The sequence below is a fragment of the Nocardia vaccinii NBRC 15922 genome (assembly GCF_001613305.1).
GTDB classification, from domain to species: Bacteria; Actinomycetota; Actinomycetes; order Mycobacteriales; family Mycobacteriaceae; genus Nocardia; species Nocardia vaccinii.
The window spans coordinates 517,743-575,413 of sequence record NZ_BDCC01000009.1 but is presented as its reverse complement, the minus strand read 5'-3'; the positions used below and the strand labels follow the sequence as shown (position 1 = coordinate 575,413).

The following is a 57,671-nucleotide window of genomic DNA, read 5'->3' as shown; positions in this document are numbered from 1 at the left end:
CCGCACCAGTCGGGCCAACTCGTCCAGCCCGGCAAGGGCGATGCTATCGTCCACAATCAGCACTATACAGCGCCGTATGAGTCAATTTCAGTTGCAAGCATTACGGTGGTGGTTCCCATGACCGCTCGGGACCTTCGCGATCGTCGCGAGTCGGTGGATCTCGCGCTGGCGGTGCCGCTGAGCGGACCCGCGGGAATGTTCGGGCCGTCCTGCGAGGCGTCCGCCGAGCTCGCGATCGAGGACATCAATGCCCGTGGCGGCATTCTGGATCGGCCGGTGCGCCTGCATCCGATCGACGCCGCCGGGTCGTTGCCCGCACTGGCCGCCCGCGTCGACGGGATGATCGGCGAGGGGCTGATCGACGGGATCGTCGGCTGGCATCTGTCGAATGCGCGCAAGGTGATCACTCCGCAGACGTCCGGTCGAATTCCCTACGTCTACACCACATTCTACGAGGGTGGTGAGGATTCCGACGGTGTGTACATGGTGGGCGAGACCCCCGATCAGCAGTTGTTCCCCGCACTGCGGTGGATGCGCGCCGAGTTCGGTATCAGGCGCTGGTGCATCGTCGGCAACGACTATATCTGGCCTCGCGAAACAACCAGGGCGACAGTAGATTTCAGTGCCGAGACGGATATCGAGGTGGTCGGTGCGGCGTTCGTGCCGCTCGGCGGGCGCGATTTCGGCGCCGCGCTCGAACTCATCGGATCGTCCACGGCGCAGGGCGTGCTGCTGTTCCTGGTCGGTGCCGATTGCGCCGCGTTCAACCGGGCGTTCGCCGCGGCCGGCCTCGATGAGCGCCTGGTCCGGCTCGGCATGATGATCGGAGAGGATGTCCTCTACGCCGGTGGCGCCGAAAGCACCCGTGGATTGTTCACCGCCAGCGGGTATTTCGAGAGCATGGTCACCCAGGAGGGGATGGACTTCGGGGCCCGGTACACCGACCGCTTCGGGGCGCTCGCCCCCGCGTTGAACAACATCGGTGAATCCTGTTACGAGGGATTGCTGTTGTTCGCGTCGCTGGCCGAACAGGCCGGCAGCCTGAATCTCCGGGCGATCGAGCGCACCGCCTCGGCCGCCGTGTATCACGGACCACGCGGCGAGGTCCGGGTGCGGGGTGTCCACACCAGTCAGCCGGTCTATCTCGCTGGAGCCGATCGGCTGGACTTCACCGTTCACGCCGAACTGAATTCGTGACCACCGCCCCGGCTGGTGCCGAACCATGTTCGGCCCCAGCCGGTTTCGTGGAGAGGGTCAATCGCGTACGGGCAGGGCCTGCAAGCCGAGGTCGTCGGCCGCCACGGTGTCGGTATAGGACGGCGACTGACACTGCTCCCCGCAATTCTTGGTGAGTGTGCACGTCAGCGAGGAGACCGCTCCCGCGTGGAAGGGGCAGTCGTGCACCATATCCGGCAGTTCGTAGCGCTTGCCGTCCACGACATCGAGCAGGGTCTGGCCGGCCCACAACGGTTCCTTCTCGATCTCCTCGCGCAGCGGATTCGGCCGTGCCAGATAGTATTTGCCGCGCGTGAGTACGGCGATGACCGGCGTCAGCACGACCGCGACGGCCAGTGCCAGATACGGTGACCAGGCCTGCAGCATCGCGCCGAACGCGCCGAAGTACGCGAGGATGGACAGCACGGACCCGGCGAGCATCGATCCGAATCCGACCGGATTGATCGGATAAAGGTAGGCCCGCTTGAACTCGATGTACGGCGGGCTGATCTTCAATATCCCCTTGTTTATCACCAGGTCGGCCACGATCGCGCCCACCCAGGCGATCGCGACGTTGGAGTAGAACCCCAGAATGGTGTTGAGCACGGTGAACATGTTGCCCAGCATCAGAGCCAGCGCGATCGCGATGTGCAGGGCCAGCCACACCACCCGGCCGGGATGGATGTGCAGCACCCGGCTGAAGAAGTTCGACCAGGACAGCGATCCGGAATACGCGTTGGTCACGTTGATCTTGATCTGCGACAGCAGCACCATGATGGTCGCGATGGCCAGAGCCAGCGCGTGGCTGTGCAGCAGCGCGCCGTAGCCGCCGAGGAACTGCTCGATCGGCTCGGTGGCCCGGGTGAAGCCCACCTGTTCCGCGACGTAGAAGGCGAGGAAGGCGCCGCACAGCTGCTTGGCGGCGCCCAGGATCACCCATCCCGGACCGGCCGCCAGTACCGCGGACCACCAACGCAGCGCGGGCGTCTCCGACTTTTCCGGCATGAACCGCAAGTAGTCGACCTGCTCTCCGATCTGGGCAATCAGCGACAGCGCGACTCCGGCGCCCGCACCCACGCCGATCGCCGTGACCCGCGCACTGCCGCCGTTACCGGCCCACGACAGGAAGCCGTTGAATCCGGACGGATCGGCGACCGCGATCATCACCAACGGCGCGGCGAACAGGATCAGCCACAACGGCTGCGTCCACACCTGGAACTTGGCCAACGCCGACATCCCGTACAGCACCAGCGGAATGATCAGCAGAGAGCCGATGACATAGCCGAGCGGAAGCGGAATGTGAAACGCCAGCTTCATCGCCTGCGCCATGATGGATCCCTCGAGGGCGAAGAAGATGAAGCAGAAGCTCGCATAGATGAGGCTGGTCAGCGTGGACCCGAAGTAACCGAATCCCGCGCCGCGGGTGAGCAGGTCCATGTCCAGGTTGTACTTGGCGGCGTAATAGGCGATCGGGATGCCGGTCAGGAAGATCGTCACGGCGGCCACCAGGATCGCGATCACGGCACTGGACGAACCGTGCGTCACCGCGATCGATGCTCCGATGGAATAGTCGGCCAGGTAGGCGATGCCGCCGAGCGCGGTGACCGCGCATGCCAGCGGGCTCCAGCGGCGGAAGGACTTCGGTGCGTACCGCAGCGAATAGTCCTCGATGTCATCGCGAGCGGCCCAGTCTTGGAATCGGCGCCACCGGGACGGTGTCGCGGCCGAGGGGGGTTGTGTCGTCATGATGTCGTTCTCCTCGCAGTCGAGGCCGTCGGGCTGCACGGGCTCGGTGAGAACTGACGCTAGAGAAAATGCTTTCATATGACTATAACTCATATGAAAGTTAATGATCCGGAAACCGTCGGGCGGTCTCGTAACGGCGGCTTAACGTATTGGTTTCACATAAGCGAAAGAGCGGGCCTTCGATTGGAGCCGGACGAAACAAGCTCAAATAAAAGTAATGCCCCAGGCATCGCCTCGGGCGGTCGGAGGTCCTGCCCGATGCCCAACTACGAGTTCACCTGTGCCGCGTGCGGCGGGTTCGTATGCCGCTACGCCATGGCAGATGTGCCCGATGCCACGCCGTGCCCGGTGTGCCGGCGACCGGCTCGGCGGCGCATCTCCGGCGGCTCCCTGCTGCGCTCCGGTTCAACGGCCACGCGATTGCACGACGTCACCGCGCGCACCGCGCACGAGCCGCCGATCGTGGCTGCGCCACCCGCGCGGCGCGGCCCGCGGGTCACGCGAAACCCCTTGCACCGCACACTTCCCCGCCCCTGACGTCGAAGAGAGATCGCCATGCCCGAGTTACTGTTCCCTTTGGACTCGTCCAAGAAGTTCACCGATCAGATGTTCGTCGGCCACAACCGGTGGCATCCCGACATCCCGGCCGTGGCCACCGTTCGTCCCGGCGACGAGTTCCGGGTGCACGTACGCGAATGGTTCGACGGCGCCATCCACAACGATGATTCGGCGGATGACGTGCGCAACGCCCCGCTCAGCACGGTGCACTGCCTGTCCGGGCCGTTCGCCGTCGAGGGCGCCGAGCCCGGCGATCTGCTGATCGTGGACATCCTCGACATCGGCCCCATTCCGCAGGAGGAAGTCGGCCCGTTGGCGGGGCAGGGCTGGGGATACACCGGGATCTTCGCCACCGACAACGGCGGCGGATTTCTCACCGAGCACTTTCCCGACGCCTATAAAGCGATCTGGGACTTCAGCGGGCACACCACGACCTCCCGGCACGTCCCGAGAGTGAAGTTCACCGGAATCATGCACCCGGGTCTGATGGGTACCGCGCCGTCGGCCGATCTATTGCGCACCTGGAACACTCGCGAGGCGGCGCTGATCGCCACCGACCCCGAGCGAGTACCGCCGCTGGCGTTGCCGCCGGAACCCCGCGATGCGATTCTCGGCACGCTGACCGGTCCCGACTTCGACCGTATCGCCGCCGAGGCGGCGCGCACCGCCCCGCCCCGCGAGAACGGCGGCAATCAGGACATCAAGAACCTCACGCGCGGCAGCCGGGTGTTCTATCCCGTCTTCGTGGACGGCGCGAAACTGTCCGTGGGCGATCTGCACTTCTCCCAGGGCGACGGGGAGATCACCTTCTGCGGCGCCATCGAGATGGGCGGGTTCATCGACCTGCGGGTCGATGTGATCAAGAACGGCATGCAGCTGTACGGCGTGACCGAGAACGCGGTATTCCTCCCTGGCAACGAGGGTCCGGTCTACTCCGAGTGGCTGGCCTTCTCGGGCACCTCGGTCACCCTCGACGGTGAACAGCGGTACCTGGACTCGCAACTGGCATTCGAACGCGCGTGCCTGCATGCCATCGATTACCTCACCAAGTTCGGCTACAGCCGCGAACAGGCTTATCTGCTGCTCGGCGCGGCACCCATCGAGGGACGCTTCTCCGGCGTTGTCGATATCCCGAATTCCTGTGCCACCGTGTACATTCCGACCGCCATTTTCGACTTTCCGCTGGCCCCGTCCGCGTCCGGGCCGGTGCGGATCGACCCCGGCATCGGAGCGCCCCGAACCACCCGGTAGCCGGGTCGGCATGTCCCGATGCCGGTCGGGATCATGCCGGTCGTGGGTGTCGTCAGGGGCGCACCGCGCCGACCTGCCGGGGGCGATGCCGCCGAGTCGACCACTGATGAGGGGCGGCTCGGCGGCGCGGTCTCTCCCGTCGGTTCAGCTCGCGGAGGCGGTGGCCAGCTCGCGTTCGCGCTTGGCGGCCTCGCGGGCGAGCATGCGGTCGCGCTGCTCCTCGAACTTGGTCACATCCTTGGACAACTTGTCCAGGAAGATCGCCAGGCGGTCGCGGGTCTGCTCGCCGCGCGCGGTGAAGTCGTCGCGCTCGAAGATCCGCCACTTCTTCAGCACCGGCTGGACGACCTCCTCGAGGTGCTGACGCAGGTCGTAGATGCCGTGCTTGGCCATCAACACGCCATTGCGGCGGAAGTTGGGCATGCCCGCGCCGGGCATCTGGAAGTTCTCCAGGATCAGCGCGACGGCGTCCAGGGCCTGGTCGGGCGCCAGATCCAGCGCCGCACCGCACATGTTGCGGTAGAAGATCATGTGCAGGTTCTCGTCGGCGGCGATGCGCTGCAGCATGCGGTCGGCGATCGGGTCCTCGCAGACCTTGCCGGTGTTGCGGTGTGACACACGGGTCGCCAGCTCCTGGAAGGTCACGTAGGCGACCGAGTGCAGGAATCCGGCGTCGACCTCTGCGGGAGAAGCGAATCCGTTGGTCATGTGGATCATTCGCGCCTGCTCCAGGGCGACGGGGTCGACGCCGCGGGTGACCACGAGGTAGTCGCGGATGGCGATGCCGTGCCGGTTCTCCTCGGCGGTCCAGCGGCCGACCCAGGTGCCCCAGGCGCCGTCCTGGGAGAAGTTCTCGGCGATCTCGCGGTGGTAGGAGGGGAGGTTGTCCTCGGTGAGCAGATTGGTGATCATCGCGGCCTTGGCGACCTCGTTGAGCTTCGACTGCTCCGGTTCCCAGTCGACGCCGCCCATCGCCGCGAAGTTGCGGCCTTCGTCCCACGGCACGTAGTCGTGCGGGTGCCACTCCTTGGCCATGGAGAGGTGGCGGTTGACGTTTTCTTCGGCAACCGGCTCCAACTCCGTGAGCAGCTCGAGTTGAGTCAGATCCCTTGCCATACTTGAACCCTTCGGTCTTGTCCTGCCATCGTGCTCGTCGCCCCCACTAGTCCCAAGGCCTCACGGCTCGGCACTGCGGCCCATACCTTACGGCACCGTAGGTGTGATGCGAAACGCATCGGACGTGGATTGCCATCAGGTGATGGAACCCTCTGGTCCCCGATTGTGAGCTGGCACAATGCGGGAGCCGACCGGTCCGAGTGTAAGCGGAGTGCAGCCGTCGTGGGGTTCATCGTCCCGGGGGGCGGTCCCGTTAGCGCGCGATTGCCGGCACGTGCCTGCGGGCCGCCGGACGAGACGCCCGGCGATGCTCGCCCAGGTCCGCATACGAAGCGCGGATCAACCGCATAATCGCTCCGACGGTGGATCCGGCGCGGCCGCAGTGCATCTCGTCACAGGTGCGGCAAGTCCGCCGGAACATGTGCTCCGGCGGACCCGAGTGCCCCCACCAGGGCTCGAACCTGGGACCTGCGGATTAAAAGTCCGTAGCTCTACCAACTGAGCTATAGGGGCGCGGGTGGCAAGTCTAATGCGCGGCTCGCGGAAGTGGTAACCGGTATCCGTTCGGGGTGTCGGAGCGGGTGATCCGCCCTGGTCGGAGCGGTTGCCGACGGACTCCGGACCGGTGCGCTCGAATCTCCGGCAGCGCCGCGGCGCCCGGCGGGGTCGCCGAGCGGCTCCGCCGGGTTGCTCGCGCGGTCCGGACCCGCGCTCGGGCGCGTTCGGGATGCGGGGTAATCCCATTGGCTTCCAATTTGTTTCAGCGGAGAAGTGTGTAAATATCAACCAATCGCGGTGCGTGGCAAGGAAATTGGTACTGGAGGTGTGAGTGTCGAGGAATCGGCCCGACAGGCGGCCCGCCGGCGGGGTGGCGCGTCCGGCCGGAGGTGGTTCGCGACGGCCGGGGCGTGGCGGTGGCGAACTATGCTGTGGGATGGTGGAATTCGCGAAAGGAACTTCGCGAGGTATTGGTAACCGAAGATTTGCCGCAAACTTCGGAAAGTGGATTTCGCGAACTGACTTTCCGGTAGCCGCTCCGGTCGACATCGATACGGAGTACGGTGACCTGTCGGTGAATTCCGAAAGAACCGAGTGTGCCCGGTGGGAGGGGATTCCGCCCATGGTTGATGTGCCCGCTTGCGTCGCGACCGGTCCGGCCGTTCGCGGGGCCCTGGAGATTCCGTCGCAGGAGGCAGATCCGAGAGCAGCAGTACGCCCGGGTGCGCACCCCCTGCGGCGCACCCGGGCTCGGAGAACAATACCAGCCGGTGTGTTTCAGGTTTTCCCGCGACTTTTCGTACTCAGAGTTTGAAAAACCGGGCCGTGGCCCGAATCTCGGTATTAAAAAAATCTCATAACTCGCATCGAGGACTGTTCCCAATGGGGGTCCTGCGGCGGTAAGTAGCTTCGGAGGCGTTTCGAGCATGGCACGGCAGCAAGAGCGGGCCCGCCGGACTCGCGCGGCGATCATCAGGTCGGCCGCGGTGGAATTCGGGAAAAGCGGCTATGCCGCTGCATCGTTGAACCGCATTCTGGAAGGGTCTCGCGCGACCAAGGGCGCGATGTACTTCCACTTCGACTCCAAGGAGGATCTGGCGCGCGCGGTACTGGACGCCGCGGTCGAGCGGTATCGGGCCAGCATCGAACGATGGCTCGGCAGAACCGATCTCGGTCCCCTCGACATCTTGCGGGGGATGCTCGACGAGGTCGCGTTGCGGCTGGACAGCGACATCATCATCCAGGCGGAGTTCCGGCTGATCATCGAACCGGAGTTCCATCGCGACGTTCAAGCCGGCGGTGGGCGCATCCTCGGCCGCGCCATCCGGATGCTGGCGGCACGCGCGATCGATCAGAAGCAGCTGCGTCCGGACGCCGATCCGGACAAGTTCGCCCGCACCCTCACCGCGGCGCTGGCGGGGCAGCGCTACGTCACCGACATGGTCGGCGGGCCGGTCGATATGCGCATGCGGTTCACCGAGGCGCTGGAGATCATCGTCGAGGGGATGGGCACGCGCGAGTGGCTCGAGGAGTTCCGGGTGGTCGGCTGGCGGGCCAGTGCGCGCCCGGACGATCTCAATGTCGGGTCGGTGAGTCTCTGACCAGCCGATTTGGGTTTCTCGCCGGAGCTGTCATAAGCTATCCCAGCTCCCAACGGAAGCCGTTGAGGTACGGACCGGAGAGATCCGGCGGGCCCCCTTCGTCTAGCGGCCTAGGACGCCGCCCTTTCAAGGCGGTAGCGCGGGTTCGAATCCCGTAGGGGGTACGACGGTGGCAACACCGTTGAGAGCAGAGCAAGGCCCTGTGGCGCAGTTGGTTAGCGCGCCGCCCTGTCACGGCGGAGGTCGCGGGTTCGAGTCCCGTCAGGGTCGCAAGACTGTATAGGCATTCACGTCGGGTGCCCCGGCCAGGTAGCTCAGTTGGTACGAGCGTCCGCCTGAAAAGCGGAAGGTCGCCGGTTCGATCCCGGCCCTGGCCACACAGACCGCCTCTCCGATACGTCAGCGTGTCGCGGGAGTGCGGTCATTTTTCATGTGGGGCCGGGCGGTTCCCATCGGATCACCTTTGGGCATACCCGACGAGTTACCCGTGTTCTTGCGAGATCGGTTGTCGCGGTCGGTTGGGCTTCGCCCCTTGCCCCGAGTATCCGGCGGTATCGGCGGACCGAGTAACGGTCGGGTCGGCGGTAATTCATTGTCGGGTGTGGCAACGAATTGTGTTCTTGCTGGTTGTCCGGGATTCAAGGAATTGTTGTTGTGTCATTTATTTCTCGGCGAGTGCCGGTGAGGTTTTCATTCCGGATGATTCGTCGTGTGGGATTCCGCATAACGGATGATGTTCGGAGAGTGGGAAGTGCGGGCCCGGTTGTCGCGGGGTGCGGGCGTCGGTGAGGTTGATGGATGGGATCATCGGTGCATGGCTGACTCCGAATCGGATTGGTACTACTGCCTGAAACATCGTCGGGCCGAGCAGAGCAAACGGTGCTGGTTCGCCGATCGGATGGGGCCCTATCCGGATCGGGCGACGGCGGAGCGGGCGCTGGAGATCGTGCGGGCTCGCAATGCCCGCGAGGATTCCCGCGACGAGGGGTGAGGGGCCGGACTACACGGTGCGGGGGTGGGAAGCCGATGAGCTACGGTCAGGGGTGTACACACGCGCGCGTGAACGAGCGGGAGGCTGACCCTTGAAGGTGACCGTTGTGGTGCCGACCTATAACGAGCGGGACAACCTGCCCGTGGCGGTGGAGCGGCTGACCTCGCTGCCTGTTTCTGACCTGCATATTCTCGTTGTCGACGATAACTCGCCGGACGGTACCGGTGAGCTCGCGGACAAACTCGCCGTCGAGCAGCCCGAGACGGTGGGCGTGCTGCATCGGACCGAGAAGGACGGGCTGGGGCGCGCGTACATCGCGGGTATCACACGGGCGCTGGACGAGGGGGCCGAGGTCGTCATCCAGATGGACGCGGATTTGTCGCATCCGGCCGAGGTCATTCCGGCCATGCTCGACAAGCTCGAGACCTCCGGCGCGGGTGTGGTGCTCGGATCACGGTACGTTCCGGGCGGTTCGACCGCCGAGGAGTGGAAGTGGTACCGCAAGGCGCTCTCGGCGTGGGCCAACTTCTACGTGAACCTGATCCTGCGGCTGGGCGTGAAGGACGCCACGGCCGGCTTCAAGGCGTGGCACGCCGATACCCTGCGTGCGATCGACGTCGCCTCGATCCGCAGCAATGGATACTCCTTCCAGGTCGAGATGAACTACCGGACCATCAAGAAGGGCATCGCCATCGCCGAGGTGCCGATCCGGTTCGAGGAGCGCACCAAGGGCGCGTCCAAGATGAGCCTGAAGGTGCAGCTGGAGTCGGCGGCGATGCCGTGGAAGCTGCTGTTCGGGCGGCAGGTCTAAGGTCCGGCCAGGCCCCGGACCGGGTGCACGTGCCGCTCGTCCGGTACGGGCCAGTCCAGCAGGGTCGTGACGAACAGTTGCCGCACCCGCTCGACCTCGGCGCTCATATCGGCGGGATTCCAGTCGCTCACCTCGATCGGCGGCAGGACCGCCACATCCACCGCGCCACCGCGCACGATCGCCGAATTACGCCAGGCGATTTCACCGGCATTGCGGATCACCACCGGAATGACCGGCACTCCCGCCTGTGCGGCGATATGGAATGCGCCCTTCTTGAACGGACCCACTCGCGGCGTCAGTGAACGGGTGCCTTCCGGGGCGATGACAATCGACAACCCGGTCCGCAGCGTTTCGACCACGGGTGCCAATGCCGCGCGTGTGCCGGAGGCATCGGAACGATCGATGAAAGTAGCCCCCGCGAATCGCAACAGTGGACCGAACACCGGATTGCTGGTCACTTCTTTCTTCACGATTCCAGTAAAGCCCGCACCGAGCACCGCGGCCAGAACGACCATGTCGAATTGACTCTGATGATTGAATACGAATACCGCGGGCCGGGGGGCGTGCGCGTATTCGGCGCCGGTGATCCGCATGCGTACGCCCGTCGCGCCCAGGGTGCCGCTCGCGGCGTGGGTGATCATCGAATCGACCATCCGCCGTCGATCCCGGGTGGCCGCGGCGGTCGCCACACCGGCCATCGCGCCGCCCAGCAGTGCCGCGAAACCTGCTGCGGTGCGGGCGATATCGCGTGCGCCGGCCGCATCACGGGGCCGGAAGCACAGCACCGGCCAGTCCTGTTCGACCGCCCGCATCTCCATGCGCGGGCCCGGATTCACCGCCGTCGGATGGGCGACGAGGTCGAGCAGGGGGATGTCGGGAGCGGCGTCGGCGTAGGCGTAGCCGCGGGCGAGATCCAGATCGTGCTCGGCCGCGAAACGTCGTACGGCATCGGCCTTACCGTTGCGCCACAGTGGTTTTCCCTCCACATGTCCGGTGAGTACGCCCTCGCTCACGGTCATTCGGGTGGCCAGGACGTTCGGGACGCCCAATTCCGTTGCGGCGGGTAGTACCTGGAAGGTGGACAGACAGGAGGCCAGCACCAGCGTGTGCCCGGCGGCCTCGTGCGCGCGGATCAGTTGCCACGCCTCGGGATACAGATGGGCGTGGATGGTGTCGCGGAACAGTCGCGCGCCCAGATCGGCGAGTTCGGACTCGGGGTGTCCGGCCCACAGATGCATCGCTCGTTGCAGGAACCGCTCGTATTCGCCCTCCGCGCGGGACCCGCGGATGGTGTTCACCAGCGAGGCGGTCAGATCGGCGCGGCTGCCCCGGCGCAGGAGCCGCTGAACCGTCGAGTCGGGGGTGAAGCCGTGCACGACGGTGCCGCCGAAATCGAAGACGGCCGGGATTCGCGGCCCCTGCGGTCCGGAGCGTACGGCCGCGATCGCCTGGTCGAGCGTGCGCGTCGCGACGGAATCCGTTGTGTCCGAGACGCTCATGGTCCCTCCGTGTGACTCGAGGGGTCCAGGGCCGCCGCGCGGGAGATGCGTGCCCCGATGACGCGCAGTTCGTCAGCGAAAGCCCTTCTGCGGGCACGGAGATCGGCGGCGTCCGGATCGAGTAGTCCGTGATTGTCGGCGAGTTTCACCGCGGTGGCGAACAATTCCGAGGATACCGACTCCGGACTGTGCAGGCGCTGCTGCAACAGCATCTGGCGGCCGACCGCGAGACATTCGTCGATGAACTGTTTGCGGTCCAGGGGCTCGGGGTCCCGGGCCGCCAGACGTTCGGCGACGACCAATTGGGCGTCGAAGAACGACCGCAGCACGCGGTGCGCCATGATGAATCCGGACTCGGTGAAGACGGCCAGGACATCGGCCCCGACCGTGCCGTCGGCCGTGCGATCGCGCCAACTCGGATCGGCCAGAAGCATTTCCGAGGTCATCTCGGCGGCGAATTCGGTGCGTTCGGGGAAGAAGAATTCGAATTTCAACAGGTCGCGCAGCCGGTAGGCCGATTCCCATCCGGCATCGAGCTGTTCGCCCTCCGGGGCTTCGACCGCGGCCAGGACGGACAACTCCAGGATGGCGCGGTTCACGAACCAGTGCACGGCGCTGTTGCGATAGAACGCCGCCTCGAGGTAGGCGCCGGTCTGGATCGAGTACACCGGCTCCACACCGCCGCGATAGACGGTCACCACGCGGGCGAGGGAGAGTTGTTCGAGCACTGCGGCCAGGCCCGAATCGTCGTCCACCGTGTCGATTTCGCCGCTGGGCAGTCCGCGTCGACGGATGTAGTCGCGCACCGGCTCGAGCGCCATGCGGACCTCGCCGAGGGTCAGCGCGCGCTCGTGCACGCCGAGCAGGACGAGGGTGACCAGGGCGTTGACGGTGATCGGGGTCACCGCGTTGATGCCGACGGCCACCTCGAAGGCCAACAGCTGCACGGCCTTTCGCTCCTGCGTGCCGACCTCCGCGGGATTCGGGCCGGCGGCGGTGGCGGGCAGCAGCGGATCGCCGTACGCGGCCAGGCGTTCCCGGGCGGACAGCGGTGCGCCGAAGCGGATGTACACGTTCCCGGCCGAATGCTGTTGATTGCGGATGTAGCGCGCCAGCCAGGGCAGGCCCTCGGGCTTCTTGACGCCCCCCGCCTGTTCGCTGGCGATCGCGCCGAGTTCGTTGAGCCGCTCGTAGGTGATCGATACCGGGACCAGCATCACATCGTCGATCCGGCGCGAACGGATGGCCGCGGCAAGATAATTCAGCAGTCCGTAGCGCGGCGGGCGGAGCTTTCCGGTCCTGGTGCGCCCGCCCTCGAAGTACCACTCCAGATTGAACCGCTTGGCCAGCAGGTAGGCGAAGTACTCCTCGACCACCGCCTTGTACACCTCGTCGTCGCCGAAACTGCGGCGGATGAACACCGCCCCGGTGCGCCGGGCGATCGGGCCCATCGGCCAGAACCGCAGATTCGCGCCGCCGATCACATGATTGGGCGGAAAGTCGTTGCGGGCCAGCGCATCACCGAGGACGAACGCGTCGACGTAGGACCGGTGCGAGGGCAGGAACACCAGCGGATAGCCCTGATTGATCCGGCGCAGCTCGGCCAGACCGGACCGGTCGTAGTCGACCTTCCAGGCCGAGGCGTGTACCGGTCGCATGGCCTGGGTGAACAGGTCCGAGACCAGACGACTCTGTGCCGCAACGAGTTCCCGCAATGCCTTCTCCGCGCGACGGTACACCTCGCGCGGGCTCGCCCCGATGTCGTCGGCGATGACGTCCAGGCGGCGCAGGAATGCGGGGGAGTCCAGAATCTCCTCCGCGACCAGGCGCGGCACCTTGTAGCGATCGCCGATGACGGCGCGTTCGGCGCGTTCGAGCGCGACGATCCCGGCCCGGACGATGGCGCGGGCGAACGGATCCGCGGATCCGGCCGTGGCCGGATTGTTCGCCCGCAGTTCGCTCAGGCGGGCGGGCTGCCCGGTGAGCACGAGGTGCCGATCGGGCGCCTTGTGCACCAGGCGCCGTTGTAGCAGCCGGTGTGGCCTGCGGGGATTGCTGAGCGTGGCCAGATCGGCGAAGCTCGTGCGGCGCACGCCGTCTCGCTCCGGCGGCAGCCACAGCACCCGGATCGGCACCACCAGGGGGTCGTCCCGGCGGCCGACCAGTCGCAGGGCCACCGTCTCGGCATCCAGGTCGAGCTGGGTGATCGGGGCGTCTACGCCGAACTCCGCGTCGATACCGCCCTCGGCCAGCCAGCCGCCGATCAGTTCGCGTTCCACCGGAGAACCGGCGTCCACGAGGGCGACCACCGACTGCGGCGCTCCGCCCGGTGCGGGCGGCGCCGGAACGTCGGGGCGGTGATCGATCATGGCGGGGACCTCCTGTATGTGGTGCAATCCCCATTGAAGCCCCGTCGATGCCTTTCCCGCAGGAGGTTCGCGAGGAGTCTTCGCCCGTTCGATCGCCCGGGACGACACCGGCGCCGAACAGTCGCAGCGAACCGGAAGCAATCCGACGCGGTCCGTGCTTGTCTTGCCGCGGAGACGCGTGACGGGTGCGGGGAGCGAGTATCCGGCGCGGAGGTCGTGCGTGAGACTCCGGGCGGTGTGAGGCGGAGACGATCGGACGCGGTTCGTGGCTCGCCTCGCCGGTCCGGCACGTGGCGAGTGCGAGTTGTCCGGCGCGGGGTCCGGGTGCCGAGACTCTGACGGGCGTGGCCGGCCGCAGTGCGGCGGAGTCGATCCCGCTCGGTTCGTGGTCCGTCTCCCTTATCGGACGCGCGGAGGCGGCTGTGGAACCGCACCGGTGTTCGCAGTGGGGCCCACCCCAATTGGTCAGGTAATGCTAACCTCACTTTTAGATTAGGTAAGCGTAACCTTGGAGGTTCGGTGTCGACCACGGACGACCGCGTGCGGATCGGATATGAAGAGGGTGCGGGGGCGATGATCACCGCGGATCGCGGCGGTGCCGGGAAATTCGATGCGGCCGCGGCGGTGGCCGCGCTGGCGGCCTGTGATCGATTCGGCGAGTACGTGATGTACGAACGTCCGGGCGCGTGGGTGTTCGCTGCCGATCCGATCGGCAGCGTCGAACTCGACGCGTCCGAGCTGCGGATCGGTTGGGACGGAAGCGATTCGGCACAGCCGTGGCGAGGCCGCCCGGCGAATGTGATCGACCGGGCGCTGGCGGGTCTGCCACTGGCCGGGCGTAACGCCTACGGCTGGATCGGATTCGAGTTCTGCGCATGGGCGTTGGAGGCGACCGACCACCTGTCCGAGCGCACCCCGCTGGCGCATCTGATGATTCCGCGCATCGAGGTTCGCATCGATGCCGACGGTGTGCGAGTTTGCGGCGCGACGGATTCCGAGAACGCCGAGATCCGAGAGTTGATCGAGGCGGCGCAGGAGACCGCGTTGCCCCGGGCGCATCCGGTCGATATCTCCGCCGATCCGACCGGTTATCGAGACCGGGTGGGCCGGGCGGTCGACGAGATCCGTGGCGGTCGCTACCAGAAGGTGATCCTGTCCCGCCGGGTCGAACTGCCGTTCCCGGTGGACGTGCCCGCCAGCTATCGGCTGGGCCGGGTGCACAACACCCCGGCGCGGTCGTTCCTGTTGCGACTGGGCGGGCTCGAGGCGGCGGGATACAGCCCGGAGCTGGTGGTCTCCGTGGACAGGGATCGCGTGGTGACCACCGAACCGCTGGCTGGGACAAGGGCATTCGGCCGCGGCGCGGAGGCCGACGCGGCCGCGCGCGCCGAGTTGGTGGCCGATCCGAAGGAGATCGTCGAACACGCGATCTCGGTGCAGACCTCCTTCACCGAGATCGCCGCGGTCGCCGCGCCGGACACCACCGTCGTCTCGGATTTCATGGCGGTGCGTGAGCGCGGCAGCGTGCAGCATCTCGCCTCGACGGTGCGCGGTCGCCTGGATATCGGCCGAAGCCCCTGGGAGGCGCTGGAAATGCTCTTCCCCTCGGTGACCGCCTCGGGAATTCCCAAGCGCGACGGCGTCGACGCGGTGTTCCGGCTCGACCACGACGCGCGCGGACTGTATTCCGGTGCGGTGGTCGCGGTTTCGAGCACCGGCGCACTCGAGGCGACGCTCGTGCTGCGCGCGGTCTACCAGACCCCCGACGGCGCCTGGCTGCGCGCCGGAGCCGGGATCGTCTCCCAGTCCACTCCCGCAAGAGAATTCGAGGAGACCTGCGAGAAACTCGGTAGCATCGCCCCGTACTTGGTCAGGGCGTGATCGCCGCCGCGGCCGCACCGCGAATGCGGCCTCGGCGGCTGCTCACAACGAGGTGCGCAGGGCCTTCTTGTCGATCTTGCCGACCGCGGTCAGCGGCAGACTCGTCGAGAAGTGCAGCAGGTCCGGATGTTTGAACACCGCCAGGCCGCGGTCGGTGAGGAACTCCTTGACCTCGGCAAGGGTCGGGGCGTCGCCCGAGGTGACCAGGACGACGCAGACCTTCTCGCCCAGTGCCGGATCGGGCAGGCCGACCGCGGCAGCGTGCCGGATGGCGGGGTGGGCGAGCAGATGTTCCTCGAGTTCGTCGCAGGAGACGTTCTCCCCGCCCCGATTGATCACATCCTTGATCCGGCCGGACACGACGAGATGTCCGCTCGGCAGCCGGCGCACCAGATCCCCGCTGCGGTAGTAGCCGTCCGGGGTGAAGGAACGGGAATCGTGTTCCGGCGCGCGGTAGTAGCCGCGCAACGTGTAGGGCCCGCGGGTCAGCAGTTCACCTTCCCCGCCGGGCGGGACGTCGTTTCCGGCGGCATCGACGACACGGATCTCGTCACCGGGGGACAGCGGGCGGCCCTGGGTGGTGCAGGCGATGTCCTCGGAATCGTCCAGGCGAGTGAAGTTGATCAGGCCCTCCGCCATGCCGAACACCTGCTGTACGGCCGCGCCCAGCGCGGGCCGCACCGTGCGGGCGTTCGCCTCGGCGAGTTTGGCCCCGCCGACCTGCAGCAGCCGCAGCGAGGACAGATCGGCGCCCTCCCATTCGGTTGCGGCACACCATAATTGCGCCAGCGGCGGGACGACCGAGGTCACCGTCACTCGATGACGTTCGATGGCGGCGAAGGCGCATTCCGGGCTCGGGTCGGTCAGCAGGGCGATCGCCCCGCCGGTCGCGACCGTGCCCAGGATGCCGGGGCACGACAACGGAAAGTTGTGCGCGGCGGGCAGAGTCGCGAGATAGACGTCCTGCGGGCCGAATTCGCAGATCTCGGCGCTGGCTCGTGCGTTGTACCCGTAGTCGTCGTGAGTGCGGGCGATGAGTTTGGGCAGACCGGTCGTTCCACCGGAGACCAGCAGCACCGCAATGGCCGAGGAAGCCACCTCGGGAAGGGAAACCCCCTCGCGGGGAAGCGAATTCAGTGCTGTGAACGGACCCGGATCGCCGACGACGAACACCTGTCGCAGTGCGGGCACCCGGGCCCGCACCTGTGCCGCGAGTTCGCGATGGTCGAAATCGCCCACTCGATCGGCGGTGAGATACGCCACCGCACCGGACAATTCGGCCAGATGCCCGATCTCCGCACATCGATGCGCGGGCAGGGTCAGCACCGGTATCGCTCCGGCGTGCAGCAGGCCGAACAGCGTCACCACGAATTCCGGGACGTTCGGCAACTGCACGAGCACCCGGTCGCCGGGCTCGATGCCGGTGGCGAGGAAGCCGTGCGCCATCCGGTCGGCCTCGGCGTCGAGTTCGCGATAGCTGCGCGTTTGGGCTTCGTGCAACAGCGCCGGGCGATCCGGCCACCGCTGGGCCGATTCGCGGAGCAATTCACCCAGCGTTCGCCCGTTCCAGTACCCGGCCGCGCGATACGCCTCGGCGAATTCGGCGGGGATGGGGGTGAATCCGTCGTGTGCCGTCGATGTCGATGTCACGGGTCCTGCCTCACGGTCACGATGCAACCCGGGTGCCGGTTACCCAGGTTAGGAAACCCTATCTCATCGGCGGCCTGGATGTGCCGTCCGACTGTTGTGGGTCGGGACGCGCCCGGCCTGGGCTCTAGACTCTGGGGCGTGAGTGATTGGGATATTGCCGACATCCCCGATCAGAGCGACCGGACGTTCATCGTCACCGGCGCCAACAGCGGGCTGGGCGCGGTCACCGCGCGAGCGCTGGTCGGCGCGGGCGGCCGAGTGGTCATGGCCTGTCGCGACGAGGTGAAGGCGCGGGCGGTCGCGGACACCATCGGCGAGCGGGCGCAGGTGCGCCGCCTCGACCTGGCCGATCTGGATTCGGTGCGTGAATTCGCCGATTCCGTCGATACCGCCGACGTGCTGATCAACAACGCGGGCGTGATGGCGCTGCCATTGCGGCGCACCGCGCAGGGTTTCGAAATGCAGTTCGGCACAAACCATCTCGGTCATTTCGCGCTCACCGGGCTGCTGTTGGACAAGATCTCCGAGCGGATCGTCACCGTGTCGAGCGGTGCGCATCTGATCGGGCGGATCGATCTGCCCGATCTGAACTGGGAGCACCGCAGGTATCAGCGCTGGAAGGCGTACGGGCAGGCCAAACTGGCCAATCTGATGTTCGCCCGCGAGTTGCAGCGCCGCCTGAGCGTGCACGGCTCGTCGAAGATCTCCGTCGCCGCTCATCCCGGATATGCCGCGACCGATCTGCAGTTCCACACCGAGTCCCTGGTCAGCGTGCTCATGCCGCTGGGCAACCGGATCCTGGCGCAGAGTGCGGAGATGGGCGCCCTGCCCAGCCTCTACGCGGCCACCGCCGAGGTCGAACCCGGTGGTTACTACGGTCCGACGCGCCTGGGCGGCATGCGTGGACACCCGGGCCCCAGCACCTCCTCGGCCGCGTCGAAGGACGAGGTCACCTCCCGCCGCCTGTGGGACCTGTCCGAACAGCTGACGAAGGTCACCTACCACTTCGGCTGACGGGTGAGGCAGGTCACTTTCGGGGCTGTCACACTGCGGCGGGCTGTCGCGTCTTCTCTGTGTAGCGCCGCCGATGCGGCGGGAACAGCGAGAGTGAGGACACGACCATGGAAGCTCGCCTGAACGCATTCGAAATCGAGGTCGTCTCGAAGGCCATCAAGCGGCTGGGCGCCGTCGGGCAGGTGCTCGACCAGTCGACGTTGCCCAAGCGCACCCAGGAATTGGTGAAGTTGCGTGCCAGCCAGATCAACGGCTGCGGTTTCTGCACCGATATGCACGCCAAGGACGCGGTGGCGGACGGGGAGAGCTGGGTGCGGCTCAACCTGGTCGCGGCCTGGCGGGAGGCCACCGTGTTCACCGAGGCCGAGCGGGCCGCGTTGGCGCTCGCCGAGGAGGGCACCCGGATCGCCGACGCGCAGACCGGCGTCAGCGACGAGGTCTGGGAGCAGGTGCGCAAGCACTACGACGACGAGCAGACCGGCGCATTGATCGCGGTCATCGCGGTGATCAACGCGTACAACCGGTTCAATGTGATCGCGCAGACGCCCGCGGGCGGGTACGAGCCCGGCATGTTCGGCTGAGATCCGGCGAAAAGGAGCCCGGCGCAGGATCTTCCGATCCCGGCCGGGTTCGCCCGCGTCGGTGCGGTTACCGCGGCAAGATCGTCACCCGCCGCCTTCCGGAGGGCGGCGAAGCGCCGCTGCCATCTCCTCGGTCACTCCGCTCGCTCTACTGGCGCCCCGCGAGCCGGCCCGGATCGGATGGGTGCAAGCTCGGCTCGGACATCATGGCAAGTTCGCAGTTCGGAGGGGTCTGCCCGTACTCACCCGCGGAGGCCGAGCCGGCTCGGCGGCGCACCGGGAGAGGTACTGGCCGACGCTGGTCGCGACCGTGCTGTGCTAGTGTCTGCGACGTGCAGCGCGTGTATTTCTGGTTTATCTCCCCGGCCCCGGGTGGGCCGGTCGGTGAACCGCGCTGACCCAACCACCCCGAGCCGGACTACCGGCTCGACGGGTATTTCCTCTCGGTGGGCCGGATCTACAGATCAGGAACCCACACGATGACAACCGCAGCCGATGCCGCCGCGAACCCCCTCGCCGATCTGGACGATCGCCGCACCCTGAGCGTGAGCCCGTTGCTCTCGCCGGCCGACGTGCGGCGCGCGCATCCGATCGATGACGCCCTCGCCGACGTCGTCCGGGCGGGCCGCAAGGCCACCGTCGATGTGCTCAACGGCGCCGACGACCGACTGATGGTCGTGGTCGGGCCGTGTTCGGTGCACGATCCGGAGGCCGCGATGGACTACGCGCGGCGACTGGCCGCCAAGGCCGCGGAACTGTCCGATCGGTTGCACGTGGTGATGCGGGTCTACTTCGAGAAGCCGCGCACCACCCTCGGCTGGAAGGGGCTGATCAACGATCCGCATCTGGACGGGTCGTTCGACGTCAATACCGGTCTGGGACTGGGACGTCGGCTGCTGGTCGACATCACCGCGCTCGGGCTGCCGGTCGCCTGCGAATTCCTCGATCCGATCACCCCGCAGTACATCGCCGATCTGGTCTCCTACGGCGCGATCGGCGCGCGCACCGCGGCCAGCCAGGTGCATCGCCAGCTGTCCAGTGCGCTGTCCATGCCGGTCGGCATCAAAAACGGCACCGACGGTGATGTGCAGGTGGCCGTGGACGGTGTGCGTGCGGCCGGGGCCAGCCACGTCTTCCCGGGGACCGATCTGGACGGCCGTTCCGCGCTGATCCGCACGTCCGGAAATCCGGACTGCCACGTCATCCTGCGCGGGGGCAGCAACGGCACCAACTACGACGCCGCCTCCGTCGCCGAAGCGTGCCTGCGGCTGGAGAAGGCGCAGTTGCCCCAGCGCGTCGTGGTCGATGCCAGCCACGGCAACAGCAACAAGGATCACAACCGCCAGGTCGACGTCGTCACCGATATCGCCGAACGTCTCGCCGCGGGCGACCGCCGCGTCGTCGGCCTGATGATGGAGAGCTTCCTCGTCGCGGGCCGCCAGGACCTGACCCTCGGCCACGCCCCGGACCTCACCTACGGCCGATCGATCACCGACGCCTGCCTCGATTGGGATACCACCGCAACACAATTGGACCGCCTGGGTACCGCTGTCGCCGCCGCGCGACCTTAGCGTGTCGGGTGCCCCGGGGCTTGCGCTTCGGGTCGGCGGCCGGGTGCGCCGCGGCTTTCGGGCGTACCCGGTGAGTTACCCATCTGATCGCGAAATCAGTTGTCGCACAGAACTTTCCAGCGTTCCAGAGTATGATTCGTGGCGTCGGAGTTCGGCTCCGGCGGCATGCGGCGCAGCTTCGGCGGGAAGTTCGTGTGCGTAATTCCTGCTGCTGCGGCGGAGCGTTCGGGGTGGGCTCGTGATCGATGGGGTTGTCGTCGGCCCGGGTAGCGGGGGACGTGCCGTACCTGTGGTTGCCGGTTGTCCGGCTGGAGGCCAGTGGGTTCGGATTGGACCGCGACAGTAGCAGGTCGAGCGGGCCAATATAAGGGCATGATCGGGATGACTGCGGTGGTCGGGGTTGTGGTGGCTGCGCTCGGATTGGTGCTGACGCCGGGGCCGAACATGATGTATCTGGTGTCGCGGACGGTGTCGCAGGGGCGACGGGCCGGACTGGTGTCGCTGGGCGGGGTCGCGGTGGGATTTCTGTGCTATCTGACGGCCGCGGCCGCGGGGATCACGACGATCTTCGCGGTGGTGCCGGAGTTGTATGTGGCGGTGAAACTGGCGGGAGCGCTGTATCTCGGGTGGTTGGCGTGGAAGACGTTGCGGCCCGGGGGAATATCGGCGTTCGCGCCCAGTGCGCTACCGGCGGATTCGGCGCGGCGGCTGTTCGGCATGGGACTGCTGACCAACCTGCTGAATCCGAAGATCGCGATCATGTACATGGCGCTGATCCCACAGTTCGTGGAGCCCGCGCACGGCCGGATCTGGCTGCAGAGCCTGTGCCTGGGCGGTCTCCAGATCGTCGTCGCGCTGAGCGTGAACGGCCTGATCGTCCTGGGCGCGGGAGCCATCGCGGGATTCCTCGGCGAACGCCCCGCCTGGCTGCGGATTCAGCGCTGGGTCACCGGAACCCTGCTCGGCACCATCGCGGTCCTGCTCGCCTCCGACCGAACCCGTCCCCTCGCGGCCGTTTCCTGACCGGCTAGCGCGGCGCGCCGAGGCGACGGACGGCTTCGGCGATGGTGTCCTCCTTCTTGCAGAAGGTGAAGCGCACCATTCGATTCCAGGAGCCGGCGTCATCGGCGAAGGCGGACAGCGGGACCGCGACCACGCCGAGGCGTTCGGGTAGCTCGCGGCAGAAGGTCATGGCGTCGGCCGGGCTGAGCGGGGTGATGTCGGCGCAGACGAAATAGGTTCCGTCACTGCGCTTGACGCCGAATCCGGCTTCGGCGAGCGCCCGGGACAGGCGAAGGCGCTTGTCCGCCAGATTGTCTCGCAACTTCGCCACCCAGGGCCGTTCATGTTCCAGGGCATGTGCGACCGCCGGCTGGAACGGGCCGCCGCCGACGAAGGTGAGGAATTGTTTTGCCGCCAGCACGCCGTCCAGCAGTGGCGCAGGAGCGCACGCCCAGCCGATCTTCCAGCCTGTGACGCTGAAAGTTTTTGCGGCACTGGAGATCACGACGGTGCGCTGATACATTCCGGGCAGCGTGGAGATGCTGATGTGCTCGTGTCCGTCGAAGGTGAGATGTTCGTACACCTCGTCGGTCACCACGATGAGGTCGTGTTCGTGGGCCAGCTCGGCGATGGCCAGCAGATCCGCGCGGCCCAGCACCGTCCCGGTCGGATTGTGAGGCGAATTCAGCAGCAGTACACGGGTTTTCGCGGTGATCGCGGCCCGCAGGCTGTCCAGGTCGAGAGCGAAGCCGTCGCCGTCGGGCACCAGCCGGGCGGTGCGGCGGGTGGCCCCGGCCAACGCGACCGCCGCGGCGTAGGAGTCGTAATACGGCTCGATCAGCACAACTTCCTCGCCGGGCTCGACCAGCCCGAGCACCGCGGCGCTGATGGCCTCGGTGGCCCCGACCGTGACCAGGATCTCACTGTCGGGGTCGTAGCCGGTGCCGTACCGCTCGGCGCGATCCCGCGCGATCGCCTGCCGCAGGGCCGGCACCCCGCGACCGGGCGGGTACTGATTGAACCCCTCGGCGATGGCCCGCTCGGCCACCTCGAGCATGGCCGCCGGACCGTCCGAATCCGGAAACCCCTGCCCCAGATTGATCGCGCCGTGCCGCACCGCCAGTTCGGTCATCTCGGCGAAGATCGTCGAGGCGAACGGACGCAGGCGGGCGACGGTCGGCGGGTTCTGCATGGTCACAAGGTAGCGCGTGTGAGGTGGAGCCCCAGCGGTCACCGGCGGCCCGGTACCGCCCGACGGCTGGTCCGGGCAGGTGATCCGCGGCCGCCGGCCCGGCTCTGTGAGCGACGCCACTGCGGCTGCGGCGACCGAGCGCGCAGGATCAGGGAAGACAGCCCGGGCGGGCGGTGTTCAAAGGAAGAGATGGGTACGCGGCCCAGGTGTGGTCGGATATGTCCGCCGAACGCGGTTCGTCAACCGCTCGAGCAGGTGCATCGCGTGCTCAGCCCCGGTGGCGGCGGCCGTGTCGGTCCCATCGGCAACAATGGACCCCGGCCCGCGAACCGCAGGAGGCGCCGTGACAGACGGACCACTCATCGTTCAGAGCGACAAGACCCTCTTGCTCGAGGTAGAGCACGAGCAGGCCGATGCCGCCCGTCAGGCGATCGCGCCGTTCGCCGAACTCGAGCGCGCGCCCGAACATGTGCACACCTACCGGGTCACCCCGCTGGCGCTCTGGAACGCGCGCGCGGCCGGGCACGATGCCGAGCAGGTCGTCGACGCGCTGGTGAAGTACTCCCGGTACGCGGTGCCGCAGCCGCTGCTGGTGGATGTCGTGGACACCATGGCGCGGTACGGGCGGCTGCAGCTGATGAAACATCCCGCGCACGGGCTGGTGCTGGTCAGCCTCGATCGCGCCGTGCTGGAAGAGGTGTTGCGGCACAAGAAGATCCAGCCCATGCTGGGTGCCCGCATCGATGACGACACGGTGCAGGTGCACCCGTCCGAGCGCGGGCGGATCAAACAGATGCTGCTCAAGGTCGGCTGGCCCGCCGAGGATCTGGCCGGATACGTCGACGGTGAGGCGCACCAGATCGATCTGGACTTCGATACCCACGCCTGGCACCTGCGCGATTACCAGGAACTGGCCGCGGATTCGTTCTGGGCCGGCGGTTCGGGTGTGGTGGTGCTGCCGTGTGGTGCGGGTAAGACCATGGTCGGCGCGGCGGCGATGGCCAGGGCCAAGGCCACCACGCTGATCCTGGTGACCAATACGGTCGCGGGGCGGCAGTGGCGGCGCGAGCTGCTGGCACGCACCTCGCTCACCGCGGACGAGATCGGCGAATACTCCGGTGAACGCAAGGAGATCCGTCCCGTCACCATTGCGACGTACCAGGTCATCACGCGCAAGACCAAGGGCGAGTACCGGCATCTGGAACTGTTCGACAGCCGGGACTGGGGCCTGGTCATCTACGACGAGGTGCATCTGCTGCCCGCCCCGGTGTTCCGGATGACGGCCGATCTGCAATCGCGTCGCCGCCTCGGCCTCACCGCGACGCTGGTCCGCGAGGACGGCCGCGAGGGTGATGTGTTCTCGCTGATCGGCCCGAAACGGTACGACGCGCCGTGGAAGGATATCGAGGCGCAGGGCTGGATCGCCCCGGCCGAGTGTGTCGAGGTGCGGGTGACGCTCACCGACGCCGAACGCATGGCGTACGCCACCGCCGAACCGGAGGAGCGCTACAAGCTGTGTTCCACCGCGCGCACCAAACTCCCCGTGGTCGAGTCGATTCTCGCGCGGCACAAGGATGCTCCGAGCCTGGTCATCGGCGCGTATCTGGAGCAGCTGGACGAACTGGGTGAACATCTGAACGCGCCGGTCATCCAGGGCTCGACCCGCACCAAGGAACGCGAGGCGCTGTTCGACGCGTTCCGCAACGGCGAAATTCCGGTGCTGGTGGTGAGCAAGGTCGCCAACTTCTCCATCGACCTGCCCGAAGCATCTGTGGCAGTACAGGTCTCGGGTACCTTCGGCTCCCGTCAGGAGGAGGCTCAGCGGTTGGGCCGGCTGCTGCGCCCGAAACACGACGGTGGGCAGGCGCACTTCTATTCGGTGGTGTCCCGCGACACGCTGGATGCAGAATATGCTGCGCACCGACAGCGTTTCTTGGCCGAACAGGGGTATGCCTACCGAATCACCGACGCCGACGACCTGCTGGGCCCCGCGATCGGTTAGACGACTCGAAAACCGGACGGAGGACCTGGCTATGGCTGAACGCCCGCCCGGCGCAGCAAGTACCGGCCCGTTCGATCCGGGCCAACCGGATGTCAGCCGGCGCCCACCCAGTGCGCTCACCCCGGGTAGCGCCGGTTCCGAGGCCGCGGCCCGGCTCGATTCCGGGCTGACGCAGCGACCGAGCCATGGAGGAGTCCAAGGTCACCCGAGTTCGCCCGCCCCGGGTAGCCCCGGCTCCGAGGCCGGGGTCCGTGCTGATTCCGGGCTGACGGGGCGGGGGAGCCGTGGAGGAGGAGTCGAGGATCACCCGGGTTCGCCCGCCCCGGGTAACGCCCGCTCCGGCGAGATCGGGGCCCGGGTCGATGCTGGATTGGCGCAGCGACCGAGCCACAACGTCGAGGATCACCCAGGTTCGCCCACCCCGGATAACGCCGGCTCCGAGGTCGCGGCCCGGCTCGATTCTGGACTGACGGAGCGGGGGAGCGAAGCGGAGGAGCGGAGGAGGGAAGAATCGAGCCCTGGGGGGCCGCGACCCCGCCGGAGCGGAGCGGAGGCCGAAGATCCAGCCTTCGAATTCGTGGTGGATCGCGAACATGCCCGGGCGGTCAACGAGGTGGTCGCGGACACCCGGAAACTTCGAATCCTGGCATTCACCGCGACCGTCGTGCTCGGGCTCGGGACCGCCTGGCTGATCTGGCTGAACCACCCGTATTCGTTCCTGCTGGCCGTAGCCTTCGCGCTCGGCACGGTGACCTCGCTGTTCGTGGCGCTGTGGACGCCGCATCGCGCTCGGATCGAAAAACTCTATGCCGAGGGCGAACTCGTCCCGGCGATCGTCTCGGATCGGCATCCGCGCGGTGCGCTGCTGCTGGCCCTGGTCAACCTGGCCAAATCCGGTGCGGCGCCGCGTTACGCGCTGATCACCCGAACCGTGCGGTCGCTGCCCGGCCATCGGTCCTGGCCCGGTGAGCAGATCCCCTCGGTGACCGTGCGGGCCGATCGTGCACCGCTGTCGGTGGGTGGCTTGCGGCAGTCGGTCGGCGCGATGCCGATCGCCTGGGGCACCCGCGATCCGGAGGTCATCTCCCGGGCCCGCGACGCCATCCCCGAGGCCAAGTGGAAACTGCTGGCCGACAATCGTTCCCTGGCCGAGAAGGTGCGCACCGCCGATTTCGGACGCCTCCTGCTCGATCCGCACCAGCTGCCCGAGGAGCTGCGCGGATAGCCAAAAACGCTTGCGCGCCTTCGTATGATCGAAAGATGCCGTCCGCCGCAAATCTGCTCGCATTCATCGTGGCCGGAACGATCATCATCGTGATTCCTGGTCCGGGCGTCCTGTTCACGATCGGCCGCGCGTTGACCGATGGCAAACGCGCGGCACTGGTTTCGGTGCTGGGGCATGCCCTCGGCGTGCAGATCATGCTGGCGCTGGTGGCGGCCGGACTCGGCACGCTGGTCGCGGCCTCCGCGATCGCGTTGACGATCGTCAAGGTCGGCGGCGGGCTGTACCTGATCTACATCGGCGCCCAGGCGATCCGGCAGCGGCGATCGCTCCGGACGGCATTGGCCGCGTCGACCTCGACGCGCCCGCCGGCGTATCGGCGAGTGTTCCGGCAGGGGTTCATCGTCGGGGTGACCAATCCGAAGGCGATCATCTTCTTCTCCGCGATGCTGCCGCAGTTCGTGGATCGCGAGCACGGTTCGGTGCCGTTGCAGATGCTGGCTCTGGGTTGCATATTCGTGTGCATCGCATTGATCTCCGACAGCGCCTGGGCGCTGCTGGCCGGTACGGCACGCGATTGGTTCGCGCGGTCGCCGCGGCGTCTGGAGGCCGTCGGCGGCGCCGGGGGCGTGATGATCATGGGTCTCGGGGCGAGTGTGGCGGTCTCGGGTTCGGGCGGTTAGCCGCCGATTCGCGTGGTGTGCCGCTCCGGCCTGGGCTTTCGGGTGGGTTAGCATCGACCGTCGCCGGAACCGCGTGCCGAGAAGGGGTGGACAAGTCCGCATGACATCGCACAAATGGGTGTGCGCAGTCCTGGCCGGTGTGTTGCTGGCGGCCGGTTTGTCGGTGCCCGCGCAGGCGCGAACGCCTGCCGATCCGCTGGTCGGCGCGCCGGGGCTCGGCGATCCCTACTATCCGGACGACGGCAACGGCGGCTATCACGTCGACCACTATGCGGTCGCCATCGATTACGATCCGCCGACGCATCACCTGACCGGCGCCGCACGGCTGGACGCGGTCGCCGGCCAGCCGCTGCGCGCATTCACTCTGGACTTCAACGGCCCTGATGTGCAACAGGTTTCGGTGAACAATCTGCCGGCCGGATTCGCCCGCACCGGTGATCACAAGCTGAATGTCACACCGGCCCTGCCGATCCTGCCCGGGCTGCCGTTCACCGTGACCGTCCGATACTCCGGCATCGAGTCGGATCATTCCGACCACGGTTGGACCATCTCACCCAGTGGCGGAGCGTTCGCCGCGGGTGAACCGCATTCGGCCGCGACCTGGTACCCGCTCAACGACACTCCGCTGGACAAGGCCACCTTCGACCTCACCGTGACGGTTCCGCAGGAGTGGCAGGTCATCTCGAACGGACTGCGCGTGCGTGATGAGGTGCACGGCTCGCAGCGGATCGCGGAATGGGCGACGCAGCATCCGGTGCTGGGTTATCTGACCACCGTCGCGATCGATCATCTCGATTTCCTGAATCAGCGTCGAGCCGACGGAACCCCGCTGATCAGCGCCTTCGCCCCGCGGTCGGAGACGCGCAAGGATCTCGAACGGCGGTTGCCGGAGGTGTTGGACTTCCTCGAATCCCTATACGGCCCATACCCGTTCGAGAGCGGCGGCGGTATCTATGTCGACACCGACCTGCCTTTCTCGCTGGAGACCCAGACCCGCCCGGTCTATGCCCCGTGGACCGATCTGAACACGGTCGTGCACGAGAACGCCCACCAGTGGTGGGGCGATTCGATGTCGGTGCGCAACTGGTCCGATGTCTGCCTGAACGAATGTTTCGCCAGCTACACCGCCGACTACCTGTGGCCGGAACGCAAGCAGGGCAAGGACGTCGATGCGCAGTACCGCAGTACGCTCGCCAAATTCCGCAACCGAGCGGACTTCTGGCAGATCCCGCTGCAGAATCCCGGCGCTGGAAAGGAATTCACCTCGGTCTACCACCGCGGCCCGTTGTTCCTGCACGCGCTGCGCCGCCTGATCGGGGACGGCGTCTTCTTCTCGTCGGTCGCCCAATTCGTGCGATCACACGCCTACGGCAATGCCTCGATGCCCGAGTTCCGCCAGTACATGCAGTCCAGAACCCCGATCGACCTGTCCGGCTTCTTCACCGCCTGGCTCGACGGCACCACCCGCCCCGCCGACCGATACCTCTACCCGGGTTCGCTGCACACCTGAGCCGACAACGATCGTCGAGTGTGGTTGCGGCGCAGTCGCGTTCGACATCGGCGCGTGCGGCGGCGATTCGTGCGGGGGTACTGCGGTGCGGGCGACCCGCCCCGGGCTCGGCCGGCGCGGCGATCTCCGCGCAGACCTCGGAGCCCGAGGCAGCGCGTGGAATCGGCTGTCCGCCCAGCTGATTCGGGCGATGACGTGCCTGAGCCCGGCTTCGTCAACGTAACGCACACACCACGCCGGACGACAATGATGGCAAGTGTGTGTCAACCGAGCAGTCTGTTGTGAGATGTAACGGTGCGCCACCGTTGACAATTGTGCTTACAATCTGTGCGCAGAACGCCGCGAGGGAAGGCCGGACAAATGAATATCTACGGACTCATGCTGCTCAGTAACACCCTGGGCCGCTCCCTCGGATATCTGATGCTCGGCATCGAGGGGTTGTCCCATCAGTACCCCGCCGATTACTGAACCTCCCAATCATCATGTCCTCGGCAACCGGAAGGTTCGTGGCCGAGGATGCTGAAACTCGCTTCGCCCGGCGTCTACTGATCCACCAGCGCCACGGACGCGATCCGGTGCAGTGTGAAATTTCGTACCGCACCGGTGACCGGATCCAGGGCGTTCAATTGGCCGCCGGAGACCTGGAGCGGTTCGACGATGCGCTGAGTGGCCACCCCCTGCGCGTCGACGTATCCGATATGCACCGGCCGTCGAACCCGCACGGCCAGCTGAAGCAAGGCCATGGTGGCCGCGGTACTCGTGCGGGAGCCGTCAGCGCGTACCGTCTGACCCGATTTCGCCTGTGCCGCGCGTTCTCCGGCGCGTAGTTCGGCCACCAGCTGTCCGAGCTGTTCGGTATTGGGCAGGCTGGGCCGCCAGGCGTTGCGAGTGCTCGGACGAGCCGGAATGCGCGCACCACGCGGACGCAGATCGACGATCGCACCCGAGGAATCCTCCCCGGCCGGACTGAATCCGGCCGCCCGCAGCTCGTCGAGTACCTCGGCGAGCGTGGCCTGTGAGATCGCCACGGTCGGCGCGACCGCCCGCAGCGCCAACTGCTCGGCCACCGGCGCGGCGAGCACCTCGGCCAGAAGTGCGGGATCCTCACTGCGGACGAAGGATTGTGCGATACCGGCCCGCAGTCGCCCGTGCCGACGGGCCACATCGTCGATCAGATAGCTCAGCGACTGCGGAACCGGAGTGCGCGAATATGTCGTGAACAGCTGATGCAGTTCGGCCGCGGTCATCCCGGCGTCCAGAGCGCGCCGCACCGATGTCTCGCCGATCCGGTAAACGGTTGCCGCACCGGCTGATTCGATATCGGCCACCAGTGCGATCCGGCTCTGCAGATCCGGGATCAGCGGTCCGGGGGCGATCACCGTGAGGTCCGCCTGCACCAGCACGTGGTCGACCGGATCGGGTAGCGCCGAATCCATTTCGGCCTCGGCGTTGCGCAGCGCCTCCTCGGGGACAGCGGCATCGCCGGCCGCGCCGGGGCCGTGCAGTAGCGCGCGTCCAGCGGAGGTCAGCGCACCGCGTCCGATCAGTCCCAGCGTCGCGGCCTCGATGAGGGTGCGTTCCACGGCGTCGGTGTGAAAGTGTCTGCGCAGACGCGGCTGTCGCCAGGCCAGCACTCGTGCCAGATCGGCGGCCGATACCGCGGAGCCCGGCGGGAATTCGGCCAGCAGGCTCAGAATCGCCCGGCGGTCCCGGACCGCGTGCATATTGCGCAATTCCATCGATAAGGCCGCCAGCGGTTTGTCATTGGCGTCGCGCAGACCGATCATCCAGGGGAAACGGTCCAATTCCAGCCAGGCGTGTGCGAGTATCACCCAGCGGCGGGCCGGTGCATGTTCGCGCCAGCCGTCGGCGGTGGTCGTGGGCGCCCAGCAGTCGTCGAACGAGTCGTCCGGCGGGGGCGGTTCGGGAATGCCCTTGTCCAGCAGGCGTGCTGCCGCGAGCACCTCGGCGAGCAGGCCGACGCGGATCTCCTCGACGCCGGTCTGCTTGGCGATGCGGCGCAACTCCCGAACGCCGAGTCCGCCGGAGCGCAGCGCTGGCGCGGGTGCGGTGCCCAGCACCTCGAGGATGTCTCCGCAGTGCCGCAGCAGTTCGCCCACCTCGCCCGCGGCCGCGGCGTTGACATCGGCGGCGGTGTGCTTGACCGGTGTTGGCTGCGGCGGCACGAGCGCGTGCGGATCGGTCACCGGTTCGCGGCGCAGTACCTGCCCGACCGCGGGGGGCAGTTCGACGGTCTCCGCGCCGACCCAGTTCAGCAGGCGATGGGCGAGCAGGCGCTGAATCGGGCGGTCCGGTGCGGTGCCGGGGGCCGCGTCGCGGGTACGGCCGCGCGGACCGGTGGCGGCCAGCTTGTCCAGCAGGGCGCGTTCGGGGGGACCGATCTCGGCCAGCGCCTCGACGATCTCCGATTCGGTGAGCGCATCGGGGAGTTCGGTGGTGCTGCCGAGCTGCCAGGGCAGTGCATCCTTCGCGGCCGCGACCAGATGCAGTTCCTTCGTGCCCCAGACCAGAGCACGGGTGCTGAGCCGGGCTGTGGACAGATCGACGGTCTTGGTGGGCACGCGATCGCTCAGTAGCTTGTGCAGCTGTTTGCGCGGTAGCGGGGCGGCGGTGCGACTCGGGAAGGCCGCGCCGTGTACCGCCAGGGTCTCGATGATGGCGAAATCGAGTGTGTCGAGATCGTCGCAGGCCCGCAGCACCGACGCCCGCTGTTCGGCGCGGGCGGCCAGGACGGCCATCGATGCGGGCAGCGGCACTGCCAGATCCGGCCGCAGTTCCAGCAGGGTCACGAGCTCTTCGTCAGCGCGGGCGGACAACCAGTCGGCCAGCTGGGCGACACCGGCCGGGCCTCGGGCTCCGGGAGCGGCTCCCGTGGGACGGTCGTCCCCGGTCCGGGGCGTGCGGTCGGTCGTGGTCATCCTGTCCAGCGTACGGCGACACACGGGTGGGCGCTGAGGGACCGGCCACCGTCGCGCAGCGGCAATGGGAGCGTGCGGCGATCGAGGCGGCCGTGCCAGAATGATCCCGTGGTGAACAAATCGAAGAAACCCTACGTCGACAACGGCTGGCCGCAGCTCGACAATGGCGACCATGCCGTCACTGAGCTCTCATCCACCCGTTCCGGTGGTCTTTCGCCGTTCGGCGAGGACACCGAGTTTCCGGTGCCGGCGGAAGAGATTCCCTATGTGCACCCGCACACTGTGATCAACCGCTGACTACGAAACAGAGCAGGCCCCACATCCTTTCGGATGCGGGGCCTTCTCTTATTTCCCGATAATAGCTGAAACGTGCCTCAGGCAGACCGAGTCAGTTGGGCAGGAAGCTCTTGTTCGCCTCGAAGAAGTTGACCACGCTGGGATCGAGCTTGACGCCGCTGGCCTTGGCGGCTTTGTACGCGTCCATGGCCTGCTGCGGCAGCTGAATGCCGTGCTGCTGGGCCATGGTGATGCCCTTGTCGACGGTCTGGAAGACCTGCTGGCTGCCGTCCGGCGCGGCCTGCTGCACGGGGGCCTGCTGCACAGGAGCCTGCGAGTGAGTCGCGATCTCAGGCTGAGCCTGCATGTGCGGAGCGGCCTGCTGGGTGGTGCTGGAGGCGGGCGCGGTGCGCTGCGACGGGGAGCTGTGCAGGCCCAGGTGCGACGAGCAGGAAGGCCAGGCGCCCCAGCCCTGGGTCGCGAGAACCTTCTCGGCGACCGCGATCTGCTGGTCCTTGCTGGCGTGTTCGGGGCTCGAAGCGTACTGCGTGCCGCCGTAGGAAGCCCAGGTGCTGGGCGTGAACTGCAGTCCGCCGTGGAATCCGTTACCGGTGTTGATGCCCCAGTTGCCTCCGGACTCACACTGCGCGAGCTTGTCCCAGTCGGAGTCCGGAGCCGCGGCGGCGTGGCCTGCGAGGGCCACTCCTGCACCGCCCATCATCGCGCTCGTAACGGCGACCTTGGCAACGGTACGGCCGGTGTTGGTCGGTTTGCGATGGCGTCCACTCATATCGGGTGTCTCCCTCTCGTACGCGCCTGCGAGGTGAGCTGTCGGGTTCGGACTGAGAGGCCGTCCGGCCCTGGCTCACCGGGTGGTGCGCCGGGGCTTCACCCCAAGGAATCGGTCGTTTCCGGCCGGTTCCGCTTCCCTGCCTGTAGGGAACGTGGGTTCCCCGCCCTCGCCCCTGTCTCCTTGGGGTTCCGGTACCCGCGGGGCGAGGTTCGGTGCGGCGGGCCGGTGGCGCCGGGACTGCTCCCGACTGGGATAGACGGTACGACGATCGCCGCGAAAAATCACTATTTGGTAACCGGCGTGTGCGGGCGGGTCGCGCTCGCGCCCAACGTCTTCCGCGTAGCTTCGGTGCAGGTGAGTGCGTTGTCACGTATGCAAGTACGGTCCGTGACCGGTCCGTGACCTCGCCGTGATGTGATGAACGTCACATGTGTAGTTGGAATGCGAACAGGGCATTCCTGTTGTCGGCCGAGGGGATTCAGCGCGCCCGGCGGCCGGACCACAGTGCGAACAAGATCGCCAGCAGAAGTCCGCCCGGAGTCGCGGCCATCGCGACGAGATACAGCCACAGGCCCGGATGGGCGTCGGACACTACCGGGGTCAGGAATATGGCGATGATCGCCACCAACCCGATCACGAAGAGGCCGACGGCGACGGGCAGCAGCCGATTCGCGGCGCGCCGCGGCGGACGGTCAGAAGAGGAATCCGGCATTGCTGCACCGTAAAACTGATGTGCTTCGGGAATCGTCACCGGGGTAGACTCGACGACAATCGCGTCCTGCATGCCTGTGTGGGGCGCGTTCTTTTCGCGAACGCAAGGGCGCCGGATACACCTCCGGCGCCGATGACTGTGCCCGGGCCGTCCGGGCATTCGAAGATGAACGGGTGAGCGCAGTGCCGACCGGCAAGGTGAAGTGGTACGACGTCGAAAAGGGCTTTGGCTTCCTTTCCCAGGATGAGGGGGAGGACGTCTATGTTCGGTCGTCTGCATTGCCCAAGGGTGTCGAGGGGTTGAAGCCCGGGCAACGGGTCGAATTCGGGATGGCGGCCGGCCGCCGCGGCCCGCAGGCGTTGAGCCTCAAACTGCTGGAGCCGCCGCCGTCCGTGCGCGGCGGACAAGGCCAGGGGCACAAGGAATCCGCGCCGCAGCACCCTCGCAAGGGCCCCGACGACCTGCACGGGATGATCGAGGACATGATCACCCTGCTGGAGGCCAAGGTGCAGCCGGATCTGCGCAAGGGCAAGTACCCGGACCGCAAGACCGCTCAGCGCATCGCCGAGGTGGTCCGCGGCGTCGCGCGCGAATTGGATCACTGAGCAGATCGTCTCCCGCAGCCTCGGCGCACATCGTGTGCCGGGGCTGCGGTTGTCCGGGGCCTGTCTCGGGCCTGTCTCGAGCCTGTCCAGAACGCGGCCTCGCCGGCGCTCAGGCGGTCTTGATCGACCAGGCCTGGTACGGGGTGAAGAATTCGCGGCCGGTCTCGTCGCGAGCGGGCAGCACGAGTTGGAGCTCGATGCCGACCAGGCGAAGGCCGGGGCCCGGGCGGGACGGGACGGTCAGCGCTAGGGTGCCGGATGCGAAGTCGCGGTAGGTCTTGACGTCGCGGACGATTGTCCGATTGTCCGGAAGGACGTACTCGCGCACCATGATCCACGGCGCGTCGGCGATCTTCTTCGGCAGCGAGATCTGCACCGGATAACCGGCCGGATCCAGCGGCACGCTGATATCGCTCTCCCGGCACTTCAGGTTCAGCCGTCCGGAATCGGCGACCCCGGCCACCGTGCAGTACCGGTAGGGGGCCACGGTGGCGGATTTGCCGTGGGCGTACACGGTCAGCGCCGGATCCGGTGTGGTCGTGTGTCGCACGGCCACGATGACGACGGCGGCGACGGCGACGATCACAACGAGCACACCCGCCGCGGCCAGCGCGACGATCGTGCGGGTGCTGGGCTTGGTCACGGGTTTCCTGTCGCTGGTCGGGATGCGGCGCCCGGCGCGGAGTCCACCGAGACCTCCTGCTTGGCGTGTTGTGGTCGGTTGCCGCCCAGACCGGGCAGCAGCGAATGCCCACGGTAGCTCACGAAGGTCTGCACCAATCCCAGTGCCAGCACCGCGGCGACCACGGTGAAGCCCTCCCACCACGTCGTGGGCAGCAGGACGCCACCCGCGCCGCCGACCACCCAGGACAACTGCAGCACCGTCTCGGACCGGCCGAATCCCGACGCGATCGACTCCGGCGGCAGATCGTCCTGGATCGAGGCGTCCAGCGAGACCTTCGCCAAGGCGCTGGCGCATGCGCCGACCAGGGTCGCCAGCGCGGCGCCCAGCAGATTGTCGGTCAGCGCCGCGACCACCGCGACGATCGTGCACGCGGCCGTACACACCAGCACGATCAGTGCCGGACGTCCGAGTTTCATTCGCGCGCCGGTCGCATTGCCCGCGAAGTTGCCGATCGCCGCGGCCGCGCCGACCGCGCCCAGCATCGCGGCCTGCTGCACCGGACGGTGTTCGGTCGATTTCGCGACGAAGGCGACGTAGAAGGTGAGGAATCCGGTGAGCACCCGGATCGCGCTGTTACCCCACAGACCGGTCACCACCGAACGGCCCAGTGGCTGACGGCGTTTGCTCGGTTTGATCGGTGACGCGCCGTCCTTGTCGAGGATCTCGCTGTCGCGGTGGTAGCCGAGCGTCGCGGGGACCTCGCCCTCGGTGACCTCGACCCAGGACGGGATGCGCAGGCTCAGATATGTTCCCGCGGCCGCGATGAGCGCGGCGAAGACCAGCGCGCCCGGCGATCCGGCGACCGCGGCGACCGCCCCGGCGAGACCGCCCGCGCCCAGCGTGCCGCCGACCAGTCCGAAGACCGTGAGCCGGGAATTGGTGCGCACCAGGTCGATATCCGGCGGCAGGACGCGCGGGGTGACCGCGCTCTTGAGCACCGCGAACGATTTACTGAGGATCATCATCACCAAGGCCAGCGGATACAGCGCCCACCCGTTGAAGTTGAAGATCAGCACGATCGCGACCACCGCGCGCACGGCGAACGATCCGGACAGCGCCAGTCTGCGGCCGCGTTGCAGCCGGTCCAGCATGGGGCCGATCAGCGGGGCGATCACCGCGAACGGCGCGATCGTGATCAGCAGGTACAACGCCACCTTGCCCTTGGATTCCGCGGTCTGCGCGGCGAAGAACAGGGTGTTGGCCAGGGATACGGCGATGGCCGCGTCCAGGGCGAAGTTGGCCATCGTCGCGTAAACCAGTGCGGTGAGCCCGGATTCGCCCGCACCGTCGGCCTCGGCCGCGCGCTGGAAGGTGCGCAGGCCGCGTCCGGTGAGTTCCACGCTGCGCCTCGCCACGACCCGGGTGACGGTCAGCTTGCGGGGCGGCTTCCAGGCGCCGGGACCGGCATCGTCGGTAGGCGGATCGGCCTGCGGCGGGCTGTCGTGCAGCGGCCGGGTCGGCGGCGCATCTCGCGGCGGCGTCGCCTGCGACGTGCTCTCCCGCGTCGGCGCCTGTCCCGCGGACAGGCGACGGGTGACGAATTCGGGCACATCCGGCTCGCTGCCGCGCCGCGGCAACGGCGGCAGCCGGTCACGGGACGCGGTGTGCGGCGGGGGATACCGGTCGTAACCGGGATGTCGCTGTGTGAGCGGAGATTCCTCGCCGTCCCGGCGCCCCGGATCGGTGCCGGAGGGTTCACGGGAGGCAGTCACAACGTCGATTCTCCCGCACTCCCGATGAATGCGTGGCCGGGGCCGGGTGTGACCTCGCCGCCCGACGCGTCGGTGCGGCGCGAATCGCACGTCGAACGTGGTCGGCCGGTCGCAACCGGGACAGGAAGTGGCCGATGCCAAGACGGCCGCGGCGCACCTGGGTTCCCGATTGCCCGCGGTGAGCGGTTCCGGTGTCGCCGAGCGGAATGTGATCCTGCGCACACGCCGCATCGCCGGTCTCAGCGCCGCACGAATTGCACTTCGAAGGTGGTCGGCCAGTTCTTGCCGGTGATCAGGAAGTGGTCGGTGCCGGGGAGGTGGGCGATGCCGTTGAGGACGTCGGCTCCGGCTTGTTGGGTGGGGGTGAGCAGGCCCGATGCGTCGATATCGCCGAGTACCCGGCCGGAAGTGGGATCGATGTGCAGGATGTGGTTGGTCGGCCAGTCGTTGGCGTAGACGGTGCCGTCGGGTGCGCAGTCGAGTTCATTGAGGCGGGCACCGGTGTAATCGGTGAGCCGGATCGAGCCGGTCGGGGCGAAGCTGACCGGGTCGCGGAATGTGAGGGTGCTGGTGCCGTCGCTCATGACCAGGCTTTTTCCGCGTGTGCACAGCCCCCAGCCCTCACCGTCGAAGCGCACTTGCCGGCGTTCGGTCAGGGTGGCCGGGTCACGGGCGTAGGCGATGCCGTTCTTCCAGGTCAGCTGCCACAGGGTGGCGCCTGCGCGGGTGACGCCCTCGCCGAAGTATCGCGGGTCCAGGTCGATGCGGGCCAGTTGCGCACCGGTGCCGAGATTCGTCGCGCGCAGACCGGATTTGCCCTCGAGCCCGGTGCTCTCGTAGAGGACATCGCCGTCGATCTCGAGGCCCTCGGTGAACGCGGTGTGGTCGTGCGGGCGGGTTGCCAGCACCTTCACCCGCAGGTGCGGGGTGGTATCGAGCACATCACATCCGGTTGTGGCGCACAGGGCCACTGCCAGCGCGATCAGCCCTGTCGCGGCCAACGCACGGGGTTTGCGTTCCATGCGGCAAAATGTAGGGCGTGAGCGCAGTTTCTGTTTCGGAGCCCGATGTGCGACCGATCCTGGCGGAGGCGGTCGACGTGGCTCGCCGTGCGCTCCTGGAGCTGCAGCCCGAAGGTGTGGGCGAGCATCTGGGCGTGACCGCCGAGGACGAGTACGCGGCCACCCACCATTTCGCGACGACCCTGTCCGGCTATCGCGGCTGGCAGTGGGCGGTCGTGGTGGCCGCGCCGCCGGAGGCGGACCGGGCCACGGTCAGCGAATCGGCCCTGCTGCCCGGCCCCGATGCCCTGGTCGCCCCCGATTTCGTTCCGTGGGATCAGCGGGTGCGGCCCGGCGATCTCGCGCCCGGCGATCTGCTGGCCCCGCTGCCGGGCGATCCGCGCCTGGTCCCCGGCTACGTCGTGACCGGCGATCCGGTCGTCGACGACGTCTGCGAGGAGCTCGGCCAGGGCCGCCCGCAGGTGTTGAGCCGCGAGGGCCGCGCGGAGGCCGCCGAACGCTGGTTCACCGAATACGGCCCCGACACCGAGATGGCGCGCGCCGCCCCCTCGACCTGTCGCCTCTGCGGTTTCTACGTCCCCCTGGCCGGCGCCCTGCGCGCCTCCTACGGTGTCTGCGCCAACGCCCTCGGCGCCGACGGCCACGTCGTCCACGCCGAATACGGCTGTGGAGCCCACTCCGACACCGAATTACCCACCGGCGGCGGTTCCCCTCGCTACGAGGCCTACGACGATGCCGCCGTCGAACTCGTCTCGCCGGAAGAACTGCGCAAGTCCTCGGCGACCACGCCGGGCGATGTGGTCGTGCCGGACGCGTCCACCGCTGTTGCCCGCGAGGACGACTCGGCATCGGCGAACGAGAGTGCGCGGCAGGAAGCCGCCACGTCGGCGAGCGCCGTTGTATCGGAGAACGTGAGCACATCGGGAGCTGTTGCGCCGGAAACCGCAGCCCCCTCGGATGGCGCAGCTGTGCGGGAGACGGCGGCCCCCTCGGCCGATGTCGATGCGCCGGAGACGGTAACTCGTTCGACCGACCCTGTTGCATCGGCGGCGGCACCGGAAGTCGTTGAGCCACAAGGTGACCCGGTTTCACCGGATGCGGTTGTGCGCGAGAACTCCGCTGCGCCCGCCGATGCCGCCGTCTCGGGCACGGGCGAGTCGGCGGCGGTGGCCGGGGAGTCGGCACCGGTGGAGTCCCACGAGGTGGCGACCGCTGCTGCCGGATCGACTGCCGAAGCGGCGGATGTGACTGCGGAATCGTCGGTGAGCGCTGCCGACGTGGGTGTTTCGACCGCCGGAGAGTCGACGTCGACCACCGCCGAAACGACGAGCGGGCGGACATCCGGAGAGTCTGCGTCCGCTGCCGAGCTGTCGGCGGGTGGCGCCGGTGAGTCCGCGGCTTCCGCTGATGCGGTTGTCTCGGGCTCGGGTGAGTCGCCATCGGCCGTGGCGCGGGAGTCCGGGGAGTCGACTACCGCCGAGGGTTCGGAGAACACCTCGTCATCGCTCGATCCTGTTGCGACCGAGAACATTTCGTCCGGCGATACCGGTGGGTATCAAGCGGCGGCGGATTCTGTTGTGGCGGAACGTGCTTCGGACGGTGATTCCGATCCGGACGGTTCGGATCGAGCCGCTGGTTCCGTGTCGGAGGTCGACGCGGGGGCCGAGGATGCCGCGCACGAAGCTGTCGAGGATCGTGCCACCGCGAGCGGTGCCGATGCCGTGAACGGCGGGGATGCGCCGGCCTCGGCTGCCGAGGCCGACGCCTCGTCGGATTCGGCTGTGGCCGAGGATGTTTCCGGCCCGCCGGGTGAGGCGGAGTATCACGATGCCTGGGCGGTGTCGGCGGTGCGTGTGCGGCACGGGGCCGGGGGCGCTTCCGGGTCGGCGGAGCCGAGCTGAGCGAGGTCGTGGGGGATCGGTTCGATTCGGCGGGCCTTCGGGCGGGGGTGCTCGATGCGTGGCGCGGGTCGCCGACGCGGCTGCGCGAGGACGCGGCCACCGAGGCCGATCTGGTACGCGCCGGATATCGTGATCGGCTGCTGACTGAGCTGGCACAGAACGCCGCCGATGCCGCGGCCCGGGCGGGTGTGCCGGGGCGGCTGGCCGCCTGGTTCGAGGGCCGGACGCTGCATGTGGCCAATACCGGTGTGCCGCTGGAGGTTTCGGGTGTACACGCGCTGACCGCACTGCGGGCGTCGGCGAAGCCGGACGCGGACTCCTCGGTCGGCCGGTTCGGGGTCGGTTTCACTGCTGTACTCACTGTCGGCGATGATATTGAATTCCGTTCCAGCACAGGGTCTTTGCTGTTCTCGCGGGACCGTACGCGAGACGAGTTGCGTCGCAACGCGATCGCGGCACCCGAGGATCCGGAGTTCGCGCCGCCCGCGTTGCGCCTGGCCTGGCCGATCGAGGCGGGACCGGCCGCCGGATTCGACAGCGAGATCGTCGTCCATCTGCGCGCCGACGTCGATATCGCGGCATTGTCGGCCGCCATGCGCACCGAGGCCGCCGATCTGCTCCTGGAACTGCCGGCGCTGCATTCCCTCCGCATCGATCAGGAGGAAATACGCAGTGCGTCAATCGAACTCGGCGGCGGGCTGGGTCAGCTGACCTTGTCGGGTCCGGTATTCGGCGAACGGATCTGGTGGCAGTTCGATACCGGCCGCGCCCGCTGGCTGCTCCCCGTCGTCGACGGCCGCCCGGTCCCCGCCGGACACGATGTTCTGCGCGCCCCGACTCGCTCGGACGAGGAACTGTCCCTCCCCGCCCTGCTCATGGCGCGGATCGCCATGCAACCGGATCGCCGCCGACTCCTCCCGGGTGCAAAGGTGGCCGAATTGGCCTCCGGCTACGCCGACTTCGCCAGAGCCCTCCCGCCCCGGGACCGCTTGATCCTGGTTCCCGCCCCGGGATTCGCCCGCAGTGAGATCGACGCCCTCCTGCGCGAAGCGCTGATCACCGAACTCCGCAGCGAACCTTGGCTCCCGGTGCTCCCGGTGGTGCACCACCGCACGGACCACCAGATCGCACCTTCGTACGACCTGATCGACGCTTCACCGGGCGAGGCAGGGGAATCCGCTGTAACCGTGGGAGATTCGACCATCCTCCCGACGGTCGCGCACACCGGCTCGGGTGACCTGATCGCCGACCCGGCACAACCGGCCGCTGTCTCGATCGATACCGCGGCGCAGTCGACGGTCGCGGAATCGGGCGCTGCCGCGACGCGGTACCCCGGTATCGCGCTCGCATCCCCAGCCCGCGCGAGCGTATTCCCTGCCGTGTCAACGGAATTGGCCGAACTACTCGCCGATCTGCTCGGTCCGCTGCTTATTCCGGAACTTTCCGGCCGAACCGCTTCCGATGCGCTGGCGGTGCTGGACGTGCACCGGATCGGTCTGGCCCGGATCGCCGAATTGTCCGCGAGTCTGGAACGTCCACCGCAGTGGTGGTATTCGCTCTACGACGCACTCGAGCCGTTCGTGGTCGATCCGCTGGCCGCGGAGGAACTCGGCGCGCTCGCGGTGCCACTGGCCGACGGTCGGCGCGTGACGGGGCCGCGCACGGTGGTGCTGGGCGACGAGCTGGAACTTGTCGACGTCCCCTACGGCGACGATCTCACCGTGGAGATCGCCCTGCCGGTGCACTGGGCGCGCTTGGTGCATCCCGAGGCGGCGCACGATCTGCTGGGCCGCCTCGGCGCTCGGCAGGCCACCGTCGGTGATCTGCTCGCGGATCCGGCACTGGAGGCGGCGCTTCAGGATGATCCGGCCGATGCGGACACGGTCGACGCTGTGCTGCGCCTGGCCGCGCAGCTCACCGATTCGTCCGCGCTCCCGGCCTGGCTGGGCACGCTGGAATTGCCCGACGAGGACGGCGAACTGCTGCCCGCCGACGAACTGTTGCTGCCCGGCGCACCGCTGGCCGGCGTGCTCGCACCCGATTCCCCGCTCGGCACGGTAGATTCCGCGACCCTCGACCGCTACGGCGAGCACGCGCTGCGCGCGGTCGGTGTGGGCTGGGGATTCTCGGTGGTCACCGAACTCGACCCGACCGGTCCGGACCACCACTTGGACGACGAGGAAACCTGGTGGGAGACCCTCACGGAGGATCCGGCCGAGCTGGTCGCCGTCCGCGACCTGGATCTGGTCGACGACGACGCCTGGCCGGATGCGTTGCGGCTGTTGCTTTCCGAGCCCCGCACCCGGCGCTGCCTGGCCGATCGCGACGGTTACACCGCCTGGTGGCTGCGTCACCACGCCCGGATCGCGGGCACGCCACTGGGACTGTTCCGCGCACCTGGTGACGCGGCATTCGCCGGACTGCTGCCCGTACCGGCAGATCTCGATCCCGCCGATACGGCCGCCCTGCACGCGGTAATGGCCGATCCGGAAATCATCACCCCGGAACTGGCCGCCGCTCTGCTCGACGCACTGGCCGATCCCGCGAAAACTCCCTCCCCGGAAGCGATTTCGCAGACCCACCGCAGGCTCGCCGCCGCGCTGGACCTGATCGACCTGGACGAACTGGTCCTGCCCGAGCGGGTGCGCGCACTCTCGGGCGCGGTGATCGATCCCGCCGACGCCCTGATTCTCGACGAGCCCTGCTACGGCCTGGCGGTACCCCCGGACCGCCTGGTCGCGGGCGATCACGGCACCGCGCGAGCCTTGTCGACCCTGCTGGATCTACCGCTGGTCTCCGAGGCGGTCGCCGCCGAGGTGCTCGGCTCCGGCCGGGTGAGTACCTGGCAGGACGAGCCGCTGGGCGTGATCCTTCGGCCGCAGTTCGGCTCGGCTCCGGCGGATGCGCCGTTGATCCTGCACGAGAACCTGCGCGTCCGCTTGAGCGGCGCGTACGAGGCGACCGTCGAGGTGCCGTGGTGGTGCGAGGGCGAAGTGACTCACCTTCGCGCGCAACCTATTGCGCGTACGTCGTGATCATCTCCGCGAGCACGTCCAGCTGAGCCCGGACCGCTTCGCTGTCGTTGTCCACCAGCCAGCGCAGCACGATGCCGTCGATGACCGCGAGGGTGAATCGGCTCAGCGTGGTGACCGGAACCGACCATCGGGTGCCGGTGGCATCGCGGGCGTGTTCGAGTACGTCACCGACTGTCGAGTCGTTGAATGTGTATTGTTCACGTGCGATCGCGAGTTTTGCCGGAGTTTGTTCGCTTTCCCGCAGTGCATAGGTTGTCGTTTCATAGGTGAGCAACTGCCGTTCGGGTGTGGCTTCGATGTTCAGCCACAGAAGTTCCAGGCTCGCGCGCACCAGATTTTGAAGCGATTCTTTTCCACTTCCGACGCCCTGCCAGACCGTTTCGTTGGTCTCGACCGAATCGCGCAATTCCATCGCAAGCGCCTTGACCAGTTCGGTCATCAGCGCGTCCTTGTTTTCGAAACAGTAATGCACCACACCGAGCGAAACGCCGGCGGCTTGCGCCACGTCACGGGTGGTTACCCCGGCCACACCCTTTTTCTCGGCCAAGCCGATAGCGGCCTCGATAAGGTGGGCGCGGCGTTCTTCGACGCTCAATCGGGAGGACACCCACGCAGTTAAGCGGGAAGGACGCGAACAGTCAATTCGCGAGCGCGAAAAGTCGCCCTCAGAGTCCTTTCTGTGCACCCTTGTCGCCACGCCGCGCACTGCGACGTTGAATCATGAAGATGAGGTATCCGAGCAAACCGACGGCCAAGCCCATCAGACAGATCGGCCGCGCGGGAGCCCAGCTGTCGTTCACCCAGACCGCGACGGTCGCGATCGCCCACAGAATGCTGCCGACGGCCAGTACCGGGCGCGGATCGGTCAGGCGCGGCGGAATTTCGGGCGCATCGGAGGTCACGATGCCAACGATACCGTTGTGATCGGACATCTCCCGTACGGCGTGTCACGTATCGTTCTGCTCTGTGACAACGGCTTCCGACATACGAGCCCTCGCCGCCGAGCTGTCCCTGGCGGTGGTTCGGCTGACCCGACATCTGCGGGGGCGCCGCGCCGAGGCTCAGATTTCGCTGACCCAGCTGTCGGCCTTGGCGACCCTCAATCGGGACGGCGCCATGACACCGGGCACGCTTGCGGCCAAGGAGCGAGTGCAACCGCCCTCGATGACGCGCGTGATCGCGTCGTTGTCGGAAATGGATCTGGTCAAGCGGGACCCGCACCCCACCGACGGCCGCCAGGTCATCGTCTCGCTCTCCGCGGCCGGCCGGGCGCTGATCGCCGACGAGGCCAACGCTCGCGAGGAATGGATGACCGATCAACTCTCCGGCCTGAGCTCCGCTCAGCTCGACGTGCTGCGCGAGGCGGTCGGAATCATGACGCAGATCGTGGACGAATCGGAATAGCGCCGGGAGGAGAAGGCACCTGCCTCAGCGTCCGAAAACGCTTTCACTCGGTACGATTTCGCGGCCCAGGGGCATCAACGACACCGGGATGAGCTTCAGGTTGGCCCAGCCGAAAGTTACACATTGCCAATGGTCTGCTACCGCTCGCCGAAGCGTCGGCTGGTCGGCACGATCTGCCTGCCCAGCGGCATGAGTGAGATTGGTATCAGCCGAATGTTCGCCCAGCCGAACGGAATTCCGACGATCGAGACGAACAGCGGAATACTGGTGAGCAAATGCCCCAGGGCCAGCCACCATCCGGCGAAGATGAACCAGATGACGTTCCCCACCGTCGACGGTGCGCCCGAACCCGGTCGCACGACGACCTCTCGCCCGAACGGCCACAGCACATAGCTCGCGATCCGGAACGAGGCGATCCCGAACGGAATGGTGATGATCAGCACGCAGCAGATCACCCCGGCGAGCAGATATCCCAGCGCCATCCAGAAACCGGCCAGCACCAGCCAGATCACATTCAGCACGAACCGAATCAACTCCACATGCCCAGCATGCCAGTGCGCACCCGGACGAGCCACTCCGGAAAGACGTGCCGCCACACCCCGGGGGTGAAGGGGCCGAGTCGAGAGCCGGGGGGTTCGGTGGTGCGCAGCTGGGCGGGCCACTCGATGACACGCGCCACCTGAGGCTGGTTGTGCCTCCGCATGCGCCGCCGTGCCGTCAGAAGGGCCAGCCCAGGACGGGGTCGCGGTCGGCCTGGAAGGCCAGGTCCAGCGCCCGCGGCGCGGATGAGTCCTTCGCCCGGATGCGATGTGCCGCCGCCATTCTCCGGACCCGGTGGGCGCCCAGATAGACCGAGCCGAGCACGTCGATGTCGAGTTCGACATCGGCCTCGCGGGTGGTCGGCGCGCATTCGGCGCGGCCGTCGCGCACCCGCAGCGCGAAGACGCCACCCGCCGCGCGGAACGGATCACGCACCGCGACAACGACATCCAGATCGGCCTCGTATGACCGGGCGGTCAGCGCGGCGGGAACATCCATGATCCGCAACCACAGTGCGTCGCGTAGCGCGGTGGTCTGGACCAGCCGCGGGTCGGTGAACAGATGCGGGAGCGGGTCGTCCGGTGCGATCACCGCCTCGATCCGATCGAACAGTTCGAGTGTGCTCAGTGCCCGCCAGAGCGCGGCGTGCGCGTCCGGCGTGACCGCGCGCAGCTCCACCACCTCGATCGCGCTACCCGATTCGCGCCGGTGGTAGCGATACAGCGCATAGCCGTCGGCGTGGGTGAAGGCGAACAATTCGGTCCCGCCGCCGCGGTAGCGCGGCTGATCGGCGAACAACGCGTCCCAGGCGGGCTCCGGGCGCAGCTGCGCACCCGGCTGCACTCGCCGCCAGCGGTCGTAGATCGCGGGCACGATGTGCCGCGCCCGGTCGGTCGAGGTCAACGTGACGCCACCCGGATCCGGTGTGCCGGAATGGAATCGCGCGAAGCGGCGATCGAATCGGATGTGCTGCTGGCCGATCGCGGGTCCGTATCCGAAGCGACCGTAGATTCCACCCTGGCTGGCCGTGAAGATGGTCAGCGGCAGCTTCTTCGCCTCGGTGCGCCGATGCTGTTCGGTGTACATCGCGCGCAGGATGCCGCGGCGCCGGTGTGTCGGTGCGACAGCGACATTCGCGATCGACTCCACCTGCACCGGATGACCGCCCGGAACCGTCAGCGTCTGGGTATACGTGGCGGTGTACCCGACGATTCGATCACCGTCCCGCGCCACGAGGCCGTTCTCCAGCGCGAAGACTCGGCGATTCCGTTCGATTTCGACCGGATCGCTCACCACACCGAAACTGGTGTCGCCCAGCAGCCGGACCGCCTCGGCATCGGCCGCGGTACCGGAGCACAGAGTTATCCCCGACGTCTCTGTCATACCTGCACCATTGCACGTACCGGGACCACTCCGCACCCCGGTTTCGTCCGGCCCCACGTCCGCGCGGTATTGCCGGGCGATCCGGTCCGTCCCCCCGACGTGACGGGCCGAACCGTGCCCCGGCGCGGGATTGGATCGGACTGTCCTCCCCGGGACAGGCCGATCCGATACCGCGCGCCGCGCCGACATCCGCGCGTCCTGCCATCCCCTCCGAAGCAGGCCGAGCCGGTGGTCGGATCGCGAGGTTCGCCGAACCTCACACCAGAGACGATCCCGCGCCCGACTCGACGAGCGCTTAACAAGTCCTTGCAGCCGCGAGGACGTGGCAACCTACTTCCGCGGACGTCGCCACAGCCGTCGATAACGGGAGGTGGTGCGTTCGATCCGCGGATCCTCGGCGACCTCGTACCGCCTGACGTATTCGCTCAGGAATGCCTGCACCGTGGCCGTCGCCGGAATTGCCAGCAGCGCACCGACGGCGCCGAGCAGGGCCCCACCCGCCAGGACCGCCAGCAGTGCCACGGCCGCGTTCACATCGACGGTGCGGGCGGTGATGCGCGGTTGCAGCAGATAGTCCTGGAACCACTGGTAGACGACCGAGAATCCGACCACCCACAACGCGTCGATCGGATGGATGGTCAGCGCCACCAGCACCGGCAGGGTGCCCGCGATATACGTCCCGATGGTCGGGACGAACGAGGCGACCACACCGAACCACACGCCGAGTGCGAGCGCGTTGGGCAGTCCGAGGATCGCGAGGAACACGCCGTGCGCGAGTGCGGAGATCACCGCCAGCAGGGCTCGGGAGTACAGATATCCGCCGGTTTTGGAGATGGCCAGATCCCACGCCCGCAACACCTCCTGCTGGCGGGTGGGCGGCAGCAGTGAGCACACCGTGCGCCGCAGCTTGGGGCCGTCGGCGGTGAGGTAGATGCTGAACAGCGCGATCGTCAGCACCTGAACCAGTCCGCCGAGAACCGTACTGGACAGCCCCCACGCGTTGTTGGCGGCGGTCTGGGCGTAGTTGTTCAGCACATTGGAGTCGTGCAGCAGCCGATCGCGCAGCTGATCCACCGTGAAGTGTTGGTGGAACGTGTGATTGATCCATCCGACGAGTTCGTTGATCAGTCCCGGCAGTTCGTGCAGCAGATTGCTCACGGTCTCCACCAGCAGGGTGACCAAGGCCGTGATGAACCCTGCGACAGAGGCGAAGAGCGCGACGAAGACCACCGCGGTGGCCAGTCCGCGATGCACTCCCCGGGCGGACAGAATGTTCACCGCCGGCTCGGTCGCCAGCGAGACGAAGAACGCGACCAGCATGATCGTGAAGAGTCCCAGCAGCTTGTGCGCCGCCCAGTCGGTGATCTGGTATGCGCCGAGCAGCGCGAAGGTCAGGACAATCGCCCGCGGCACCCAGGCCGGCATGCGGTGAGTTCCGTTCGAGGAGGGCTCGGGCGGTGCGTCCTCGCCCTGGTCGGCCTGCTCGTCCGGATGTTCGGTCATTTCATCCAGTGTGCCCGCTCGGGCCGGGTTTGCCCGGCTGCGACCCGCATTCCGGCGTCCCGCTCGGCCGGGGCCCTCATGTGGGATCGTCGGTCATTGCCCGACGGCTTTGCGATAGTCGTAACCGGTCTGCTGGTCGACGGCCGACCCGCCCAGTTCCACACGGGCCGAGGCGCGCAGGAATTCGGTGGCCGCGGCGCCGGCGGTGGGATCGGCGTGGCGGATCGCGGTGGTGAGCCGGCTGCCGCGGTAGAGCAGGCCGGGATCGCGGTCGGCGGAAAACCATTCGGCCGCATCGTCCTCGATTCGCTGACGCCACAACAGCAATGCGCGATTCTCCGCGATCCAGCCGCGCAGCCGATCCCAGCGCAACAGCGTGTCGTGCACCAGGTCGGCGTGCCGTACCTCCACTACGATCAAGCGCCACCGGACGAGACGATCGACCAGATGGTGGCTCGATCCGGTGTGGGCGGCGATGCGCAGCAGATCGGTCGTCGGGATGCGTCGGCGCGAGTAGCTGCCGTCGCGATGCACGGTGATCAGGGCCATCAGTAGCCGGCGAGCGTCGGCCTGTTCCTCCGGAGTCAGCTCGGCCCAACGGCTTTCGGCCATGCGGGCGATCTCCCCGGCCGGACCGCCGACCTTCCGATATGCGGCGATATCGATCCGGTCGCCGGTGTGGGCGGCCCACAGCGACCGCATGGTGGCGGACAGGACCGCCAACTCGCCGGGACTGGTGGCCGCTCTGTCCAGGCTCAGCCGATCCGATTCCAGGGCACTGAGCAGCAGATCGACCACTCCCGGATCGACCGCGGCGCCACAGCTGCGCACGGGGCCGACGATGACCGAGGTCAGCTCCGGTCTGAGCATCGGACCGAGCGTGAAACTGTTGTGCTGCACCGCATCCGCGAGCCACGGGTACTGCGCGCAGGAGACCAGATCGTCGGAGCGGATCGAGATCAGCACGGTGCCTATCGTGGAGACCTGTTTGAGCCAGATCAGGAAGGCCGCACGTTCGGTCGGGTCGATCTCGGGGCGGTACAACTGCTCGAACTGGTCCACGATCAGTACCGGACGAGCCTCGCCCGCCCACTGCCGCACCACTTCCAGATCCGGACCGCCGACGGTGAGACCCGTTGTGCCGCCGAAGGTTCGCACCGACGTCGCGAGTGGATCACGGCCCGGGGTGAGAATCGTGACGGCCCACCGGCCGCCCTCCGAACGCAGTGCCGGAACGAGTGCGGCGCGCAGCAGCGAGGACTTGCCCACACCCGATGCGCCGGTCAGCACGATCACATCGGCCGGGCGCTGCGGCGTCGCGGACATCCGCACCATCGTCAGCAGTGCGGTGAGCGCGCGCCGGCGCCCGAAGAAGATCGCCTCGTGCCGCTCGGTGTAATCGCCGACTGGATACGGCTGTTGTGACGGGACGCCGGTGGCGTCGGCCGGACTCGACCGCGCCGCCGTCCACAACATCCGCCAGGCTCGCGTGTTGACCGCCTCACCGGCACTTCCGGTCCGGCGCTTGGCCCGCGCCCCCAGCACCTGCAGTACCGGGAGCAGGGATTCGAACCGGGCGGGCACATTGCGTCCACTGAGCCAATCGCTGATGCGCTGCGCCGAGGCCAGCGCCGACCGGGTCTCCCCGCCGGCCTCGTTCGCCCGTAACTGGGCCAGCATCGCGACATTGCGCAACGACGGCGCCCCCGCGGCCCGATGCAGCGCCGAGAGCCGCCGCGCGAACTCGCTGCGCGCCGACCCGCCCTGTACCTGCCGACCGTGACCGACCTCTTCGGTAGTCATGTAGTACCCCCGAACGGACTTGGGGATCCGCTCGGTGCCGAGCGGATCGTTCATGTTCTCGAAACGATTAGACGGGGCGGATTCCGATTCGGTTCCCGCCGCGGCCGGTCATTTCGCCGGAAAGGTGGCCGAGCCGGCAGGCGAGCAGCCCGGATCGCGGGCCGGATGTCCGGACCGTACATCGCCCCGGATCGCCTGACCTCATCGATTCCCGGTCGCCATGAATTTCCTCGTTGCTCGGGCGGTTCCGGCTTTCTAGCGTTCTGGCCGTATCTGTGGCCGAGACCGAGACATCCGGCCGATCGATGGCGAAACAGTGGGGGAGTCCCAGTGCGAGTAGGTTTTCTGATGTCCGTGGCCGCTGCCGCGGCCGTCCTGGCGGTCGGTGTTCCGGCGGCGCATGCCGATGTGATCTCGATAGCCCCGCATGAGCAGTCGATCACCATGCCGGACGGCTGGCAGCTGAAGGTTGGGCAGCACGACGAGCAGGCCAACCGGGTGCCTCCGCTCAACGGCATCGGCACGACCCGCGAAGTGTTCGTCACCAACCAGGCCTACGGATCGGTCGGCGGCAGCGGATCCCCGCTCGCCGGCGTCGTGCTGCGGACCGGCTACAACGTCGGATGCGCGGTGGATCTGACCACCATCACCCTGGGCGCGACGGTGACCCTGGGTTTCACCCCCGGCATCGTCATCTCCGCCGGTATCCCGACGCCGACCGTCGGCGCGAACATCGGGCCCACGGCCAGCATCGCGCCGTCCTTCAACGTCACGCTGCAACCCGGCAAGGTCGTCGACGTGCCGCTCGGCGAGAAGCCGCTGTCGGGCTCCAAGGCCTTCGTCACCAGCCGAAACGCCCATCTGCACATCGACGGCTGCGCCGGGCCGGCGAGCATCCGCTCCTACACGATCCTGGCCGCCAAATCGAGCGAGGCCGACGATTCGGTCGCGGTTTATGGCGCTCCGATCGCGCTGTGATTCGCGGCGGGCAGCGATGCGCATCCCGCTGTGGGTCGCGGTGGTCCTGACCGCGGCGACGTTCTGCACCTCACCTGCCTGCGCGGACACGCCGAAGGCCCCGGCACCGCACGAACTGAAGGCGAAGAACGGAGACGGCCGCAGGATTCTGCTGGGGCAGCGCGGCGAGGCAATCCAGCACGTCACCGGGGGTCCGGTCACCACACGCGAGGCCCGGGTGACGAACGAGGCCTATGCCGTACTCGGCGGATCTTCCGCGTCCCGGCTCCGCAAGGGCACGCTCGCCATCGGATACAAGGTCGGCTGCGCGATCGCCACGGGCCCGGTGGTCCTCGAGATGCAGGGCATGTTCTCGGCGCTGGGCGTGAATCCGGTTCTGGGCGACTCGTCCACGGTCCAGATCACGCCCAACGACCAGGGCACGTCCGATACGGTGGCCACGTTGTACCCCGGCATCGCGATCACCCCGTCGATCACGATGTCCTTCATCACCGGAACCATCACGGACGTTCCGCTTGCCAGCGTGCCGGTCCGCGACGGCCGCGCCCGGGTCGGCGTCCGGCTGTCCGATGTCAAGGTGACCGGTTGCCTGGGACCGGCCGCGATTCGCTCTTATTCCGTCCTCACCACCGAATCCGCGCTGTCGAACGACACCGTGGTGGTGTACGGCGACGCGGTCCGGATCTAGCGGCGGGGCGTAACGGGGCACCGAATGCGGAAAGGCCCGCTTCCGATCCGGAAGCGGGCCTTTCCAGCTGTTTCAGCGGCCGGCGATCTCGGTGAAGTCGCGGGCGCCGTAGCCGGTGTAGATCTGGCGGGGACGGCCGATCTTCATGGGCTCGCTGTGCATTTCGCGCCAGTGGGCGATCCAGCCGGGGAGGCGGCCCATGGCGAACAGAACGGTGAACATGCGGGTGGGGAAGCCCATGGCCCGGTAGATGACGCCGGTGTAGAAGTCGACGTTCGGGTAGAGGCGGCGCTCGACGAAGTAGTCGTCACCGAGGGCGGCTTCCTCGAGCTGCTTGGCGATGTCCAGCAGCGGATCCTGCACGCCCAACTTGGTGAGGATCTGGTCGGCGGTCTTCTTGACGATGGTCGCGCGCGGGTCGTAGTTGCGGTAGACGCGGTGCCCGAAGCCCATCAGCTTCACGCCGTCTTCCTTGTTCTTGACCTTGCGCACGAATTCCTTGACCGCATTATCGACGGAGGCGCCGTCCATATTCGCTTTGATGCCGTCGAGCATTTCGAGCACGGCCTGGTTGGCGCCGCCGTGCAACGGACCCCACAGGGCGTTGATGCCGCCGGAGACCGAGGTGAACAGGTTCGCATCCGAGGAACCGACCAGGCGCACGGTGGAGGTCGAGCAGTTCTGCTCGTGGTCCGCGTGCAGGATCAGCAGCATGTCCAGGGCCGCGGCGACGTCCGGGTCGACCTCGTAGGGCTCGGCCGGGAAGCCGAAGGTCATCCGCAGGAAGTTCTCCACCAGCGACAGCGAGTTGTCCGGGTACAGGAAGGGCTGGCCGACCGACTTCTTGTACGCGTAGGCCGCGATGGTCGGCAGCTTGGCCAGCAGGCGGATCGTGGACAGCTCGACCTGTTCGGGATCGCGCGGATCCAGCGAGTCCTGGTAGTAGGCCGACAGGGCGTTCACCGCGCTGGAGAGCACCGGCATCGGGTGCGCGTTGCGGGGGAAGCCGTCGAAGAAGCGCTTGAGGTCCTCGTGCAGCAGGGTGTGCCGCCGGATCCGGTCGGTGAAATCCTCCAGCTGGGCCGCGGTCGGCAGCTCACCGTAGATCAGCAGATAGCTGACCTCGATGAAGTTGGAACCGGCGGCGAGCTGCTCGATCGGGTACCCGCGGTAGCGCAGGATGCCGGCCTCGCCATCGATGTAGGTGATCGCAGACTTGGTCGGTGCCGTGTTCACGAAACCGGGGTCGTAGGTGACATACCCCGTGCTGGCCAGCAGCTTTCCGAGGTCGATCCCGTCATTGCCCTCGGCGGCCTTGGTGACTGTCATCGGGTAGTCGCCACCGGGGTAGGACAGTACCGGCTTGGCGTCGTCGTCGACGTTGATGATGTTCTCAGCGGGCACGGAAGGATCCCTCTCAGGCTAGAACCGGTAGGCATCGGACACGGTCGGTGTCCGGTGCACTCAACCGTCAACGCTAGCCGCTGACGGTTGGCGGCGGATCGCGAGGGTCTGGTTAACTACCTCACGGTCACCTCCGCTCGAGATGGGCTCGGCGGGGGTCTCGTGATAAGGGACCGCGATGGTCAGCCGACCGGGATTTCGGCATGTGCGCGGGCCACTCGGTACCGTACGAAGGCCGGGAAGGCCAGTGTCGCGAGCACCATACCGACCACCACGAGCACACCACCTCCGGCCGCCGCGACGGCCGTACCCAGGGCGGCGGCCGCAAAACCGTGGGCAACATCACCCAGGCGCGGTCCGCCCGCGACCACCACGGTGAAGACGCCCTGCAGCCGGCCGCGCATCTCGTCGGTGGCGACCTGCTGCAGCATGGTGGTGCGCAACGTCGCGGAGAACATGTCCACCGCACCGCCGAATGCCAAGCAGCCCACCGCGGTCCAGAGTCCGACAGTGGTGCTCAGCAGATGTCCCGTGACGCCGACCGCGACACCGAATCCGACCATGGCCACACCCCACAGCGCGATGCACACCACCACCGCCAGGCCCTGCCGACGCAGATGCGAGAGCCAGCCGGAGAAGATGCCGCCCGCCACCGCGCCCGCGGACAGCGCGGCGAACAGCAGCCCCAGGGCGGTGCCGCCGGTGATCGGATCGCCGAAGGTGTCGTGGGCGAGTTCGGGGAACAGCGCTCGCGGCATGCCGAAGACCATCGCGATGATATCCACCGCGAACGAGGCGAGCAGGATCCGCTGAGTGGTCAGATAGGCGAATCCGTCTGCGACAGTGCGCAATCCGGCCCGCCTGGCCTCGCCGGTCGGCGGCACCTCGGGTAGCCTCCACACCGCCCACAGCGTGGCCAGCAGGGCCACCGAATCGATCAGGTACAGCGTGGACAGGCCCAGCACCGGGATCAGCGTTCCGGCCAGGACCGGTCCGGCGATCGCGCCGAACTGCATGACCGTCGCGTTGAGCGAGTTGGCGGCGGGCAGCAGGTGCCCGGGCAGCAGCCGCGGATATACCGCGCTGCGCGTGGGCTGATTCACACCGAAGAAACCCTGCTGCACGGCGAACAGCCCCAGCACCAGCCAGACGTTGTGCACCCCCGCCAGCGCCTGCACCCAGAACAGCACCGAGGTCAGGCCGGTCCCGGCGCTGGTGATCAACAGCAGTTTGCGGCGGTCCATGACATCGGCCAGCGCACCGCCCCACAGTCCGAACACGATCAGCGGCACCAGCCCGAACAACCCCGACAGCCCGACGTAACCGGAGCTGTGCGTGATCTGGAAGATCTGCTGCGGCACCGCGACGACGGTCAACTGCGCCCCGACGACCGTGACGATATTGGTCGTCCACAGGCGGCGGAAGTCCTGATTGCGCAGCGGGGTGATATCGGCGAGCAGTCTCACTGACGGAACATTAACGGTTCCGAAAGTCCTGGGGACATCGATTCCGAGTGATTCATCCCATGATTACAGGTGTGACGATCCGCTACGACCGGCCACTCTTGTATCTTGCGCGCACACCCCTGGGCCCACCCACTTCGCTCACCCCGGGTAGGGCCCGCCCCTACGGCTGCAGGCGCTCTACCTTCATGGCGGATACATCGGGGTTGCCGACCTCCAGGGTGACGCGGATGCGGTTGTGCAGCCGGCTGCGGCGGCCTTGCCAGAACTCGACCGTTTCCGGGGTGAGCAGGTAGCCGCCCCAGTTCGCGGGTACCGGGAGGTGGTCGACGCCGTCGAAGCGGGTGGTCACGCTGTCGAGCGCACGATCGAGATCGGTGCGCGAGGCGACCGGGCGGGATTGCTGCGAAGCCCATGCGCCGAGCTGGGAATTGCGCGGACGCGAGCGCCAGTACACGGCCGTGATCTCCGGGCTGACCTGTTTCACCGGCCCGCGCACCGTGACCTGTCTACCCAGCGCGGGCCAGGTGAACGTGATCGAGGCGTAGGGGATCGCGGCGAGCTGATTTCCCTTGGCGGAATCGTAATTCGTGTAAAAAGTCACACCCGCCTGGGATAGCCCTTTGCACAACACCGTGCGCGAGGCCGGGCGCGGCCCCGCTCCGGTCATCTCCACGGTCGCCAGGACCATGGCGTTCGGCTCAGCGATACCGGCGCTGGTGGCCTGCTCGATCCAGTTGCGCAGCAACGGTTCCCAGCCATCGGACAGCCAGGATTCGTCGAGATCGGGATCACCGCCGTATTCCGCGCGCATGGCGGCGATATCCATTTCCGCCCGCATCGCCGCATCCACATCGGGGTATGCGGAGGAATTTCCAGTGGGAAATCCCACTCTGGCTTCCGCGGAACCGGGTGAATTCTCCTCGTCGCGCATGGACCAGAGGTTACTCCCCAGTTTTGGAAGGACTATGGTTCTTATCGGTCGACGCGCGTGGCGCAACGTCCGAGTGAACCTCCGGCTATCTCGCGCGTCGCAGTGAAACAGCGTGGCCGCCCAGGGATCGTGCGGCCCGAATCGCAAGGAGAGTCACCGCAATGACCACCAGCGCTGCGGCATCCACCGGCCCCGCCGTACCCCCCGATTTCGTCAGCGGACTGGAAGGCGTGGTGGCGTTCACCACCGATATCGCCGAACCCGACAAGGACGGCGGCGCGCTGCGGTACCGCGGCGTGGACATCGAGGACCTGGTCGCCAACCGGGTGACCTTCGGCGATGTGTGGGCGCTGCTCGTGGACGGCGAATTCGGGCACGGCCTGCCCCCGGCCGAGCCGTTCCCGCTGCCGATCCACACCGGTGACGTGCGCGTCGACGTGCAGGCCGGTCTGGCCATGCTCGCCCCGATCTGGGGTTATCAGCCGCTGCTGGACATCGACGATGCGACCGCGCGGGAAAATCTGGCGCGCGCCTCGGTGATGGCGCTGTCCTATGTCGCGCAGTCCGCCCGCGGTATCTATCAGCCGGCCGTGCCGCAGAAGAAGATCGATGAGTGCACGACGGTCACCGAGCGGTTCATGACCCGTTGGAAGGGCGATCCGGACCCCCGGCACACCCAGGCCATCGATGCCTACTGGGTGTCCGCGGCCGAACACGGCATGAACGCGTCCACCTTCACCGCCCGGGTGATCGCGTCGACCGGCGCGGACGTTGCCGCCTCGCTCTCGGGTGCGATCGGCGCGATGTCCGGTCCGCTGCACGGCGGTGCGCCCGCCCGCGTATTGCCGATGATCGAGGAGGTCGAGCGCACCGGCGATGCTCGTGCGCTGGTCAAGGGCATCCTGGATCGCAAGGAGAAGTTGATGGGCTTCGGTCACCGGGTGTACCGGGCCGAGGACCCGCGTGCGCGGGTGCTGCGCGCGACAGCCGAGCGCCTGGGTGCGCCGCGGTACGAGGTGGCCGCCGCGCTGGAGCAGGCCGCACTGGCCGAACTGCGGGAGCGTCGCCCCGATCGCGCCATCGAGACCAATGTCGAATTCTGGGCCGCGGTCATCCTCGACTTCGCCGAGGTGCCCGCGCACATGATGCCCGCGATGTTCACCTGCGGCCGTACCGCGGGCTGGTGCGCGCACATTCTGGAGCAGAAGCAACTGGGCAAGCTGGTGCGTCCGGCGGCGATCTACACCGGTCCCGCGCCGCGCAGCCCGGAATCGGTCACCGGTTGGGCGTCAGTTGCCGGAAAGTAGCTCTGACGCAAGGGCTTTCGGATGCCCGCCGGTCATCGGGCGGGCAGCCGGGTGTGTTCGGGTGAATTCGCGAAGAACGGCAAGTGCCGGCGATTCTCGCCGGGCGCCGCGTGTAGCCTGCCGCGCGCCAGGACTTCCCGTACGATCCGTGCCGTGTTCGATCGAGTGATCTCCCGGCGTGGTCTGCTGGCGGCCGGAGCGGTGACGGCCGCAGGGTTGGTGAGCGCGGCCTGCGCCGAGGCGTGGGGATCCTCGCCGACGTCCGCGACGCTGTCCGCCGCCACACGGCAGTCGCTGCCCGTCACCGCCGTGCGGGACCCCGCGGCCATGTTCGCGGCCACGACGAACACACCGGCGGTCGTGCCCGCGGACGCGCCCGCGGCACAGTCGGCCGCGGGAACGCAGCCCGCCGCCGTGGCCGCCGCACATCACGGGCAGCGACCCGCGACGTGGGCGATGGCCATGCCCGGGATCATCACCGCGTTCGCCCCAGTGGGCAAACAGATGGCACTCACCTTCGACGCCTGCGGTGGTCCCGGTAATGACCAAATGAATGAAGTTCTGATGAACTTCCTCATATCGCAACGTATTCCGGCGACATTGTTCCTGAACGAACGCTGGATCGATGCCGACCCGGCGCGGGCGGAATCGCTCGCGAACAATCCGCTGTTCGAGATCGGCAATCATGGCACCCGGCACTGCCCGCTGTCGGTGACCGGACGTTCGGCATACGGCATCCCCGGAACCGCTTCGCCGCAGCAGGCGGTGGACGAGGTGTGGGGCAATCATGAACGGCTGATCCGGTTGACCGGTCGCGCACCGCGATTCTTCCGCACCGGAACCGCGCACTACGACAATATCGCCGTCGAGATCGTGCATGAACTCGGCGAAATTCCAGTGGGATTCAGCATCAACGCCGACGGCGGAGCCACCTTCAGCAGTCCGCAGATCCAACGCGAGATGACCGCCGCCGTTCCCGGCGCGATCTCCATCGCCCACATGCATCGACCGAAATCCGCCACGGCCCCCGGCATGCTGGCCGCCATCACCCGATTGCGTTCCGCCGGTTACGAATTCGTCCACCTGCCGTAATCTCGGCCGCCGCTTCGCTCCGGCCGGGCCGCGCCTCCGAGGGACCGATTCTTCCCCCGCTTCGCTCCGGTCGGTCCGGAATCGCCCGGGCCGCGGCTTCGGAGCCGGCGTTGTCGGGGGTGGATGGAACTCGGGTGACTCGGATTGGCGTCGATCTCGCAGCGGAGGCGGATCGGGTACTCCTCCCCCCGGAGCGTAGTGGGGGCTATTCGGACGCGGCCCAGTCGACTGCGACCGATTCCCCACGGTCGACGGTGAAGAAGGCGACCTCCAGATGTCTTCCCAGATCGACCAATTCGATGGCGGACAGCGGGACGGGCTGGATGATGCGGACCCACCAGGGGCGGGGTTCGTCCCAGGCGCGCAGTTCCAGGTCCAGGCGCAGGACGGGATCGTCGCGACCGGTGTAGTCGGCGGCGACGGGACTGGCCGCGAGCACCGTGGCGTCGGCGCGGCGGCCGTTGGCGAGGATCTTGGCGATGCCGACCCGGGTGGACTCCTCGGGGCCGAGGACGTACAGCACGACCCGGTCGCGATCACCCGGATCGACCCGGCAGCCGACGACGTCACCGGGCTGCATGGCGACCAGATCGGTCTCGCCGACGCGCTGGCGGACCCTGGTCTCGTAGGGCCGGCGATCCTCGATGTCGACGCGTATCCAGAATCGGTGCCCGGGTTCGCTCCGGCTGCCCGCCGCACCGCCCCTGCCCGCCCGCAGCGCCATCCCCGGCCCGGTGAACGGCGGCATCCGGCACGGCCGCACCCCGAGAATCCGCGCGGTGCCCGCGAGCCCGCGCATCAGCACCTCACGCTGGGCCGGTTCGGACAGCGCGCCGTTCCGGATCGCGAAGCCGGGCGACCCCCAGTGCGCCGACCAGCGGCCGAACAGGCCGGAACGAGTGCTCGAGATCACCGGTGCTGGTCGTTCGCTCGCGCGCTCCCGCATAGTCTTACGGTAACCGAAATATGAGATGCATCATGGCATTTCGGTCATCAATGCGAAGAGATTCCGGATTAGCCCGAACGTCGACGCGGCCGGGGGAACAGTCGAGGTCGCCCAGTTCGCTCATCGCCGGTAACACCAGCTCCGAGGCCGCGACCCGCCAAGGGCCCGCCAAGGGCCCGCCAAGGGGCGATTCCGGACTGCGAGAGCGCCGGGAGCGAAGCGGAGGAGCGTCAGGAGGCAAGAATCGGCCCTTGGCGGGCCGCGGCTCGCCGGAGCGAGGCGGAGGCCGAAAATACAGCGGAGGCAGTTCGAACACGGCGGTGGCGGCCCACTAGGCTTGGGGCTATGACCGCTGCCTTGCCGAGCATCCCCGCCGAACTCAAACCAGCCGACGGACGTTTCGGCTGCGGACCGTCCAAGGTCCGCCCGGAACAGCTGAACGCCCTGGTCGAGGTCGGCGCTTCGGTGTTCGGCACCAGCCATCGGCAGAAACCGGTCAAGGATGTCGTCGCGCGGGTGCGCGCGGGCCTGCGCGAGCTGTTCTCGCTGCCCGATGGCTACGAGGTGGTACTCGGCAACGGCG

At 67.5% G+C, this 57,671-nt stretch carries 49 protein-coding genes, 4 tRNA genes and 1 riboswitch (2 of these 54 cut by a window edge); of the genes, 28 read left to right on the top strand and 25 right to left on the bottom strand.

The genetic code is table 11. The features are described from left to right. Window positions 1–54, bottom strand: the 5' end (the start) of a protein-coding gene (locus tag NV1_RS07085; protein WP_067886834.1) for a MarR family winged helix-turn-helix transcriptional regulator. 390 nt of this gene lie to the left of the window's left edge; 54 of the gene's 444 nt are visible here — the first part of the coding sequence; it begins with the start codon at window positions 52–54; its stop codon lies beyond the left edge, outside the window. 63 nt (window positions 55–117) lie between these two features. On the opposite strand from NV1_RS07085, the gene NV1_RS07080 reads away from it, so the two are divergent. After that, window positions 118–1,197 carry a substrate-binding domain-containing protein gene (locus NV1_RS07080; protein WP_067886587.1) on the top strand — a complete coding sequence of 360 codons (1,080 nt, stop codon included), beginning with the start codon at window positions 118–120 and terminating at the stop codon, window positions 1,195–1,197. Between the two features lie 57 nt (window positions 1,198–1,254). On the opposite strand, the gene NV1_RS07075 is transcribed toward NV1_RS07080, so the two are convergent. Next, a complete protein-coding gene (locus tag NV1_RS07075) occupies window positions 1,255–2,961 on the bottom strand; it encodes a purine-cytosine permease family protein (RefSeq protein ID WP_067886832.1) in 1,707 nt (568 codons plus the stop codon). A gap of 258 nt (window positions 2,962–3,219) precedes the next feature. On the opposite strand from NV1_RS07075, the gene NV1_RS07070 reads away from it, so the two are divergent. Together NV1_RS07070 and fmdA are read left to right on the top strand one after the other, a co-directional pair. Then, a complete protein-coding gene (locus NV1_RS07070) occupies window positions 3,220–3,498 on the top strand; it encodes an FmdB family zinc ribbon protein (protein WP_067886586.1) in 279 nt (92 codons plus the stop codon). A gap of 18 nt (window positions 3,499–3,516) precedes the next feature. Beyond that, complete coding sequence (gene fmdA / locus NV1_RS07065) at window positions 3,517–4,770, top strand: formamidase (RefSeq protein WP_067886584.1); 1,254 nt, start codon at window positions 3,517–3,519, stop codon at window positions 4,768–4,770. A gap of 144 nt (window positions 4,771–4,914) precedes the next feature. Here the strand turns inward: fmdA and NV1_RS07060 are convergent, their stop codons facing one another. Further along, window positions 4,915–5,886 carry an acyl-ACP desaturase gene (locus NV1_RS07060; protein ID WP_067886582.1) on the bottom strand — a complete coding sequence of 324 codons (972 nt, stop codon included), beginning with the start codon at window positions 5,884–5,886 and terminating at the stop codon, window positions 4,915–4,917. A 440-nt stretch (window positions 5,887–6,326) separates the two neighbouring features. Continuing rightward, window positions 6,327–6,399 (bottom strand) — tRNA-Lys (locus tag NV1_RS07055). 911 nt (window positions 6,400–7,310) lie between these two features. Between NV1_RS07055 and NV1_RS07050 the strand changes: the two genes are divergently transcribed. The 6 genes from NV1_RS07050 (at window position 7,311) to NV1_RS07030 (ending at window position 9,787) form a co-directional block, all read left to right on the top strand. Then, on the top strand, window positions 7,311–7,985 hold the full coding sequence (locus NV1_RS07050; RefSeq protein WP_067886580.1) for a TetR family transcriptional regulator: 675 nt from the start codon (window positions 7,311–7,313) through the stop codon (window positions 7,983–7,985). Window positions 7,986–8,076: 91 nt separating this feature from the next. Continuing rightward, window positions 8,077–8,149, top strand: a tRNA-Glu gene (locus tag NV1_RS07045). A 32-nt stretch (window positions 8,150–8,181) separates the two neighbouring features. Beyond that, window positions 8,182–8,255: transfer RNA gene (locus NV1_RS07040), tRNA-Asp, on the top strand. Between the two features lie 33 nt (window positions 8,256–8,288). Beyond that, window positions 8,289–8,362 (top strand) — tRNA-Phe (locus NV1_RS07035). Between the two features lie 437 nt (window positions 8,363–8,799). Further along, a complete protein-coding gene (locus NV1_RS44470) occupies window positions 8,800–8,976 on the top strand; it encodes a hypothetical protein (protein ID WP_169813296.1) in 177 nt (58 codons plus the stop codon). A gap of 109 nt (window positions 8,977–9,085) precedes the next feature. After that, window positions 9,086–9,787 carry a polyprenol monophosphomannose synthase gene (locus NV1_RS07030; RefSeq protein ID WP_067886829.1) on the top strand — a complete coding sequence of 234 codons (702 nt, stop codon included), beginning with the start codon at window positions 9,086–9,088 and terminating at the stop codon, window positions 9,785–9,787. Here the strand turns inward: NV1_RS07030 and NV1_RS07025 are convergent. Further along, window positions 9,784–11,286 (bottom strand): HAD-IB family hydrolase, encoded by a 1,503-nt coding sequence (locus NV1_RS07025; protein WP_067886578.1) that lies wholly within the window; start codon window positions 11,284–11,286, stop codon window positions 9,784–9,786. The two genes, NV1_RS07030 and NV1_RS07025, sit on opposite strands and share 4 nt — an antisense overlap. Next, complete coding sequence (locus tag NV1_RS07020; RefSeq protein WP_067886576.1) at window positions 11,283–13,655, bottom strand: glycerol-3-phosphate 1-O-acyltransferase; 2,373 nt, start codon at window positions 13,653–13,655, stop codon at window positions 11,283–11,285. Before NV1_RS07020 ends, NV1_RS07025 begins: the two co-directional genes overlap by 4 nt. Before the next feature lie 519 nt (window positions 13,656–14,174). Between NV1_RS07020 and NV1_RS07015 the strand changes: the two genes are divergently transcribed. Next, window positions 14,175–15,536 carry a salicylate synthase gene (locus tag NV1_RS07015; RefSeq protein ID WP_067886574.1) on the top strand — a complete coding sequence of 454 codons (1,362 nt, stop codon included), beginning with the start codon at window positions 14,175–14,177 and terminating at the stop codon, window positions 15,534–15,536. 42 nt (window positions 15,537–15,578) lie between these two features. On the opposite strand, the gene NV1_RS07010 is transcribed toward NV1_RS07015, so the two are convergent. Beyond that, window positions 15,579–17,186: a (2,3-dihydroxybenzoyl)adenylate synthase gene (locus NV1_RS07010; protein WP_067886573.1), complete on the bottom strand. Its 1,608-nt coding sequence runs from the start codon at window positions 17,184–17,186 to the stop codon at window positions 15,579–15,581. Window positions 17,187–17,324: 138 nt separating this feature from the next. Between NV1_RS07010 and NV1_RS07005 the strand changes: the two genes are divergently transcribed. The 4 genes from NV1_RS07005 to NV1_RS06990 all read left to right on the top strand — a co-directional run bounded on the left by NV1_RS07005 (window position 17,325) and on the right by NV1_RS06990 (window position 21,375). Continuing rightward, window positions 17,325–18,200: an oxidoreductase gene (locus tag NV1_RS07005; RefSeq protein WP_067886571.1), complete on the top strand. Its 876-nt coding sequence runs from the start codon at window positions 17,325–17,327 to the stop codon at window positions 18,198–18,200. Window positions 18,201–18,307: 107 nt separating this feature from the next. Continuing rightward, window positions 18,308–18,781 (top strand): carboxymuconolactone decarboxylase family protein, encoded by a 474-nt coding sequence (locus tag NV1_RS07000; RefSeq protein ID WP_067886569.1) that lies wholly within the window; start codon window positions 18,308–18,310, stop codon window positions 18,779–18,781. A gap of 479 nt (window positions 18,782–19,260) precedes the next feature. Further along, a complete protein-coding gene (locus tag NV1_RS06995) occupies window positions 19,261–20,352 on the top strand; it encodes a 3-deoxy-7-phosphoheptulonate synthase (protein WP_067886567.1) in 1,092 nt (363 codons plus the stop codon). A 372-nt stretch (window positions 20,353–20,724) separates the two neighbouring features. After that, a complete protein-coding gene (locus NV1_RS06990; RefSeq protein ID WP_067886565.1) occupies window positions 20,725–21,375 on the top strand; it encodes a LysE family translocator in 651 nt (216 codons plus the stop codon). Window positions 21,376–21,379: 4 nt separating this feature from the next. On the opposite strand, the gene NV1_RS06985 is transcribed toward NV1_RS06990, so the two are convergent. After that, window positions 21,380–22,546, bottom strand: a complete 1,167-nt coding sequence (locus NV1_RS06985) for a pyridoxal phosphate-dependent aminotransferase (RefSeq protein ID WP_067886826.1) — start codon at window positions 22,544–22,546, stop codon at window positions 21,380–21,382. A gap of 343 nt (window positions 22,547–22,889) precedes the next feature. Between NV1_RS06985 and NV1_RS06980 the strand changes: the two genes are divergently transcribed. The 4 genes from NV1_RS06980 to NV1_RS06965 all read left to right on the top strand — a co-directional run bounded on the left by NV1_RS06980 (window position 22,890) and on the right by NV1_RS06965 (window position 27,963). After that, complete coding sequence (locus NV1_RS06980; protein ID WP_067886823.1) at window positions 22,890–24,548, top strand: DNA repair helicase XPB; 1,659 nt, start codon at window positions 22,890–22,892, stop codon at window positions 24,546–24,548. A 577-nt stretch (window positions 24,549–25,125) separates the two neighbouring features. Further along, window positions 25,126–25,773 carry a DUF3239 domain-containing protein gene (locus tag NV1_RS45545; RefSeq protein WP_245713594.1) on the top strand — a complete coding sequence of 216 codons (648 nt, stop codon included), beginning with the start codon at window positions 25,126–25,128 and terminating at the stop codon, window positions 25,771–25,773. 35 nt (window positions 25,774–25,808) lie between these two features. Further along, window positions 25,809–26,453: a LysE family translocator gene (locus NV1_RS06970; RefSeq protein ID WP_067886563.1), complete on the top strand. Its 645-nt coding sequence runs from the start codon at window positions 25,809–25,811 to the stop codon at window positions 26,451–26,453. A 100-nt stretch (window positions 26,454–26,553) separates the two neighbouring features. Continuing rightward, a complete protein-coding gene (locus tag NV1_RS06965) occupies window positions 26,554–27,963 on the top strand; it encodes a M1 family metallopeptidase (RefSeq protein WP_067886561.1) in 1,410 nt (469 codons plus the stop codon). Between the two features lie 542 nt (window positions 27,964–28,505). Here the strand turns inward: NV1_RS06965 and NV1_RS06960 are convergent. Then, the gene (locus tag NV1_RS06960) at window positions 28,506–30,902 is read right to left on the bottom strand and encodes a helicase-associated domain-containing protein (RefSeq protein WP_084525150.1); all 2,397 of its coding nucleotides are present in this window, start codon (window positions 30,900–30,902) and stop codon (window positions 28,506–28,508) included. Between the two features lie 108 nt (window positions 30,903–31,010). On the opposite strand from NV1_RS06960, the gene NV1_RS06955 reads away from it, so the two are divergent. Then, window positions 31,011–31,199 (top strand): hypothetical protein, encoded by a 189-nt coding sequence (locus tag NV1_RS06955; RefSeq protein WP_067886559.1) that lies wholly within the window; start codon window positions 31,011–31,013, stop codon window positions 31,197–31,199. A 91-nt stretch (window positions 31,200–31,290) separates the two neighbouring features. Here NV1_RS06955 and NV1_RS06950 read toward each other — a convergent pair whose 3' ends face one another. Continuing rightward, window positions 31,291–31,968: a resuscitation-promoting factor Rpf1 domain-containing protein gene (locus NV1_RS06950; protein WP_067886558.1), complete on the bottom strand. Its 678-nt coding sequence runs from the start codon at window positions 31,966–31,968 to the stop codon at window positions 31,291–31,293. Between the two features lie 8 nt (window positions 31,969–31,976). Continuing rightward, window positions 31,977–32,167: riboswitch (cyclic di-AMP (ydaO/yuaA leader) on the bottom strand. Window positions 32,168–32,449: 282 nt separating this feature from the next. Then, window positions 32,450–32,755 carry a hypothetical protein gene (locus NV1_RS06945; protein ID WP_245713593.1) on the bottom strand — a complete coding sequence of 102 codons (306 nt, stop codon included), beginning with the start codon at window positions 32,753–32,755 and terminating at the stop codon, window positions 32,450–32,452. A gap of 110 nt (window positions 32,756–32,865) precedes the next feature. Between NV1_RS06945 and NV1_RS06940 the strand changes: the two genes are divergently transcribed. Next, window positions 32,866–33,288: a cold-shock protein gene (locus NV1_RS06940; protein ID WP_174557411.1), complete on the top strand. Its 423-nt coding sequence runs from the start codon at window positions 32,866–32,868 to the stop codon at window positions 33,286–33,288. A gap of 109 nt (window positions 33,289–33,397) precedes the next feature. On the opposite strand, the gene NV1_RS06935 is transcribed toward NV1_RS06940, so the two are convergent. The 3 genes from NV1_RS06935 to NV1_RS06925 form a co-directional block, all read right to left on the bottom strand. Continuing rightward, the gene (locus NV1_RS06935; protein WP_067886555.1) at window positions 33,398–33,931 is read right to left on the bottom strand and encodes a DUF2771 domain-containing protein; all 534 of its coding nucleotides are present in this window, start codon (window positions 33,929–33,931) and stop codon (window positions 33,398–33,400) included. After that, complete coding sequence (locus tag NV1_RS06930) at window positions 33,928–35,685, bottom strand: MFS transporter (protein WP_245713592.1); 1,758 nt, start codon at window positions 35,683–35,685, stop codon at window positions 33,928–33,930. The genes NV1_RS06935 and NV1_RS06930 overlap by 4 nt, the downstream gene beginning before the upstream one ends. A gap of 239 nt (window positions 35,686–35,924) precedes the next feature. Beyond that, entirely contained in the window at window positions 35,925–36,707 is a 783-nt protein-coding gene (locus tag NV1_RS06925; protein ID WP_067886552.1) for a glutaminyl-peptide cyclotransferase, read from the bottom strand. A 17-nt stretch (window positions 36,708–36,724) separates the two neighbouring features. Here NV1_RS06925 and NV1_RS46590 point away from each other — a divergent pair, with 17 nt between their 5' ends. Together NV1_RS46590 and NV1_RS06915 are read left to right on the top strand one after the other, a co-directional pair. Beyond that, window positions 36,725–38,608: a DUF3027 domain-containing protein gene (locus tag NV1_RS46590; RefSeq protein ID WP_307628291.1), complete on the top strand. Its 1,884-nt coding sequence runs from the start codon at window positions 36,725–36,727 to the stop codon at window positions 38,606–38,608. An 8-nt stretch (window positions 38,609–38,616) separates the two neighbouring features. Continuing rightward, window positions 38,617–41,643: a sacsin N-terminal ATP-binding-like domain-containing protein gene (locus NV1_RS06915; protein ID WP_245713591.1), complete on the top strand. Its 3,027-nt coding sequence runs from the start codon at window positions 38,617–38,619 to the stop codon at window positions 41,641–41,643. On the opposite strand, the gene NV1_RS06910 is transcribed toward NV1_RS06915, so the two are convergent. Both NV1_RS06910 and NV1_RS06905 read right to left on the bottom strand, forming a co-directional pair. Beyond that, the gene (locus NV1_RS06910; RefSeq protein WP_245713590.1) at window positions 41,624–42,328 is read right to left on the bottom strand and encodes a TetR/AcrR family transcriptional regulator; all 705 of its coding nucleotides are present in this window, start codon (window positions 42,326–42,328) and stop codon (window positions 41,624–41,626) included. The two genes, NV1_RS06915 and NV1_RS06910, sit on opposite strands and share 20 nt — an antisense overlap. After that, the gene (locus NV1_RS06905) at window positions 42,309–42,575 is read right to left on the bottom strand and encodes a DUF2530 domain-containing protein (RefSeq protein ID WP_067886548.1); all 267 of its coding nucleotides are present in this window, start codon (window positions 42,573–42,575) and stop codon (window positions 42,309–42,311) included. The genes NV1_RS06910 and NV1_RS06905 overlap by 20 nt, the downstream gene beginning before the upstream one ends. Before the next feature lie 34 nt (window positions 42,576–42,609). On the opposite strand from NV1_RS06905, the gene NV1_RS06900 reads away from it, so the two are divergent. After that, window positions 42,610–43,047, top strand: a complete 438-nt coding sequence (locus NV1_RS06900; protein WP_067886547.1) for a MarR family winged helix-turn-helix transcriptional regulator — start codon at window positions 42,610–42,612, stop codon at window positions 43,045–43,047. 137 nt (window positions 43,048–43,184) lie between these two features. On the opposite strand, the gene NV1_RS06895 is transcribed toward NV1_RS06900, so the two are convergent. From NV1_RS06895 to NV1_RS06880, 5 genes are all read right to left on the bottom strand, one after another. Continuing rightward, window positions 43,185–43,577 carry a YccF domain-containing protein gene (locus NV1_RS06895; protein ID WP_218026933.1) on the bottom strand — a complete coding sequence of 131 codons (393 nt, stop codon included), beginning with the start codon at window positions 43,575–43,577 and terminating at the stop codon, window positions 43,185–43,187. After that, window positions 43,577–43,726: a hypothetical protein gene (locus NV1_RS43320; protein ID WP_157116616.1), complete on the bottom strand. Its 150-nt coding sequence runs from the start codon at window positions 43,724–43,726 to the stop codon at window positions 43,577–43,579. The genes NV1_RS06895 and NV1_RS43320 overlap by 1 nt, the downstream gene beginning before the upstream one ends. A 38-nt stretch (window positions 43,727–43,764) precedes the next feature. Then, window positions 43,765–44,970: a GNAT family N-acetyltransferase gene (locus NV1_RS06890; protein WP_067886545.1), complete on the bottom strand. Its 1,206-nt coding sequence runs from the start codon at window positions 44,968–44,970 to the stop codon at window positions 43,765–43,767. Window positions 44,971–45,300: 330 nt separating this feature from the next. Beyond that, window positions 45,301–46,473: an AI-2E family transporter gene (locus NV1_RS06885; RefSeq protein ID WP_084525147.1), complete on the bottom strand. Its 1,173-nt coding sequence runs from the start codon at window positions 46,471–46,473 to the stop codon at window positions 45,301–45,303. 93 nt (window positions 46,474–46,566) lie between these two features. After that, a complete protein-coding gene (locus NV1_RS06880; protein ID WP_067886543.1) occupies window positions 46,567–48,330 on the bottom strand; it encodes an ATP-binding protein in 1,764 nt (587 codons plus the stop codon). Window positions 48,331–48,624: 294 nt separating this feature from the next. Between NV1_RS06880 and NV1_RS44465 the strand changes: the two genes are divergently transcribed. Both NV1_RS44465 and NV1_RS06870 read left to right on the top strand, forming a co-directional pair. Next, window positions 48,625–49,254 (top strand): MspA family porin, encoded by a 630-nt coding sequence (locus NV1_RS44465; protein ID WP_067886809.1) that lies wholly within the window; start codon window positions 48,625–48,627, stop codon window positions 49,252–49,254. 16 nt (window positions 49,255–49,270) lie between these two features. Further along, window positions 49,271–49,942 carry an MspA family porin gene (locus NV1_RS06870; RefSeq protein ID WP_169813295.1) on the top strand — a complete coding sequence of 224 codons (672 nt, stop codon included), beginning with the start codon at window positions 49,271–49,273 and terminating at the stop codon, window positions 49,940–49,942. A 72-nt stretch (window positions 49,943–50,014) separates the two neighbouring features. On the opposite strand, the gene NV1_RS06865 is transcribed toward NV1_RS06870, so the two are convergent. The 3 genes from NV1_RS06865 to pdxH all read right to left on the bottom strand — a co-directional run bounded on the left by NV1_RS06865 (window position 50,015) and on the right by pdxH (window position 53,650). Beyond that, complete coding sequence (locus NV1_RS06865; protein ID WP_084525144.1) at window positions 50,015–51,346, bottom strand: citrate synthase; 1,332 nt, start codon at window positions 51,344–51,346, stop codon at window positions 50,015–50,017. Window positions 51,347–51,528: 182 nt separating this feature from the next. Continuing rightward, window positions 51,529–52,812 (bottom strand): MFS transporter, encoded by a 1,284-nt coding sequence (locus NV1_RS06860; protein ID WP_067886539.1) that lies wholly within the window; start codon window positions 52,810–52,812, stop codon window positions 51,529–51,531. A gap of 160 nt (window positions 52,813–52,972) precedes the next feature. After that, complete coding sequence (gene pdxH / locus NV1_RS06855; protein ID WP_281181799.1) at window positions 52,973–53,650, bottom strand: pyridoxamine 5'-phosphate oxidase; 678 nt, start codon at window positions 53,648–53,650, stop codon at window positions 52,973–52,975. A 254-nt stretch (window positions 53,651–53,904) separates the two neighbouring features. Between pdxH and NV1_RS06850 the strand changes: the two genes are divergently transcribed. Continuing rightward, window positions 53,905–55,050 carry a citrate synthase 2 gene (locus NV1_RS06850; RefSeq protein ID WP_067886537.1) on the top strand — a complete coding sequence of 382 codons (1,146 nt, stop codon included), beginning with the start codon at window positions 53,905–53,907 and terminating at the stop codon, window positions 55,048–55,050. Between the two features lie 153 nt (window positions 55,051–55,203). Further along, window positions 55,204–56,142: a polysaccharide deacetylase family protein gene (locus tag NV1_RS06845; protein WP_245713588.1), complete on the top strand. Its 939-nt coding sequence runs from the start codon at window positions 55,204–55,206 to the stop codon at window positions 56,140–56,142. A 205-nt stretch (window positions 56,143–56,347) separates the two neighbouring features. Here the strand turns inward: NV1_RS06845 and NV1_RS06840 are convergent, their stop codons facing one another. Then, window positions 56,348–57,088: a hypothetical protein gene (locus tag NV1_RS06840; RefSeq protein ID WP_245713587.1), complete on the bottom strand. Its 741-nt coding sequence runs from the start codon at window positions 57,086–57,088 to the stop codon at window positions 56,348–56,350. 345 nt (window positions 57,089–57,433) lie between these two features. Between NV1_RS06840 and serC the strand changes: the two genes are divergently transcribed. Continuing rightward, window positions 57,434–57,671 carry the 5' portion of a phosphoserine transaminase gene (gene serC / locus NV1_RS06835; protein WP_067886535.1) on the top strand. It continues 890 nt past the right edge of the window, so the window shows 238 of its 1,128 coding nt (coding positions 1–238); it begins with the start codon at window positions 57,434–57,436; its stop codon lies off the right edge, out of view.

Excerpts from the sequence above, each read along its gene's own strand:
- NV1_RS07080 (WP_067886587.1), top strand. The coding sequence starts at position 118 with ATGACCGCTCGGGACCTTCGCGATCGTCGCGAGTCGGTGGATCTCGCG.
- NV1_RS07075 (WP_067886832.1), bottom strand. The coding sequence starts at position 2,961 with ATGACGACACAACCCCCCTCGGCCGCGACACCGTCCCGGTGGCGCCGA.
- NV1_RS07070 (WP_067886586.1), top strand. The coding sequence starts at position 3,220 with ATGCCCAACTACGAGTTCACCTGTGCCGCGTGCGGCGGGTTCGTATGC.
- fmdA (WP_067886584.1), top strand. The coding sequence starts at position 3,517 with ATGCCCGAGTTACTGTTCCCTTTGGACTCGTCCAAGAAGTTCACCGAT.
- NV1_RS07060 (WP_067886582.1), bottom strand. The coding sequence starts at position 5,886 with ATGGCAAGGGATCTGACTCAACTCGAGCTGCTCACGGAGTTGGAGCCG.
- NV1_RS07050 (WP_067886580.1), top strand. The coding sequence starts at position 7,311 with ATGGCACGGCAGCAAGAGCGGGCCCGCCGGACTCGCGCGGCGATCATC.
- NV1_RS44470 (WP_169813296.1), top strand. The coding sequence starts at position 8,800 with ATGGCTGACTCCGAATCGGATTGGTACTACTGCCTGAAACATCGTCGG.
- NV1_RS07025 (WP_067886578.1), bottom strand. The coding sequence starts at position 11,286 with ATGAGCGTCTCGGACACAACGGATTCCGTCGCGACGCGCACGCTCGAC.
- NV1_RS07020 (WP_067886576.1), bottom strand. The coding sequence starts at position 13,655 with ATGATCGATCACCGCCCCGACGTTCCGGCGCCGCCCGCACCGGGCGGA.
- NV1_RS07000 (WP_067886569.1), top strand. The coding sequence starts at position 18,308 with ATGGAAGCTCGCCTGAACGCATTCGAAATCGAGGTCGTCTCGAAGGCC.
- NV1_RS06995 (WP_067886567.1), top strand. The coding sequence starts at position 19,261 with ATGACAACCGCAGCCGATGCCGCCGCGAACCCCCTCGCCGATCTGGAC.
- NV1_RS06990 (WP_067886565.1), top strand. The coding sequence starts at position 20,725 with ATGATCGGGATGACTGCGGTGGTCGGGGTTGTGGTGGCTGCGCTCGGA.
- NV1_RS06985 (WP_067886826.1), bottom strand. The coding sequence starts at position 22,546 with ATGCAGAACCCGCCGACCGTCGCCCGCCTGCGTCCGTTCGCCTCGACG.
- NV1_RS06970 (WP_067886563.1), top strand. The coding sequence starts at position 25,809 with ATGCCGTCCGCCGCAAATCTGCTCGCATTCATCGTGGCCGGAACGATC.
- NV1_RS06965 (WP_067886561.1), top strand. The coding sequence starts at position 26,554 with ATGACATCGCACAAATGGGTGTGCGCAGTCCTGGCCGGTGTGTTGCTG.
- NV1_RS06960 (WP_084525150.1), bottom strand. The coding sequence starts at position 30,902 with ATGACCACGACCGACCGCACGCCCCGGACCGGGGACGACCGTCCCACG.
- NV1_RS06950 (WP_067886558.1), bottom strand. The coding sequence starts at position 31,968 with ATGAGTGGACGCCATCGCAAACCGACCAACACCGGCCGTACCGTTGCC.
- NV1_RS06945 (WP_245713593.1), bottom strand. The coding sequence starts at position 32,755 with ATGCAGGACGCGATTGTCGTCGAGTCTACCCCGGTGACGATTCCCGAA.
- NV1_RS06925 (WP_067886552.1), bottom strand. The coding sequence starts at position 36,707 with ATGGAACGCAAACCCCGTGCGTTGGCCGCGACAGGGCTGATCGCGCTG.
- NV1_RS06905 (WP_067886548.1), bottom strand. The coding sequence starts at position 42,575 with ATGTCCGATCACAACGGTATCGTTGGCATCGTGACCTCCGATGCGCCC.
- NV1_RS06890 (WP_067886545.1), bottom strand. The coding sequence starts at position 44,970 with ATGACAGAGACGTCGGGGATAACTCTGTGCTCCGGTACCGCGGCCGAT.
- NV1_RS06885 (WP_084525147.1), bottom strand. The coding sequence starts at position 46,473 with ATGACCGAACATCCGGACGAGCAGGCCGACCAGGGCGAGGACGCACCG.
- NV1_RS06880 (WP_067886543.1), bottom strand. The coding sequence starts at position 48,330 with ATGAACGATCCGCTCGGCACCGAGCGGATCCCCAAGTCCGTTCGGGGG.
- NV1_RS44465 (WP_067886809.1), top strand. The coding sequence starts at position 48,625 with ATGTCCGTGGCCGCTGCCGCGGCCGTCCTGGCGGTCGGTGTTCCGGCG.
- NV1_RS06870 (WP_169813295.1), top strand. The coding sequence starts at position 49,271 with ATGCGCATCCCGCTGTGGGTCGCGGTGGTCCTGACCGCGGCGACGTTC.
- pdxH (WP_281181799.1), bottom strand. The coding sequence starts at position 53,650 with ATGCGGGCGGAAATGGATATCGCCGCCATGCGCGCGGAATACGGCGGT.
- NV1_RS06850 (WP_067886537.1), top strand. The coding sequence starts at position 53,905 with ATGACCACCAGCGCTGCGGCATCCACCGGCCCCGCCGTACCCCCCGAT.
- NV1_RS06840 (WP_245713587.1), bottom strand. The coding sequence starts at position 57,088 with ATGCGGGAGCGCGCGAGCGAACGACCAGCACCGGTGATCTCGAGCACT.